Consider the following 56724-nt stretch of genomic DNA (forward strand, 5'->3'; position numbering starts at 1 on the left):
TTCCCCTCCCCGCCGCTCTTCCGATCTCGCCACCCTGCACCCCCTGACAACCGCCGCCCGCCCCTCCCCCAGCCGCGGGACGGCGCCGGGGGGGGCGGTCCTGGCACCGCCCCCGCCGACGCACCGGTTCCGCGGTGAGATCCGATGAGGTGTGAATTGTCCACGGCACACGAACTCCCCGAGAACTGGCAGGGCCAGGCGCTGGCCCCCCTGAACCCCGACACCGCGTTCAACGGCTACATCTGCGCGAACGTGCTGCACGCGCTGGCCCAGCTCGGCGTCTTCCGGCACCTGGCCGCGGAGCGGACGCTCGACGTCCCCGCGTTCTGCGAGCACAACACCCTGGACACCGCCGTGTTCCGGGCGCTCGTCCGGGCCGCCGCCTCGTTCGGCTACCTCGACGTCCGGGGCGACCTGGTCCGGGGCACCGCCCTCAGCGAGGACGTCGCCCGGACCCTGGGCTTCTTCACCTGGGGCGTCGGCGGCTACCACGACATCTTCGCCAACGCGGCGCCGGTCGCCCGCGGCGACCGCCGGTTCCGCGTCGACCTGGACCGCGACGAGGCCATGGTCGCGCTCGGCTCCGCCCAGGCGGACACCGCGCTGATGCGCCACATCCTCGACGAGGAGATCGGCGCCATCGACTTCCGCACCCTGGTCGACCTCGGCGCGGGCGTCAGCGAGCGGGTCTCCCGGCTGGTCAAGGGCCGGCCCGGCAGCCGCGGGATCGGCATCGACATCAGCCGGCCCGCCACCGAGCTGGGGCACCGCACGGTCGCCGGGTACGGCCTGACCGGCACCGTGCAGCCGGTCTGCGCGGACGTGCTCGACATCCTCTTCAAGGACCACGAGGTCGACGGCAGCGACGAGGCCGACGTCGTGATGAGCTTCATGTTCCTGCACGATCTGCTGGCCGATCCGGAGCGCCGCGAGGAGGTCGTCCCCCGGCTGCGCAAGGCCTTCCCGAAGGCGCGGGTCTTCCTGCTGGCCGACACCACCGTCCGGCCGCCCGCCGAGGGCGGGGACTCCCGGCTGCCGGTCTTCTCCAGCGGCTTCGAACTCGCCCACGCGCTGATGGGCGTGCCCATCTACACCCGCGAGGAGTACGAGCGGCTGTTCCGGCGCGGCGGGATGAACCTGCGCCGCACGGTGCCGTTCGGCGCCCCGCACACCTACCTGTTCGTCCTGGAGGCGTCGTGACGGTGCAGGACCGGGAGGCCGGGGCGGCGGCGGAGATCGTCACCGCCCTGCCCATCCCGCTGGCGGTCGCCGGGCACCACCAGCCCGCGCCCTTCTACGTCACCGCGGAGATGTTCGGCGGACTGCCGGTGCAGCTCGCCGGGGGCGAGCTCAGCACCCTGGTGGGCAAGCCCGTCGCCGCGCCGCACACCCACCCCGTCGACGAGCTGTACCTCCTGGTCTCGCCCGAGCCGGGCCAGGCGCGGATCGAGGTCCACCTCGACGGCGTGCGCCACGAGCTGGTGTCGCCGGCGGTGATGCGGATCCCGGCCGGCAGCGAGCACTGCTTCCTCACCCTGGAGGCGGCGGTGGGCAGTTACTGCTTCGGGATCCTGATCGGGGACCGTCTGTGACCTACAACGCCAGTGTCCCGTCGGCGGACTCGCTGGTGCGCCTGCACCTGAGCGAGAGCCCGTTCGGCACGAGCCCCGCCGCGGTCGCGGCGGTGACCGGGGAGCTGGAGCGCATCAACCGCTACCCGTCGCCGGAGCGCGAGGGGCTCGTCCGGCGTCTGAGCGAGCACTGGGAGGTGGCGCCGGAGCAGATCGCGGTGGCCAACGGCAGCGACGAGCTGGTGCTGGCCACCGCGCTCACCCTCGGCGACCGGGACCGCCCCGGCCTCGTCAGCGCCGGCACCTTTCCCGGGTACCCGGCCGCGCTGGAGCGCATCGGCCGGGGCGTCGTCCGGGTGCCGCTCGACGGCCCCCGGGTCGACCCGGCGGCGTTCGCGGAGCGCCTCCCCGAGTGCGGCATCGGCTACGTCTGCAACCCGCACAACCCGTGCGGCACCACGCTGCCGGGGCCGGAGCTGGAGGCGCTGGCCGCCGCGGCTCGCGACAGCGGCACCCCGCTCGTCTTCGACGAGGCGTACCACGAGTTCGGCCCGGCGGACCAGCCGCAGGCCAGGAGCCTGCTGCGGGACGGCACCCCGGTGCTCGCCCTGCGCACCTTCTCCAAGGCCTACGGGCTGGCGGCCCTGCGGATCGGCTACGCGCTCGGCCCCGCCGAGCTGATCGCCGAGGTCCGCCGGACGCTGACCGTCCTGCCGTTCAGCGTGAACCGCGCCGCGCAGGCCGCCGCGGTGGCGGCCCTCGCGGACCGGGAGTTCCTGGACCGGGTCCGGCGGGAGACGGCGCGGCGGCGCGGCTGGTTCTGCGCCGAGCTCGACCGCCGCGGGTACCGGTGGCTGCCCTCGGTCACCAACTTCGTGGCCGTCGCGGTCGCCGACTCCGGCAAGGCCCAGGACGCCCTGGCCAGGGACCACGGCATCCTCGTGCGCGACACCGGGGTGTTCGGCTTCCCCGGCCACCTGCGGGTCTCCCTCGGCACCGAGGAGGAGCTGCTGGCGTTCCTCGACGCCCTCGACCACATCACCGCCGGCACGCGGTAGCCGCGCCCGGCATCCGACACACCCCTTGGAGGTCAACCGTGGTCAAGCCGATTCCGGACGGCTACGCCGAACTGACGGCGTACCTGTCCGTGGCCGACGCGGACGCCGCGATCGCCTTCTACACCCGGGCCTTCGGGGCGAAGGAACTGCAGCGGTACACCGCGCCCGACGGCTCGGTGCCGCACGCGCAGATCCTGATCGGCGGCACCATCGTGATGCTGTCCGACGAGTCCCCGGCGGCCGGCCTGCTCGGCCCCACCGCGCTCGGCGGCACCCCGGTCACCCTGTACCTGTTCGTGGCGGACGTGGACACCGCCTTCGCCCGGGCCGTGGCGGCCGGCGCGGAGGAGAAGCGCCCCGTGCAGGACCAGTTCTTCGGCGAGCGGACCGGGCAGGTCCTCGACCCGTTCGGCCACCGCTGGACGCTGGCCACCCGCACCGAGGACGTGAGCCCGGAGGAGTTCGAGCGCCGCGCGAACGCCTTCGTCCAGGGCCGGAGCTGACACGGCACGCGACCGCTCCGGGCCCGCCGCGCACCCGCGGCGGGCCCGGAGCCGTTCGCGCGCCCGTGCGTCCGGGCGCCGACACGCCATCGGCCCATCGGATGTGACGGTCCGTCATATCCAATGGGCCGGCTCCCGTACGGATCAGGTGGTGGCGAGCAGCAGTTCCTCGATGCTCGACGGGCGGAGACCGTCGGCCCGGCCGGCGAAGTAGCGCTCGGCGAGGCCGTCCGCGGAGACGTGCTCGACGTGCCGGAACCCGGCCTCCTTGGCCATCGCCAGGATGTCGTCCGGGCCGAAGAAACTGCGGAACGGCGTCCCGTCGGCGCGCGCGGCGTGCTCCACGCCCTGCCGGGCGCCGCGCTCCTCCGGGTCGACCAGGTCGACCGGCTGCATGAACGTCATGGCCAGGGCGGACCCCTCGGCGAGGCCCGCGGCCTTGCGCAGCGTGTCGGCGACCGCCTCCCGGGTGAGGTACATGGTGACGCCGGAGCAGGCCAGCACCGCCGGCCGGGCGGGGTCGAAGCCCTCCTCGGCCAGCCGCCGCCACCAGTCGTCGTCCGCCTCGAAGTCGACGGGGACCAGCCGCAGCCCCTCGGGCACGCCGTGGCCCAGCTCCTCCAGCCGCGCCCGCTTCCACGCCTGGGTCCCCGGCTGGTCCACCTCGAAGACCCGCACCCCTTCGGCGCCCGCCGGCCGGCGCTGCGCGAAGGTGTCCAGGCCGGCGCCGAGGATGACGTACTGGTCGACGCCGCGGGCCGCGTGCTCGGCGACCAGGTCCTCGGTGAACCGGGCCCGGGCCACGATGGACGCGCGCGCCCGGGCGCTGCGCACCGGGTCCATGTCCGGCCGGGACCGCCAGTCGCCGTCCGGCGCCACCAGCCGCGCGCCGAGTTCGTCCTCGAACACGTGCGGCGCGGGGTCGGCCTGGACGTGCAGGGCCCGCCACAACGCGGTCCGGATCGCGGTCTTGTCCGCCGTCGCGGTCACTGGTGGTTCCTCTCCGTTGGATTGTGCGCTCCCGGCAGCGGCCGGGAGCGGTCCGTCCTCACGCGGGCGCGGGGCCGCTGCCGCCGGGTCCGGTGGCCGCCCCGGAGGGCAGGTACTCGGACTCCAGCACCAGGTCCTTGACCCACGACTGGTACTCGACGTGGGCGTGGTGCTCCCGGGTGCGCCACTGGGTGCCCTCGTGCTCGCGCAGGTACGCGCGGTAGTGCGGCGCGCCCGGCACCTTCATGTTGTCGGCCAGCACGATCGAGCCCGGGCGCAGCCACCGCTGGTCGAGGATGCGCCGCAGGTCCGGCAGGTAGGCCCGGGCGATGTGGTCGACGAAGACGAAGTCCAGCCGGCCGGGGCCGAAGCCGTACTCGGAGTTGAGGCGGTCGATGGTGCGGCCGTCGTCCCCGAGCGTGCCGTGCAGCACCGTGACCCGCTCCCCCAGCCCGGCGTGGTCCCAGATCCGCCGGGCCACCGCGGCGTTGGCGGCGCTGAACTCGATCGAGCAGAGCCGGGCCTTCGGCCCCATCACCCGGGACATCCGCAGCGCGCTGTACCCGCAGTAGGTGCCGAGCTCCAGCAGCAGCCGGGGCTCGGCCCGCCGTACCGCGGCGTCCAGGACCAGCCCCTTCTCGTCCCCGATGTTGATCAGCGTGGCCTGCCGGTAGGCGTACTCGTCGATCACCCGGATCGCGTCGTCGACGTCCCCGGGGGCGGCGTGGGCGAGCACGTAGTCGGCGAGCGCCTCCTCCCGGCCGTCACCGACCTGGCCCGTCCGGGTCAGGTTGCCCATCCGCATCAGCATGCTCAGCCGTTTCGCCATCACCGATCTCCGATCCGGGTGCGCTCAGTGGGGTAGGTGCCGTACGGCTCCGGAGGGCCGCCCGCGGTGTCAGGGCAGCATCAGCCGGAGGCTCTTGACGCTGCGTCGGGCCCGCGCGGAGGGGTCGCCGCCGGGCGAGGGCTGCGGCAGGGCCGTGCCGTTCGGCGGCCGGTACTGTTCCAGGTGCGTCCGTTCGGCCGGAACCCCCAGCGCGGCCAGGGCGTCGACCGCGCCGGCCACGAACGGGCCCGGGCCGCACACGTACGCCTCGCGGTCGCGGAAGGGTGCGGCCAGCGCCCGCAGTCCGGCCGCGTCCGGCAGCCCCTGCCGGGACTCCAGCCAGTGCCGGAGGGCGAACCGGTCGGGGTGGGCGGCGGCCAGCCCGGCCAGCTGCTCCCCGAAGATCACCGAGCGCTCGTCGCGGTTGGCGTAGACCAGGGCGAGCCGGCCCGCGCCGGCGGCAAGCGCCGACTTGATCATCGACATCACCGGGGTGATGCCGCTCCCGGCGGCCAGGAAGAGGAAGTCCCCGTCGAGCGAGGCGGGGGTGAACCGGCCCGCCGGCGGCTGGACGTGCACCACGCTGCCGACCCGCACGCTGCCCAGCAGCCAGTCGGAGGCCCGGCCGGTCGGCGTGCGCTTCACCGTCACCATCAGCGGGTCCGCGGTGTGCGGCGAACTCGACAGCGAATAGCAGCGGGTGACGGATCCGTGCCCGGCGTCGGGGATGTGGACGGTGAGGAACTGCCCCGGCCGGTACCGGAATTCCTCGGCGAGGTCGTCGGGGACGTCGAACACCAGCGACCGGGCGTCCTCCGTCTCGACGATCACATCGGCCACCCGCAACGCGTGGAAACGCTGGTCCATCGCCGTCCTCGCTTCGTGAAATGCGACGAGAAAGTGCCTGCAACGCTACCGTGCGGGCCTTTGCTCGCGAACGCTTGCCCGACTGGGGAGTTACCCCAGTCGGACACCGCGTTCCCGGCCGGCGCGTTCCTTCCGGGCGGTCCGTCAGGGCCGGCTGAAGGGCTGGACGGCGCTCCGCACGGAGCCGCGGCGGTTTCCGGGGATCCGGCTCCCGCCGGGCCCCGCCGGGCCGACGTTGCGGACCAGTTGGAGCATGTCGCACCGGCCGCCCTCCGGTTCGGGGTAGCGCGCTCCCGGCGACAGCGGCCGGCTGAGGTGCTCCAGCACCCACTCGGACGCGCAGGAGTCGAAGACCAGCCCGCCGGCGCGCACCATCTGCACCCCGAGCACCAGGTCCTGCCAGCGGGCTCCGTTGAGCAGGTAGCCGCGGGCCCCGGCGCGCATCGCGGAGAGCAGCGCCTCCCGGTCGTCGAGCGGACTGATGATCAGCACGGCCGTGTCCGGACAGCAGCCGGTGATCGGGCCGACCACGTCCGCGATGCTCTGGCCCGGCTGGACGATGTCCATCACCACGACCTGGGGACGCAGGGTGTGCGCCATGGCGACCGCGTCCGACCCCGTCCCGGACTCGCCGACGACGTGGAAGGACTCCACCTCGTCGAGCAGGATGCGCAACCCGGATCGGTAGATCGGGTGGTCGCCTGCGATCAGCACCGTGGTGCGCGAGCGGCCGGCTGCCTTCGACGTCGCTGTCCTGATCACGATTCTCCCGCCAACTAGTCGGTCGACAGTTGCCTTGTTGCCCGCCGCCGAGGGGGCCACACGGCCTCGCGCTGGAGGTCCGGTCGAGGCCCCCGCGGCGCGCCGGGTCGCGCTACGCGTCGGCCTTCCGGCCGGTGCCGCGCAGCGCGGAGAGGATCGCCGCCAGGATCATGATCCCCATCATGGTGTAGAAGGCCGCCTCCAGGCCGTCCGCGAAGGCGCTCGCGAGGTCACCGTCCAGCTTGTTGGTGCCCACGAAGATGGCGAACGCCAGGTTCCGCGGGATCGAGTGCGAGGCCACCAGCATGGCGGTGGTGAAGGAGAAGACCATGCCGATGCTGGAGAAGGTGCGCAGCACGCCGGAGGCGATGCCCAGCCGGTCCGGCGGGGCGGCCTTCATCACCGCGGTGCTGTTGGCCGGGAAGAAGAAGCTGCCCCCGATCATCATCACCAGGTTGCCGACGGCGGTCAGCCACAGGCTGCTCGTGGTGGTCATCTGGGCGAAGATCGCCATCGCGACGACCGAGATGCCGAGCCCCATGGTCGCCGGGACGACCGATCCGAGCTTGTCGGTGAGCTTCCCGGCGTAGGGGCCCACCACCGCGCCGATGACGTAGCCCGGCAGCAGCAGCAGGGAGGCGTCGATCGGGTCCATCCCGCGGGTGCCCTGGAGGTACATGATCACCAGGAAGAGCACCGCGAAGCTGCCGACGCCCTGGAGCAGCGAGGCCAGGAGCGAGGGCGTCATCGACGGGATGCGGAACAGGGACAGGTCGAGGGTGGGTTCCTTCTGCTTCAGCTCGACGACGACGAACGCCGCCAGGAGCACGAGGCCGCCGACCAGGTACCCGATCAGGGTCCCGTCGAGCGGGCCGGACGCCAGTCCGGTCATCGCCCAGAGCACCCCGAAGAGGCCCAGGCCCAGCGTGATCATGCCGACGAAGTCGAACTTCCGGCGCTGGCGCTCGGCGGTGTCGCGCAGCACCCGGTGCGCCAGCACCAGGGCGATGATGCCGATCGGCACGTTGACCCAGAAGATCCACTGCCAGGACACGTAGGTGACCATGACGCCGCCGGCCAGGACGCCGAGGACGGAGCCGAAGGAGTAGCCGAAGGCGTTGTAGCCGTAGGCGCGGCCGCGCTCCTGCGGCGGGTAGAGCTCCGAGATGATCGCACCGCTGTTGGCGGCGATCAGTGCGGCGCCGACGCCCTGGACGACCCGGGCGCCGATGATGCTCGGCGCGTTCCAGGCGATCGCGCAGAACACCGAGCCCACGGTGAAGACCAGGAAGCCGGCCTTGTACATCCGCACCCGGCCGAACATGTCGCCGAAGCGGCCCAGCTGGGTGGAGAGCACGGTGACCACGAGGAGGTAGCCGACGACCACCCACGTCACGGAGGACAGGGTGATCTTCAGGTCCTCCTCGATCGCCGGGAGGGCGAGCACCACGATCGTGCCGTCGACCGCGGAGATCAGCACGCCGATCATCACGACGAGCATGCCGATCCCCCGCCGGGGCGGCGCTGACGGTGAGGCGTCCTTCTCCTTGGTCGAGATGCTTTCACTGACCATCGTTAACCAACCCCGCATCCCTCTTCGTCACTACTGAACTAGATTGCTAGCATGCTGGCACGGAAAGGGCCACGCAACACGGGGCCACGCCATCTCGGACGAGGGGGCACCACGCAGGTGGACCTGGTTCGCAGCACGTTCGCCGAGGCCACGGCCCCGGCCGGCGGCGCGCGCCGCACACGGGAAGCACCCCCGGCACCGGATGGGACCGGGGGCACTCGGCGGGTCGGGAGCGCGACCGGCGTCAGGGGTGCCCGCCGGACTCCGGCGGCCGCCGACGCGCTCCCGCCCCGCCAGGGGCGCTCAGCCCTTGAGCGGCGCCTCGATGCTCCACTCCCGCCCGTCCGGGTCGCGCACCACCATCCGCTGGGTGCCGTAGTGGGTCTCCTCGAACGGGGAGACCACCTCGACGATCGGGTCGGGCTTGAAGGTCTCGGCGTCCGCGATGCGCAGGACGAGCTGGACCTGCGGCGCACGCTCCTCGGGGATCTCGCCGACGACGAAGTACGGGCCCTCGTCGTGCTTGAGCATCCCGGAACCGTGCTCGGTGGCGAACTCGATCTTGAAGCCCAGCGACTCCAGGAACTTGGCCGTCTTTCCCCAGTTGTGAGTCTCGACGTAAACGCCTTCGACACCCCGGGTCGTCATATGTCGATTCCTTTCACGCAGTTCCGTCTTATTTCTGCTTCTGGCGCTCGGCAAGGTGGTTGCGCAGCGCCTCGGCAACCAGAGCCGACAGCGAGAGTTCACTGTCGATGGCGTAATGCTTCACCTGCCGAATCAGCTCCACGGGCAGGTAGACGTTGAACTGCTTTACCTCTTCAGCAGTCATGCTAGCATGCTAGCACCGCTCGGGCGGGCTGCCAACCACCGCCCCACAGAGGCGGCTTCGCGGCCCCACGGCCGGTAGCCCGGTCCCGGGCTTCGCCCGGGCCGCCCGCGCCCCGGTCTCCGCCCCGGCGCCCCGGCGCCCGAATAGCGGCGGAGCATTCCGGTGACGGCGGGCGCGGCGCGCACGGGCCCGCTAGCGGAAATGAATGGGCGGCGCAATATCCGTCGGCCGCGCGGAATTCCCCGACCGCGACGAGTTCCCCGCCCCGGCACCCCGCGTTATGCTCGGCCCATGCGATTCGGCTTAATGGCAAGCAATCCACTTGAATGGCTGCTGGTCAAGTTCAATTTGATCGCGCGGCCCGTCCTCGACACCCAGGTAGCGGGCACGTACGTCCACGTCATCATGGCCGCCGTCAAGGTCGGCCTGTTCGACGCGATGGCCCACGGCCCCGCCACCGCCGAAAAGATCGCGGCCAGCTGCGGCATCCACCCCGACAGCACCGCGAAACTGCTCCCCGCTCTGGCGGCGTCGGGATACCTGCGCGCCAGGGACGACCAGTACGAGCTGAGCCCGCTGTCCCGCAAGTGGCTGGTCACCTCCAGCAAGCACGCGGTGAACGACAAGCTGATGCTGCAGTTCTACGAGCTGGGGCTGATGGCGCGGGCCGACGAGTACCTGCGCAGCGGCAAGCCGCTGGACTTCCACACCGGCATGAGCGACGACGTCTGGGACTCCTACCAGCGCGGCATGAAGTGCCTGACCACCGGCCAGACCAGCATGGTGGCCAAGGCCGTCCCGGTCCCCGAGGGCGCCACGGACCTGCTCGACATCGGCGGCTCCCACGGCGCCTACTCGGTCGCGCTGTGCCGCCGGCACCCGTCGCTGCGCGCCGTCGTCTTCGACCTGCCCGACGCCGTGCGGCACGCCGCGCCGCTGCTGGCCGAGGAGAAGATGGGCAACCGGGTGCGCCACCAGCCCGGCAACGCCCTGACCGACGACTTCGGCGAGGAGTGCTACGACGCGGTGATCATCATCGGCGTCGCGCACCACTTCAGCGACGAGCAGAACCGCGAGCTCACCGCCAAGGTGGCCCGGGCGCTGCGCCCCGGCGGGACGTACACCATCGCCGAGTTCCCCGCCGCCAGCGGCGAGGGCAAGACGCAGCAGCTGGCCGCGCTGCGGGACTTCTACTTCGCGCTGGCCAGCGAGTCCGGCACCTGGTCGCCCGCGCAGATGGCCTCCTGGCAGCGCGCCGCGGGCCTGCGGCCGGCCAAGCCGGTCCGGCTGCCGGCCAGCGGCGGCCTCAACCTCCAGTCGGGCCACAAGCCCCGCTGAACCGCCACGCCCCTGGCCCGGCCTCCCCGCGAACGGAGGCCGGGCCAGGGGCGTTTCGCGGATCCCGGGGCGCGCGGTCCTCGGGAGTCGCGGGCTTCGGGGCACCGCGGCTTCAGGGCGCGGACCGGCTCACACCGTGACCGGCACGGTGACCGGGCCCCGCGTGATCATCAGCCGCTGCCAGACGATCTCCTCGGCCAGCGCCAGCCGGTCGAAGCGGCGCACCAGTCGGCCGATGGCGATCCGGGTCTCCAGCCGGGCGAGCGCGGCGCCCAGGCAGTGGTGCGGCCCGCCGCCGAAGGCGACGTGCTTGCGGGCGTTCGGCCGGTCCAGCCGCAGCTCGGCCGCGGACGGGCCGAAGACCTCCTCGTCGCGGTTGGCCGAGGCCAGCCCGGCGAGCACCGTCGCCCCCGCGGGGATCACCGTGCCGCCGGCCTCGAAGGGCGACAGGGTGATCCGGCGCGAGTACTGCACCGAGGTGTCGTAGCGCAGCAGTTCGTCGGCCGCGTTCGCGTCCAGGTCCGGACGCTCGCGCAGCAGCCGCAGCTGCTCGGGGTGGCGCAGCAGCGCGACCATGCCGTTGGCCAGCAGGTTCATGGTGGTCGCGTAGCCGGCCAGGTACAGCAGCACGACCTGGGCGATCAGTTCCTCGTCGCTGAGCACATCGCCGCCGTCCTCGGCCCGGATCAGCTGGGTCAGCAGGTCGGGGTTCTCCTCGACGAGGTTGTGGCGCTTGGCCTCGATCACGGCGGCGATGCGGTCGACGAGTTCGGTCTCGGCGGTCACGATCGCCTTGATGAGCTCCGGGGTCGGCTCGGAGACCGGCTCCAGCGAGAACGCCAGGACTTCGGCCCGCTCCCGCAGCCAGTGGTAGTCGGCCTCCATGCCCAGCATGTCGCAGATCACCAACAGCGGGAGGGGGTAGGCGAGTTCGGAGACCAGGTCGGCCTGGCCGTGTTCGGCCGCCCGCTGTTCGACGCGGTCCAGTGCCTCGTCGACGAGGCGGGTGATCAGCGGGGCCTGGCCGTTGACGGCCCGCTCGGTGAACACCTTGGTCAGCAGCCTGCGGAGCCGGGTGTGGTCCGGCGGGTCCTGGTCCATCATGGACAGGGAGTGGATCCGGCTCTTGGTGACGTTGTCGTCCTCCACCGAGTGGTCGCCGCGCAGCAGGTTGACCACGTCCGCGTGCCTGGTGACGATCCAGAATCCCGCCGGGTGCCGGTATGCCGGATTGGTCGCGCGCAGTTTCGCGAAGTGCGGGTACGGGTCGTCGGAAACCCCCGGCGCGAAGGGGTCGAATGCGTACGGCTCCGCGTTCTCGGCCGTGCTCGTCGTCGGTGTCGGTGTTTTCCGGTCGGCCATGGGAATCCATCCCGTCTTCTCGGAAGGCGGCACTTCGAATGCCGTCGTCGGACGGCCACGTTCGGCCAGGTCCGTTTATAGGTAGCGCGGTTGAGGGCTGGCAAGGCGGGGCGGAGCCGGGGACGGCGCCGGGCCGTGCGAGTGGGGAATCTCCCCAGTCGACCGGCGGGGAGCGCCGCCGCCCCCGGCTTCCCGGGGCGTTCCCGGTCCGCTTGACTCGTAATTCCGGGGTCTCGAAACTCGGAAACGGGGATGCGCCGTTCCCCCGTGCACGCACTCTTCGCCGCTGACCCGAGAGGACGACCGTGGCTACCGAGATGACGAAGGTGCCGGACGAGACAGCCGTGCGGGTGGCCCTCTGGCGGGCCCTGCACCTGCGCGCCGACGCACCCCCGCACGTGGTCGAGGACGAGGTCGGGCTCCGCCTGGTCTCCCCCGGCGAGGACTGGCAGCAGCGTCCGGACATGGCCGGGGAGGGGATGCGCGGGTTCCGGGCCGGCGTGGTCGCCCGGGCCCGGGTCGTCGAGGACCTGGTGGCGGAGCAGTGCGCCGCCGGCGTGGCCCAGTACGTGATCCTCGGCGCGGGCCTGGACAGCTTCGTCCAGCGACGGCCCGAATTCGCCGGACGGCTGCGGGTGTTCGAGATCGACCAGCCCGCGACCCAGGCGTGGAAGCGGCGGCGGCTGGACGAGCTCGGCCACGGCTCCGCGCCGTGGCTGCACTGGGTGCCGGTCGACTTCGAGACCGGCGAGGTGTGGTGGGACCGCCTGGTCGAGAACGGCTTCGACCCGGACCGGCCCGCGGTGCTGTCCTGTGCGGGCGTCACCATGTACCTCAGCGAGGACGCGGTGCGGGACACCCTGGCCCAGGCCGCGCGGGCCGCCGCCGGCTCGACGCTGGCGATGACCTTCATCCTGCCCACCGCCTTCGACGAGCCGGAGGACCCGGCCGCGCACGAGGCCGCGGGCAAGCCGAAGCCCGGGCCGCGGGTGCACTTCCGCAGCTACTTCACTCCCGACGCGATACTGGGCCTCGCCCTGAAGGCCGGCTTCCGCGAGGCCCAGTACCTCTCCACCGAGGAGGTCACCGCCCGTTACTTCGCCGGCCGGGACGACGACTTCCGGCCCGCGGCCGGCGAGCCCTTCATGCTGGCGCGCACCTGACGGCCGCCCGGCGGCCGCCGGCCGTCACGTGGTGACGACCAGCAGTTCCTCCGCGTTGGAGGGCCGCAGGCCGTCGGCCCGGCCGGCGAAGTAGCGGGCGGCCAGGACCGGGGCGGGGATGTGCTCGGCCGTGCGGAAGCCCGCGTCCCGGGCCAGCCCGAGGATCTCCTCGGGGGCGAAGAAGCTGGTGAACGGGGTGCCGAAGGCCCGGGCGGCCTCCTCGATCCGGGCCCGGATCTCCCGGGGGCCCGGTTCCACCATGGCGAGCGGCAGCTGGAAGGTGGCCGCCATCGTGGAGCCGGGCGCCAGCGCGGTGCCCTGGCGCACCATGGCCACGATGGCGTCCTTCCGGAGGAAGGCGCTGACGCCGAGCGAGACGACGACGGCGGGTTCCCCCGCGTCGAAGCCCGCCGCCACCAGGGTCTCCCACCAGGACCCGCCCGACTCGAGGTCGTACGGCACGAACCGCAGGCCGGCGTGGGAGTCGAGGCCGAGCTCCGCCAGCCGCTCGCGCTTCCACGACTGCGGCCCGGGCGGGTCGAGTTCGAAGATCCGCACCGACGGGGGGAGGTCGGCGCGGCGCTGGGCGAAGGTGTCCAGGCCGGCGCCGAGAATGACGTACTGGCGCACGCCGCGGCCGAGTTGTTCGAGGACGAGGTCCTCGCCGAAGCGGGCGCGGGTGATGACGGCGGCGCGGGCGAACGGGTTGTCGTCCGGGTCCATGTCCGGGCGCTTCCGCCAGTCCTCGCCCTCGCCGGTCAGGCGCAGGCCGAGTTCGTCGTCGAAGACCGCGGGCGGGTCGTCGTGCTGCACGTGGAGCGCGCGCCACAGGGCGGCGCGCACCGCGAGGCTGCTGGGTCCGGCGCTGTTCTGCTCGGGCACGGTGCCGCCGGGGGCGGCGCTGCCGTGCGGGGTTCCGGCGTTCGAGGTCCTGGTGTCCTCGGTGGTCATGTCGGGTGTCCTCCCGATCGCAACCTGCGGGGTGGGGGGCCTGCGGGGGCGCCGCGCGGCGCCGGCCCGGTGTACGGGCGGCGCTCTGCCCGCTGCGTCCCGCGGGTGGGCCCGACGCGCGGCACCGCGCACGTCAGGGCTGCTGACGGCTTCGCCGTCCGGTGACGCGAAGGTAGCGCGCCGGTGGTCCCGGACGCCAGGCGCCCGGGGGCGGGAACGGCCGGGCCGGGAGCGGCCCGGCCGTTCGCTCAGAGCTCGGAGGCCAGGGTGCCGCCGCGGCCCCAGTGGTCCGTCTCGACGTCGTTGATGATCACGGTGACGGCGGCCTCGGGGCACTTCACGATCCGTGCGACCGTCGCCGTCACCTCCTCGACGAGCTGACGGCGCTGGTCCACTCCCACGCCCTTCCACCAGTTCACCTGTACCAGGGGCATTGCGGGTTCCTCTCTGTCGGTTCGTCCGATTCGGCTGTTCCCGGGCGGTGGGCGCCGTCGCCGACCGCCCTGCGGGGGGATTCCGGGGAAAGTCCTTCGCCGCGGCGGTGGACCGCGGGCGGTCCGCACCGCGAAGATGCACATGCGGGTGTGAATCCCTACTTCTCCTCGGCGTCGCGCTGCCGCTGTTCCACGGCGGTCGCGAAGTTCTGCCAGATCCGGCCGCACTCCCGGGCCAACTGCGCGATGTCGGAAGCCCGGTGGGCGGGTACGTCCCCGCTGACCCGGGCCCATTCGTCCGGATTCAGCAGATACATGTCAAGTAGGCGCAGCAAAAAACGCCCTGATTCCGAGAAGCGCAGCGAGGGGTCGCTGCGCAGGCTGCGCATCAGCGCGCTCCGGTCGACCGGACCGGGCGCCGGGATCCGGACGCAGGCGCCCGTCCGCCGGGGCAGCTCGCGGCGCTGGTCCTGCTCCGACACGGGCCGGGGCTCGGGCGCCGTCAGGGCCTCGGCCCGGCGCGAGTCGTCCCGCACGTTCCGCACGGTGTCCGGGCTGACCCCGGCCTCCCGCGCGATCTCGCGCAGCGACGCGTCCTGCCGGTCCGCGAGCAGGCTGCTCACCCTGGCCCTGGCCGCCGCGCCGTTGACCGGGCGCATCCGGCCGTCCCGGCCGCGGCGGTGGGTGACCGGTTCGGCGTCCGTGCCGGAACGCCGGCGGATCGACCCCACCGTCTTGTGCGAGAGCCCGACGACCGCGGCGATCGCCCGGTCGGACCACTCCGGGTACGTGCCGAGGATCCGCTCGGCGGCCGCCGTCCGCTCGGCCCGTGACAGCGGCAGCCCGTGCATGACGTTCTTCTCGACCGCGAGCACGAAGGCCTCGTCGTCGTCGCAGTCGCAGAAGTTGACGTCGATGGACTCCTGGCCGCGCAGCTCCGCCGCCAGCAGGCGGTGGGCGCCGTCGACCACGCGCATCGTGCGGCGGTTGACGAGGATGGGCGGCAGCGCGGCGTCGGAGTTCGCGAGCAGCCGGGCGTGCTCGTGGTTGGGGCCGGACAGTCGGGGGGAGTCGAGCCGCACGATGTCGGTGAGCGGCAGCCTGGTCAGGGCCGCCGGACCCGCGGACCCTCCAGCGTCCGTCCTCTCCATCACGCCAACAACGGGCTGAGGGTTCACAATCCGACCTTCCTGCTCGAAGCGACCGTCGCTGCTGCTGCAGCTCGTCCTGTGGACTTCGTGTCTCGATGAGCGGTGCTGCGCCTGGGGATTCGTCGTGCCTCTCCGATCGGTTCGTCCGCGGTGCTCCCGCCCCGGAGGGGAAGGCGGGCGCGCCGGCGGACCGTGTCGCCGTACGGCAACGAGCTGCCCGTTCGTCGCCGACCTTCCCGCACGCTTCCAGGTGGGCCGTCCTACCGGCATGAGTCAGATATCCCGACCCTTCCCGTTTCGGGTGGGAAATCGTGGCCGGCCCGGAGTTCCCACACCGGCCGGGCCAGATGACTCACGACACCGCGGCACCGCGCCGGGTTCGATGACCGCTGTGCCTACCAAATAGGAGGTAGCGGAATGTGCCGTATATACGGCCATTTCAACGCGGTGGTGCCACCGGACGACCTGGCCCGGGTCGGCGAACTGCAGCGTCACGGCGGCCCCGACCAACAGGGCTGTTCGGTCGGGCCCACCTGGTCGTTGGGCATCAACAGACTTGCCATCATGGATCCCGCCGGCGGGCGCCAGCCCTACCGCTCCGCGTCCGGGGCCGTCCACGTCGTCCTCAACGGGGAGATCTACAACCACGCCGCGCTGCGCGAACGGCTGGGCGCGTTCGGCCACCGCTTCGCCGACCACTGCGACGGCTCGGTCCTGCCGGCGCTCTACGAGCAGTACGGGGACGCGTTCGTCGACCACCTCGACGGGATGTACGCCGTCGCCGTCCTGGACCTGCGCGCCGAGCCGCGGCTGGTGCTTGCCACCGACCACCTCGGCATGAAGCCCCTGTACTACCACTGGGACGAACGCCGCGGCGCGCTGTACTTCTCCTCCGAGATCCCGGCGCTCCTCGCGTTCCCGGACGTGTCCGCGAGCGTCTGGACACCCGGACTGGACGCCTACCTCGCGACCAAGACGCCGTTCGGCGAACAGACCATGTTCGAGGACGTCGCGGTGCTGCCGCCGGCCGTGACCGCGGTCCTCGACCGCTCCGGGGGGCTGCGCGTCCGGCACCGGGCCGTGCCCGGTGCCGCGCCCGGAGCGGGCCCCGACGGACTGCGCGCGCTGCTGCGCCGGGAGGTCGACGCGCTGCTGGAGGCGGACGTCCCGCTCGCCTCGATCACCTCCGGGGGCCTGGACTCCAGCCTGGTGACCACCCTCGCCACCGGCCGGGCGCCGGGGCTGCACACCTTCAACATCGCCTACACCGGCACCTGGCCCGACGACGAGCGGCACTTCGCGCGCCTGGTCTCCGACCACGCCGGGACGGCCTACCACCAGGTCGAGCTGAACCCCAAGGAGCTGCCCGACCTGCTGCCGCGGGTCGTCCGGCACCTGGGCCAGCCCAACGCCGACCCGATCACCGTGAGCAGCTACGCCCTGTTCGCCGCGGTGCGGGAGGCCGGCTTCACCGTGGCCCTGACCGGCGACGGCGCGGACGAGGTCTTCGGCGGGTACGGGCGGATGCGCGCGGCGGCCCGGGCCGCCGAGGCGGGCAGGCCCTGGTACCGGCCCTACCTCGACGAGTTGGGCGTGCTGCCGGCCGCGGCCCGCGAGCGGCTCTACACCGCGGACTACGCCGCGGAGGTGAGGTCCGTGCCGGCCCTGCCCGAAGCGGCGACCGAGGCGCTGCGCTCGGGGCCCGGCACCGTCCTGGACCGGATCACCGCGTTCGAGATCGGCCACCGGCTCCCGGCCTACCACCTCCGGCGGGTCGACCACCTCAGCATGGCGAGCGCCGTCGAGGTCCGGCTGCCGTTCTGCCAGCAGAGCGTCGTCCGGCACGGGGTGCGGCTGCCCGACCGGGACCGGATCCACGACGGGGCGGTCAAGCGCGCGCTGTACGACGCCGCGCGCGGCCTGCTCCCCGAGGCCGTCCTGGCCCGCGAGAAGCAGCCGTTCACGCTGCCGGTCGCGGCCATGCTGACGCCCGGCTGGCCGCTCTGGGACTGCGCCAGGGACCTGCTGGCCGCCGACCGGCTGCGCCGTACCGGCCAGCTCGACCCCGGCGCGGTGGACCGGCTCTTCGCGGAGCAGGCCGCCCGGCCGGACAACAGCACCGCCCTCGCCCTCTGGGCCCTGCTGGTCCACGAGATCTGGCGCGAGCAGTTCGCCGTCGCGCCGGTCGCACCGCCCCGGAAGCCCAAGGACGTGGCGTCATGATCGGGCACGTCGTCTACGCGCACGGCAGTCCGTGCCCCACCCTGGTCCTCGACGCGCGCCGGCTGCCGCGCGAGGAGCAGCCGCTGCTCGACCGGCTCGCCGCAGCCCGGAAGTGGCTCGACGACGCCGGCGCCGGGCACATCCTCAAGATCGCGCTGGTGGAGCCCGCCGAGCACCCGCTGTTCGACTTGGACTACCGGTTCGTGCAGGCGCTGCCGTCCGGGCCGGCCGCGTTCGACCTGCGCGGCTCGTGCGGGCACTCCATCCTGGGGTCCATCGTCGCCGGCGCCGAGTCCGGCTCACTGCCCCGGCTGACGCCGGGGATGCGGGTGCGCGTCATGGTCCGCAACAACGGCGACCACATCGTCTGCGAGATCACCGAGGTCCGCCGGGACTCCGCGCTGTTCGACATCCACTTCGTCCAGCCGGCGCCGAAGCCGCTCGGCGAACTGCTGCTGGCCGGCGCGGCCACCACCACCGTGGACGTCGACGGCGCGCCGGTGCCGGTCTCGCTGGTCTCCATGGGCAACCCCTACGCCTTCGTGGCGGCCTCCACCCTCGGGCTGTCCCGCCCGGAGGACCTGTTCGCCGACGACCGGTCGCTGTTCGACCGGCTGGTGCGGATCCGGCGGGCCGCCGCCGTCCTGCTCGGCTGGCCCCCCGACGGCGCCTTCCCCAAGGTGGCCGCGGTGATGGCCGCGGACGACGGCCGGATCGCCGTCCGCGCGATCTCGGTGCCCACCTGGCACCCGACGATCGCCCTGACCGGGGCCGCCTGCGTCGCCGCCGCCGTCCGGATCAAGGGCACCACGCCCTGGGTCGCGGCGCAGCAGGCGGGTGTGCCCGACGGCACCGTCGACATCCTCACCGCCGGCGGGCTGTCGAGCGTCGCCGCGACGGTGCGCAACGGCGCCTACGAACCGGAGCTCACCTGGACCACCGTCCGCGGCAAGCGCACCACCACCCTCGGGTCCTTCCCGATCGAACCCCTCGCCAGCCTCCAGCCGAAGGAACTGACCGCATGTCTGTCGCTTTCCAGGTGATCGACCCCGAAGGCGGGCTGCCGGCCGCTCTCGTCGAGCGCCTCGACGCGGCGGCGGCGCGCAGCGTGTCCACCGGCCTGCCGGACGGCACGCTGCTGGCCGAGCTCGGGCAGGCCGGACTGTTCGGCGTCGCCGTGCCCGCCGCGTACGGCGGGTTCGGCGGGGACGCCACCCTCATCAACCACGTCGTCGCCCAGGTGGCCCGGGCCAACCCGTCCGCCGCGATCATGCTGTTCCAGCACTACGCGGTCAGCGCACGGATCGCCGAGTGGGGCGACCCGGCGCAGCAGGCCCGGCTGCTGCCCGCGCTGGCCAAGGGCGACCTGCTCGCCGCGTCCGGGTGGAGCGAACCCGGTGTGGGCGCGGCCAAGAAGCGCCTGAACACCACCGCGCAGCGGCTGCCCGACGGCCGCTGGCGGCTCGACGGCACCAAGTCCTTCACCACCAGCGCCGGGGTGGCCGGGCTCTACCTCATCCTGGCGCGGACCTCCGACGCCGTGGAGGACTCGGACGCCGCCTACGGCTCCAGCGGCCAGACGTTCTTCCTCATCCCGGCCGAGGACGAGGGCCTGCGCCCCGATCTGAGCCTGGACCTGATCGGCATGCGCGGCTCGGCGACCGGCTTCGTGTCGCTGCACGGCTGCGTCGTCGACGACGCGTACCGGCTCGGCCCGGTCGGCGAGGCCACGTCCATCATCGCCTCGGTCCGCCGGACCGGGGCGACGCTGGGCGCGGTCTCCCTCGGCATCGCCTCGGCGCTGCTGGACCTCGCGGTCGACCAGGTCAAGCGGCGTCAGCAGCCGCCCGACGCCGTCACCCGCTTCCGGCTCGTCGACCTGGCCACCCGGATCGAGGCGGCGCAGGCCGTCATCGACCGCGCCGGGCGGCGGGTCGCGGCCGATCCCGGCCTGACCACCCTGCACAGCAAGCTGTTCGCCACGGAGACGGCCGAGCAGGTGGGCGTCGAGGTGGCGCGCCTGCTGGGCTCCGGTGGGTACGTGGTCGCCAACCGGATCAACGCCCTGATGGCCGACGCCCGCGCGGTCGCCCACATGGGCCCCACCAACGACCTCTGCCGAGAGCTGGTGAGCGCGACATGGCTCGGGTGAACGGACGGCTCGCGGTGGTCGGCGGGCGGCTGGTGACGCCGACCGGCGTCCGCCCGGGCGTGGTGCTCGTCGAGGACGGGCGGATCGTCGGGCTCGCCGACTCCGCGCCCGAGGGCGTCCCGGTACTGGACGCGGCGGGCCGGTACGTGCTCCCCGGGCTGATCGACTCGCACGTCCACTTCCGCACCCCCGGCCTGGAGCACAAGGAGGACTGGGAGCACGGCAGCCGCGCCGCGGTCGCCGGCGGCGTGACGACGGTGATGGACATGCCGAACACGGCTCCCCCGACCCTCCACCCGGACACCCTGGTCGCCAAGGCCCGGCTGATAGCGGGCCGTTCGCTGGTCGACTACGCCTTCCACATCGGCGCGGACCCGCTGCACCCCGAGGTCCTGGTCGACCTCGATCCGGCGATCGCCCGCAGCGCCAAGGTGTTCATGGCCGGGCACCACACCGCGCCCACCGTGGTCAGCGACCCCGAGGTCCTCGACAAGGTGTTCGCCGCCGCGGCCGCCTCCGGGGTGCGGCTCGTGCTGCACGCCGAGAACCAGCGGCTGCACGACCTGCTGGACGCCTGGCGGGGCGGCCCGCCCGGCGCCTACCGCGACTACGAGCGGTGGCGGCCGCGCTCCAGCCCGATCTCGGCCGTCGTCCAGGTGCTGGAGCTGGTCCGCCGGCACGGCACCGCGGCGCACATCCTGCACCTGTCGAGCGCGGAGGAGGCCGACCTGGTCGCCGCGGCCGCCGCCGACGGGCTGCCGGTCACCTTCGAACTCACCGCCCACCACCTGTCGTTCACCGACGCCGACACCGCGCGGGGCGGCGCGCGGACCAGGCTGGCCCCGGCGATCCGCGGCCTCCGGGACCAGGACCGGCTCTGGGCGGCCCTGCGGGCCGGCGAGGCGGCCACCCTGGGCAGCGACCACGCGCCGCACACCAAGGAGGAGAAGGAGCGGCCGATCGCCGACGCCCCGCCGGGGCTGCCCGGCGTGCAGGAGCTGGCGACCGCCGTGTGGACCGGGATGCGCCGGCGCTGGCCGGAGGAGGACCGGGACACCGCGGCGCGCCGGCTGGTGCGCCACCTCGCGGAGCGGCCGGCGGACCTGTTCGGACTGGCCGGCAAGGGCCGGCTGGCCGCCGGGGCCGACGCCGACCTGGTGGTCTTCGACCCGGAGCACCGCTGGATGCTGTCCGCGTCGGACGTCGAGGCCAAGTGCGGCTGGTCCGCCTACGAGGGCTGGACCTTCACCGGCCGGGTGGAGGTGACGGTCAAGTCCGGGCGGATCGCCTACGACCGCGAGCGGGGCACGTTCGGCGCCCCGCTGGGACGCTGGCTGTCGCCGCTCGACCGCACCGGGGAGGACGGCGGACATGGCTGACGCGGACGTGACCGTCGCGGGCGGCGGCATCGGCGGCCTCGCCCTCGGCATCGCCCTGCGCCGCGCGGGGATCCCGGTGACGGTCGTCGAGCGGACCGCGGCCCTGCGGGACGCGGGCGCCGGCCTGGTGCTGTACCCCAACGCGCTGCACGCGCTGGCGGAGATCGACACCTCGCTCGCCGCCGCGGTGCGGGCCGCCGGGCACGTCCCCGCGGCGGAGGAGGTCCGCCCGATCGTCGACACCGGCGGCGCGGTCGTCGCCACCGACCGGGTGGGCGAACTGGCCGCCAGGTTCGGCGCGCCGCAGGTCTCCCTGCTGCGCACCGCCCTGCAGTCGCTGCTGCTGCGGTACGCGGCCGACGCCGGGGTGCGGCTGCGGCGGGGGATCGGCGTGACCGGCTGCGCCGACCTCGGCGACGAGGTCGCGGTCGCGCTGTCCGACGGCGGCTCGACGACGGCGGCGGCCCTGATCGGCGCCGACGGCCTGCACTCCGTGGTGCGCCGCCATCTGCTCGGCACCGAGCCTCCCCGCTACTGCGGGTACACGACCCTGCGGGGCCGCTCCCCCGCACCGCCGGAGTTCCCTCACGGGTTCATCGTGACGGCGGACGGCCTCGGCCTCTTCGCCGCCCCGGTCGGCCCCGGGCAGCTGTACTGGACGGCCAAGGTGGCCGCGCCGGCCGGGGTCTGGCCCGCCAAGGACCCGAAGGAGGCGCTGGCCGACCTCCTGGACCTCTTGGCCGGCTGGCACCCGGCGCTGGTGGACGTGGTGCGGCGCACCGACCCGGACGCGCCGGCCGTGGTCACCGACATCAACGACCGGGAGCCCGTCGCCGACTGGAGCCGGGGCCGGGTCAGCCTCCTCGGCGACGCCGCGCACCCGATGTCGCCGGGCGCCGGACAGGGGGCGGGCATGGCACTGGAGGACGCGGCCGTCCTCGGCGGGATGCTGGCCCGCACCGCGGACGTCCCGGAGGCCCTGCGGCGGTACGCCGGGCAGCGCGCACCGCGCACGGCCCTCGTCGTCAACCAGTCGCGGCACCGCGACCACGTGGTGCGCGGCGAGCGGGGCGAGTTCAGCACGCACGACCAGGAGCTGACCGATCTGTTCGGCTGGCGCGCGGAGTTCGGCCTCCCGGCCGAGTGACGCGGCGACGCGGCGACGCGGCGACCAAACCGGACCGGACCGGATCGGTACGGACAGGCACCGAACCAACGAAGGGTTGACCGTCATGGAATCGGGCACGACGCACTGGAACAACGTCAAGATCGACTATGACAAGGTACTGAACACCGACGCCTCCAACGTGGCCCTGCTCTCCGCGGCCGTGGACCTGCTGCCGGCGGACACCGCCGACATCCTCGACATCGGCTCGGGCACCGGGCGGCTCACCTCGCTGTGCCGCGCGGCCCTCCCCCAGGCCCGGATCCTCGGCGTGGACCCGGCACCGACCATGGTCAAGGAGGCGACCGCCAAGTTCGCCGACGACCCGCTGACGTCGTTCCAGGGCGGGGTGGCCGAGGACCTCTCGGACATCCCCGACGAGAGCTTCGACGTGGCCATCAGCAGCTTCGCGCTGCACCACCTCGAACTCGACACCTACCCGAAGGCGGCGGCCGAGCTGCTGCGCGTCCTGCGCCCGGGCGGTGTGTTCGTCAACGCCGACCAGTTCTGCCGGGTGATGGGGCCGGCCGGCAGCAAGGAGCGGGCCACCGACGTGCTGGAGCTGCTGACCGACAAGGCCAAGTACTACCTGCGGGAGGCGAGCTTCGAGCGCATGCTGCTCCAACTCGACCTGCTGCCGCGGTTCCTGCGGGAGGACGGGGAGATCCTGACCACGCCGGAGTTCTGGCGCGACCGCCTGCTCGAGGCGGGCTTCGAGCAGGCCGAGATCGTCGCGACCGCTCCCGAGGAGCTCTACAACCGGGTGATCGTGGCGCGGAAGGCGCCGCGCGCGGCGGCCTGACGGGCCGGGCGCGGGGCGGGCGTGGTGGTGGGTGTGCCGGTGGAGGCGATCAGCGGGCGAGCCACCACGCCGCCGTCCGGGTCAGTGGCCGAGACCGGCCTGCCTGGCCCGGACCGCGGCCTCCGTCCGGTCGACCAGGTGCAGCTTGGCGAATATCCGGGACAGGTAGTTGCGCACCGTCTTGACGGACAGGCCGAGCTGGTGGGCGATCGCCGCGGTGCCCAGGCCGTCCGCGACGAGCTCCAGCACCTCCAGCTCACGGTCGGTCAACTCCGGGAAGGGCTTGGGCACTCCGGCCGGCTGGGCCAGGTGGTCGGTCACCCACCCCGAGGTGCTGGAGTCGAAGACCAGGCCCCCGGAGCGGACGATCCTGATCGCCAGCACGAGGTCCTGGGAGGGCGCGCCCCGGGAGAGGTAGCCGCGGGCGCCGGCGCGCATCGCGGCGAGGAAGGCCTCCCGGTCGTGGGCGATGCTCACGACCAGCACGGCCGTGTCGGGGCAGCGTTCGGTGATGGAGGCGATCACGTCGGTGGTGACGGCGCTCGACGGGGACACGTGCAGCAGCACCACGTCGGGGCAGAGGCGGTGGATCGCCCGGACCGCGTCGGGGCCGGTGTCGACGCCTCCGACCACTTCGAGGGCCTCGACGCCGTCGAGCAGGCTGCGGAGGCTGGATCTGTACACCGGGGGGTCCGCGGCGATCAATACGGCGATGGTGTCCGCGAAGGCAGACTGCAGAGCCGCTTGGTCGGACATCCCGTTCCTCCCCCTGGTAACAGCTCGTGCACCAGCGATCACCGTACCAAATCCGGGCGCACTCCACCCCTGATAGGCGCAAGCCAATCGAACAGAAGTGAGCGGCCCGGTCCAGGGGCGTTCGGGAGCGCGGGGCGCGGCACGTCGGGAACCGGGTGCCGGGGCCACGCGTCGGAGGTATCGTTCTCTTATTCTAAAGTCCTTTGGAATTTGGGAGTGTGTCAAAGTGGCGTCCCGAACTCAACCCCCCGCGGTCACCGCACCCGCGTCGGCGGAAACCTCCTCGCAGCGCTCCACGTGGTGGCTGCTGGCCGCGCTGATCGCGGTCTCGCTGAACCTGCGCGCCCCGATCGCCGCGGTGTCGGCGCTGCTGACCCCCATCAAGTCCGGGCTGGGCCTGTCCGGATCGAGCCAGACCCTGCTGACCGTGCTGCCCACGGTCTGCCTCGCCCTCTTCGCGTTCACCGGCCCCGCGCTGGTCCGCCGGATGGGCGAGGAACGCCTGGTGGCGACCTCGGTGATCGTGCTGCTCGTCGGCGACCTGGTCCGGATGCTGCGCAGCGAGGCCGCGCTGTTCGTCGGCACGCTGCTGGTGGTCGCCGCGATCGGGGCCATCAACGGCGCCGTCCCCGGCCTGATCAAGCGGAAGTTCGGCGACCGGCTCGCACCGGTGATGGCGCTCTACACGATCGTCCTCACCATCGGCGCGGCCAGTGCCTCGGCGCTCGCCCCCCGGCTGAGCGGCCACGAGGGCACCGGCTGGCTGGCCTCGCTCGCCTGGATCACCGTCCCGGTCGCGGTCGTCGCCTGCGCGATCTGGCTGCCCGTCCTGCGGGAGCGCTCCTCCGCCCCCGTCCGGGCCCGGATCCCCGCCGCGCTGTGGCGGGACGCGCTGGCCTGGCAGGTCACCGCCTTCTTCGGATTCATGGGCCTGTCCTTCTACTTCGTCCTCGGCTGGCTGCCGACCATCTGCCACCAGCGGGGCATGACGCTCGACGAGGGCGGGCTGGTGCAGGCCGTCACCTCCCTGATCCAGGTGGCCGGCTCGCTGGGGGTCCCGCTGCTGATCCGCCGGCTCCCCGACCAGCGGGGCGTCGCCGTCGCCATCGGCGTGCTCAACGCCGGCGGGCTGATCGCGCTCATGGTGGCGCCGATCTCCTACGGCGCCTGGATCGCCGCACTGCTGCTCGGCCTGGCCCAGGGCGCCGGCTTCGCCCTGGCGCTGACCCTGATCGGGCTGCGCGCCAAGGACGCCGATGCGGCCGTCGGCCTCTCCGGTATGGTCCAGGGCGTCGGCTACCTCATCGCCATCCTCGGGCCACTGGTCGGCGGGATGCTGGTCAACGCCTCCGACGGCCTCCCGACGGCGCTCGTCCTGCTGCTGGTCGTCACGGCCGGCGAGGTGGTGGCGGGTGTGGGCGCCGGACGCAACCGCCACGTCCTCGAACCGGCCGGACCCCGGCCCGGCACCACACGATAGGTCCGTCCATGTCCGAACCGACCACGCCGGAACCGAACGCGCCGAAGCTGAGCATCCCGATCTACGCGGAGCTGTCACGGGTCGGCAAGGTGCTCGCCAACCCGCTGCGGCTGCGCCTGCTCGACCTGCTCGACGGGCGCGAACTCACCGTCGAGCAGCTCTCCCAGGACTCCGGGATCCCGTTCAAGAACACCTCGGCCCAGTTGCAGCAGCTCCGTTCGGCACACCTGGTCAGCAGCCGGAAGGACGGCACCAGCGTGCTGTACCGGCTGACCGACGACGACGTGGCCCGGTTCCTCGGCGTGTTCCAGGAGTTCGCCGAACGGCGCCTGGCCGACCTGCGCAGCGTCATAGACGACCAGCTCGGCGACCTCAGCGCGCTGGAGCCGGTGACGGTCGACGAACTCACCACCCGGGTCGACGCCGGGGCCCTGGTCATCGACGTCCGCACCAGCGACGACTACACGATGGGCCACGTGCCCGGCGCCGTCTCCCTCCCCTACGAACAGCTGCTGAACCGGCTCGACGAACTCCCGGACGACACCGAGATCATCGCCTACTGCCACGGGCCCTTCTGCGTGACCTCGGCCGAGAGCGTCCGGCTGCTCCGGGCGCACGACCGCCACGCCCGCCACCTCGTGGGCGGCTTCACCCGCTGGCACCGCACCGGACACCCCGTGAACACCGAGACCGACCCGTGAGAGCGGGCCGGCGCGTCCCCCTGAGGAGAAGGCAACCATGCGCATACGAGGAAGTCGGGTCGCCGTCGTCGGCGGCAGCATCGCCGGCTGCGCCACGGCCGTCGCCCTGGCCCGCGCCGGCTGCGAGGTCACCGTGTTCGAGCGCAGCCGGGGCGGCCTGCGCGACCGCGGCGCCGGGATCACCCTCCCGGCGTCGCTCTACGACGAGTTGCTCGACGCGGGGTACCTGGACCCCGGCATGCGGGTGCTGCGGCGGCCCGAGCTGATCTGGCTCACCCGCGCGGAGCGGTCCGCCGAGGGCCGCGAGGTCGGCCGCCAGCCGTACCCGTCGATCATGGCGAGCTGGGCGCTGGTCTGGCGGGGGCTGCGCGGGCAGGTGCCGGACGGCGACTACCACGAGGGCTCGACCGTCACCGGCCTGCGGCCCGGGGACGACGGCGTCGCGGTCGAGGTCGACGGCCGCCCCGCCGGGACGTACGCCGCCGTCGTCGGCGCCGACGGCTACCGCTCCACGGTGCGGCCGGCGGTCGCGCCCGAGGCCGTGGTGGCGTACGGCGGGTACGGCCTCTGGCGCGGCGACTACCCCGCCGACCGGGGCGCCGACGGCCCGGCGCACCCGCTGCTGGACGACTTCGTCGCGGTCGGCTTCCCCGGCGGCCACGCCGTGTTCTACCGTATTCCCGACGCCGGTTCCGGCGGCTTCCGGCAGAACTGGGCGCTGTACGGCAGCGTGCCGGACGGCCTCTACCCGGCCGAGGCCGCCCCCGTCCCCCGGGGGCAGGTCGACGAGAAGGCCGCCGGCTACCTGGAAGAACTCATCACCCGCGAGCTGCCGCCCGTGTGGGCCGACGCGGTGCGGCGCACCGAGCGGCACGAACTGTCGATCAACCCGATGTACGACACCACGGTCTCCCGCTACGCCGCCGGCTCCCTGCTGCTGGCCGGCGACGCCGGGGCGATCGCCCGCCCGCACACCGGGGCGGGCGCGGTGAAGGCGATCCAGGACGCCCGCGCCCTCGAACTCGCCTGCCGGGAGCACGAGTCGTGGGCGCAGGCGCTGGCCGCCTTCGACGCCGCGCGGCGCGGCGCGGGCAACGACCTCACCCGGCTCGGCAAGCACCTGGGAAGGATGCGCGTCGAGGAGTCCCCGGACTGGTCCGCCCTGACGCCGGCGGACTTCGAGTCCTGGCTGCACGCGAACACGCACGGCTGGCAGAGCGCGTACGACCCGACCTGATCCGTAGGAACGACGTCCGACCACCCACCCAGGAGGAAGAGATGTTCACCCTGCCGCCCATCACCCTGCCCGGCATGGACGAGTACGCGGAGGCCCACTCGACCCCGGACCCGGCCCAGTTGGCGGGCGTGTCCGGGAACGACCTGGGCATGGGCCACCTGATCAGCGGCCAGCTCGTCGGCGGGCTGCTGCGCATGGTCATCCACACGCTTCAGCCGAAGGTGGTCCTCGACATCGGCACCTTCACCGGGTACTCGGCGCTGTCCATGGCCGTCGCCCTGCCCGAGGGCGCCCGGGTGATCAGCTGTGAGATCGACCCGGACCGCGCCGAGGTCGCCCGCAAGCACATCGCGGAGGCCGGCTACGCCGACGTCATCAGCGTGCGGGTCGGTCCCGCGCTCGACACGATCGCCGAGATCGAGGAGCCGCTGGACCTGGTCTTCATCGACGCCGACAAGCCGAACTACCACACCTACTACTCCGCGACGCTGCCCCGGCTCTCCGCCCGGGGGCTGATCGCCTGCGACAACACCATGTGGCGCGGGGAGATCACCGACGCGGACAGCACCGACCCCGACGTGCGGGCCCTGCGGGCGTTCAACGACGCCGTCGCCGCCGACCCGCGCAGCGAGTCCGTGATGCTCACCGTGCGGGACGGGGTCACCCTGATCCGCCGGGTCTGAGACCGGCCGCGGGGCCGCCGGGCTGGCGGACGTCAGGCCTCCCCCAGCCCGGCCACCAGCTTCCTGGGGGCGACGAGCCGGTAGGCGTCCACGACCAGCTCGCGCACCTCCGCCCAGTCGACCGGCACGTCCAGGTAGACCCCGACCCAGTCGCGCCCGCCGTAGGGCGGTGCGAAGAACCGGTCGGGTTCGGCGGCGACCATCGCCTCCCTGGCGCCCACCGGGGCCGGCACCCAGAAGCTCCGCCGGCCGCGCGGGTGGTGCTCCGAGAGCTGGGCCAGCGTCCGCCGCCGGATCCGCCAGGACGGCTCCCCGTGGTGGTTGCTCGCCTCGACCACCTCGGGCAGCGCCAGGCACAGTGCGCGCAGCCGCTCCTCCACGTCGTCCCCGGTCATGCCGCCCTCGTCCCCTCTCCGCCGCGGCCGCTTCCGCGCGCTCCCGCCAGGATGCCACCCCGGAACGGTGGCTGGGCGATCCACCCGCCGTCGCACGGGACATGACGTCATGTCAGCTCCATGGGAGCCGGGGGCGGGCGGGAGTCCCGCGGGCGGGGCCGCCGGGCCCGTCCGCACGGGGTGCCCCGTGCGGACGGTCGGACGGTCCTCGGGCGCCGGGCCGGCCGGACGGCCCGCCTCAGCCTGCCGCGCGGGCCAGGCCGGTGAGCCGCCGCGCCACGTCCGCCGGCGACGGCATCCCGGCGATCTCGGCGCCGACCTCGCGCGCCGCCCGGGCCAGTGCCTCGTCGGCGAGCAGCCGGTCGAGCAGCTCCGGCCCGATCTCCTCGGCGCCCGCGGCGAGCCCGGCGCCCCGCCGCCGCACCGCGTCCGCGGTGATGAAGCGGTCGGACCCGTCGGGCAGCACGAGCTGCGGGACGCCCGCGTCCAGCGCGCTGAGCGCGGTGCCGCTGCCGCCGTGGTGGATCGCGGCCGCGCAGGTGTCCAGCAGGGCCCGCCACGGGACCCAGCCGTACGCCCGAACGTTGTCGGGGAGGGTGTCGAACGTGCCCAGGTCGAGTTCACCGGTGGCCAGCACGAACTCCGCGTCGACCTCGGCGGCCGCCGCGATCACCCGCTCGATCCTGGTCAGGCCGTCGGTCTTGGGCGGGACGGTGCCCAGGGTCACCGCCACTCGCGGGCGGTCGGCGGGCACGGCGAGCCGGGCGGGGAGTTCCCCCTCGCCGTTGTAGGCCCCGGGCCGCATCGAGCAGCCGTACCGCTCCTGCCCGGCCATGCTGGGCGGCGCGAGGTCGATGACCTCGGCCGGCTCCGGCAGCCGGTCGATCCCGTGCCGGGCGAAGGCGTCCGCCATCTCCGCGAGCATCAGCGCCCGCAGCTTCGGGGTGCGGACGAAGCCCAGGTCGTGCTGGACGGCGGGCACGCCCAGGCGGGCCGCCGCGAGCAGGGCCACCGGGAACTGGTAGTCGTACACCACCAGGTCCGGCCGCCACCGCTCGGCGAGCTCGACCGTCTCGTCGGCCACCCGGCTGTTGACGAGGGCGGCCAGCGGGACGAACGCCTCGCGGTCGGCCGAGTTGCTCTCGACCACCCGCCGCATCAGGTCCGGCCGCCGGGTGCGGCCGGCCTCCCGGATCTCCTTGCGCCAGTCGACGCCCGGCGCGATGGACAGGTACGGCAGCCCGGACCCGGCGACCGACTCGCCGCCGTCCATCGAGGCCACCGCGACCTCGTGGCCGAGCTCGCGCATCGCCTCGGCCAGCGGGACCAGCGGGAAGAGATGGCCGGCGCCGGGTGCGCCGGCGAACAGTACACGCATGAAGGAACCTCGGACGTCGCTACGGGGTGGCTCGGTGGGGGACGGTTCGCCGCGGGGGGTCAGGAGGCGGCCCGGTGCAGGGCGGCTTCCATGCCGTTCAGCACGGCGTCGCAGTCGCGCCGCAGGGTCTCGGCGTCGACGGCGCTCAGCAGGTAGACCCCGAGCCAGTTGCGCGACCCGGCGGACGGGTCGAAGGCGGGGACGGTGCGGCCCGCGGGCATCGCGAACGCGGGCACGGCCTCGATGGTGCTGCCCGGGGACAGCAGGGCCTGCCAGTCCACGGCCTCCGGGTTCCAGACCGGGCTGGTCCGCCAGGGCACGCCCGCCGCGTCGGTCGGGACGACGGCCAGCGACGCGGCGGCCCCGGACCCGACGACCGGCATCACCGCGGGGTACTCCACCCGCTCGCCGAGCAGCTGCCGGACCAGCATGCCGATCGGGTCGAGCCCGAAGACCTCGTGGACCTGCCGGGTCGTCAGCAGGCCGCCGAACCGGGCCGCGGTCTCGATGACGACCAGCTCGCCGTCCTTCATCAGCTTCAGCTCGGTGTGGGTGCCGCAGTTCTCCAGGCCGAGCGCGTCGACGGCCCGCCGGGTGACCTCCTCGATCCGCCGCTGCAAGGGCACCGGGAGGACACACGGCGAGGTGCTGGCCACCTCGACGAAGGAGGGCACGGTCGGCAGCTTGGCGGTGATGGCCAGCGGGCGGTGGACGCCGTCCGCGACGATCCCCTCCACGCTCACGTAGTCGCCGTAGCCGGGCTCCTCGTACCAGCCCTCGGTGGAGCCCTGGGCGATCGACTCGACCAGGCGGTCCCGGTCGGTGTCCGCGGCGTAGAGCTCGTTCATGCCGACCTGGCTGCCGGCCCGCAGCCCGCTCTCGATCCCGGCCCACGCCGGGGCGGCCTGCTCGACCGAGTCCAGCACGATCTGGGCGACCGACCCGGCGCCCCAGGCCGGCTTGAGCAGCAGCGGGGGCTCCAGCTCGGCCAGCGCGCCGGTCAGGTCCGCGAGGCTGTCGACCCGGCGGAACGCGGGGATCGGCACCCCGGCGGCGGCCCACGCCTCCCGCATCAGCCGCTTGTCCCGGGCGCGGACGATCCCCTCCCCCGGGCCGGCCAGGTTCAGCCGGCGCGCGGCGTGGGCGACGGCCAGCACGGCGAACTCCGAGAGGGTCAGCACCGCGTCGGCCCCGATGGCCTTGGCGTGCTCCACGATGAGATCGACCAGCTCCTCGCCGCGCGGGGCGTCGGGGACCAGCTCGATCCCGGTACAGCTGGGCCGCCACACCTCCTCCCCGGCCGCGGGCAGCGGCGCCAGCGCGAGGACGTGCAGCTCCCCGCAGGCGGCGATGCGCGGGAACGCGTAGTCCAGCGGGGCGCCGCCCTTGACGTAGACGTACAGGATCTTGTTCAACGCACTCTCTCCTGAAGGAAGTTCACTGGTTCGCGGGCATGCCGACGCACGGGCCCGCGCTCACGCGGGCCCGTCGCGGCCGGGTCAGCCGGCGGTGCGGAAGGGGCGCAGCTGCAGCAGGCTGACGCCGTCGCCGTCGATCGCCCACTCGATGTCGACCGGGGCCGCGTACGTCTCGTCGGGCGAGAAGTGCGCCTGCAGCAGGCGGCTGATCAGGGCCAGCCGGCGCACCAGGTCCTTGGTCCCGGCGTCCAGGTCGGTGGCGGCGCTGCCCAGCGAGACCGTCCGGCTGCCGCCCTCCATGGTGTTGCACAGGTACTGGAGCGGGGCGCCCCGGCCGGAGACCACGTCGGTCACCGAGCGCGGCGAGATGTTGAGGTAGACGTTGCGGAAGTCCTGCGGGCTCAGCGGGTTGCAGGTGACCAGCACGCCGCCGACGGTGGCGCCGACCTGCTCCTGGACGATCACGGCCATCCGGCAGTGGTCCAGCGGGATGCCCGCCTGGCTGCGCAGCAGCACCGCGCGCGGCGAGAACAGCGAGGCCCAGACCTCCCGGACCGCGTCGAGGACCGCCTCCGGGCCGCTGACGTGCGCCACCGACTCGTAGAGTCCGGCGGCGGAGAAGCCGGGCAGGTCCTCGGCGTTGGAGGAGCTGCGGACGACCTGGACGCGGGCGCCGTAGAGGTGCCGGTCGAGCGCCCGGTCGACCTCGGCGCGGATCGGCTCGGGCAGCGGGGCGGTGCGGATCAGCCGCTGGACGTCGAGGCAGAGCTCCTCGGTCCGCGGGCCCTCCTCCCCCGGCGGAGTCCCGTCCCGGAGGGCGGAGTCCAGCCGGTCCACGGCGGCCCGGAGCTCCGGCGAGGAGTCGAGGAAGCCCTGCTGGAGCGAGAAGGGCAGCACGATCCCGCGCGGTACGTGGGCGTACTCCTTCACCAGGATCCGCACGGCGTCGTCGAGTTCGACCGCGTCCGCGTCCTCCGGGAGGCCGAGCTGGCGGGCCAGGTAGCGCAGCAGGTCCGCCCGGGGCGGCCGGGGCAGCTGGTAGAAGCCGAGCCAGCGGGGCGAGCCGTGCTGCAGCAGGTGGGTGAGCTCGCCGAGGTTGGCGGCCTTGGTGCCGAAGCGGACGTGGTCTCCCTCGCGCAGTTCGGACAGCGGGGTGACGGCCGTGGGCGCGAGGTCGGGCAGGTCCACGGTGATGCGCTCGGCCGCGAGGGCCGGCCGGGCCTCCCCGGGGCCGCCCGGCTCGGCGGCTTCGAGGAGGAGGTCCCCGCCGTCGGCCTCGACCCGGTAGTGCACCCAGCGGCCGGCCAGCCCGGCCCGGTCGATCCGCTCCAGGGCCCCGATGCCGACGGCGTTGGGGATACCCCACCCGGTGGCCATCACGTTGATGTGGGAGAGCGGCGTGGTGTGCTCGGTGTGGATGATCCCGGACACCCGGGGGATGTCCTCGGGCACCCGGGGCATCACCACGATGTCCTGCCACTCCAGCGGCTCGGGGTCGGCCCGGTACTCCTCCTCCGAGCGGTACACCCGCAGCCGCCCGTGGGCCGCGCCGGCGCTCAGCGGCACGAAGGAGGCCGTGGAGTAGAGCTCGTGGGACAGGACGCGCGGGATCTCGCTCTCCGGGATGTCCGCGAGGTAGGCCTCCTGCTGGTGGCCGGCCGGCTTGAGGACCAGCCGCAGCGCCGGGTCGACGTGCTCACGCACCCGGTGGAAGAAGAAGCGCAGCATCTCCCGGGACATGGTGTCGACGTCGACGGTCTCCAGGGACAGGAAGGTGTCGGCCCGGTCGCCGTCCTCCGCCGCCGCGCGGGTGTGCAGGGCGAGGGTGCCGAGATAGAAACGACGGTCGGGATTCCGGTAGACGTCGTCATTGAAGGAATCGAGCCGGCTCGCCAGTTCGTCGATCGACATGCCGAGGATCTCGCACCCGACGTACTTGACGTGGAGGGTGCCGTCGGCGCTGTCGATGAAGTGCAGGACCGACTCCTCGCGGTCGAACACGATCTTCACATAGGGATAGCCGCCGACGTGGCCGGCGAGTCCGGAGAAGTCCTCAAGGGTGAGATCGTCGCCCGGGAGGCGGGGCCGCGTGGTCGCGTCGTTGCGATCCGAACGGGTCATGCGCACAGTTCAGCCATTCGTCATCATGTACACGATCAGTGCACCTGGCACAGAAGGGTCGGGTATGACCACCCACACAGTGCCATTCAGTATGAACATTTGACGAATGATCACATGACATCAGGCCATCAGGAATCGATCCGGCCATCAGAATGTCGTCAAGGCGGCCCCGACCGCGCGTCAAGCCGTGGCAAAGGTCACATGACGGGAGATCGCCTTCACTTGATGAACGATCGAAGATTTCCGGAATAGGTGATTCCTGTACGACCTCAGGCGAACGCGGGGACAATCGCCCGGAGGAAGTGGCGACCCGGGGCGTCCCGGGGGCCGCGAACCGAAGATCCCCGGGCATACCCGCTGTAACGAGTGGTAGGTACACTGGGCCGCATGAGCAAGAAGGAGGCACTGACCCGGGCCGCTGCCGAACTGCTGTGGGAACGTGGCTACACGGGCACCAGCCCGGCCAAGGTCCTGGAGCGCGCGCACGCCGGCCAGGGCAGCATGTACCACCACTTCTCCGGCAAGGCGGACCTCGCCCTGGAGGCCATGGCGTGGATGAGCGAGGAGCTCCGCGCCCGCGCGGAGGGCGCACTGGGCGGCGAGGGCGGGGCCGTCGCCCGCGTCAACGCCTTCCTCGACCTCGAACGCGACCCGCTCGCGGGCTGCCGCATGGGCCGCCTGACCCAGGACTACGACGTCGTCACGGACGACCGGCTGCGCGCGCCCCTGGCCGAGTTCTTCGACTGGCTCGACGGGCGGCTGACCGAGGTGCTCGCCGAGGGGGTGCGCAGCGGAGAGCTCCGGCCCGGCACCGATCCGGCGGCCACGGCCTCGCTGGTCATGGCGGCGGTGCAGGGCGGCTACGTCCTGGCCCGGGCGGGGCAACGGCCCGAGGCGTTCCAGCGGGCGGTCAAGGGTGTCAGGCTGGTCCTGGCCGGCCTCCAGGCCGGTTCCGACCAGGGCCGTTCCTGATCCGTCATCGGGGCCGTCATCGGATCCGGTGACGGCCCCGGTGACGGCGTCGGCCTCGGGGCGGCCCGGCGCCGTCACGGCGCCCGGCGGGCGGCCGCGGCGACGAGCACGCAGGCCGAGCCCGCGGCGGACGCCGCCGCCAGGGCCCACCAGACGGCGTCCGGGAGCAGGCCGAACAGCACGCCGCACAGCACCGGCCCGGCCGCGGCCCCGAGCGAGACCCCCATCTGGCTGACGGCCGTGGCCCGCTGCTCCCGCCCCGGATGGGGCAGTCCGACGACGTAGTGCAGCAGGCCCGCCCAGCCCCAACCGCCGCCGTAGGCGAGCAGGGCGCCGAGCAGGGTCGGCACGGGGCCCGGGCGGGTCAGCAGCACGGCGCCCACCGCCCCGGTCGCGAAGAGGCCGACGAGGACCGGCCAGGCCAGCCGGGGAAGGCGGCCGACCAACCAGCCCACGCCGAGCCGGACCGCGATGTTCAGCGCGGCGCCGGCGGTCGCCACCGCGCCGGCGAGTTGCAGTGAGGCCCCCCGGGTGGTCAGCGCCAGCACCAGGAAGCCGCCCAGTCCGTTGCCGACCAGCGCGCCGAAGAAGCCGGCACAGCTGAGGGCGATCAGCCGGGCGTCGGCCTTCAGGGGTGCGCCGGCGCCCGCGGCGGCGGCCGGCTGCCGCCCTTCCGCGGCCGCGTGCCGCACCAGCAGGACCGCGCCGAGGCCGCACGGCACCGCGGTGGCGGCGAACACGCCGCGCCAGCCGACCGGGCCGGCCAGCAACGGCATCGTCGCGCTGGCGAGCAGCGTCGCCGTCGGCACCGCGGCCTGCTTCAGGCCGAACGCGAAGGCCCGCAGCCCCGGGGCGCACCGGCGCATCAGCAGCGCGTTGGTGTGCGGCTGGGTGTACCCGTACGCGAGGCCACCGAGGGCCGAGCTGATCCAGAGTCCGGTGGCCGGGGCCCCGGCCGCACCGAGCAGCCCCGCGCAGGTGGCCCCCAGGGCGACCGCCAGGGTCCGTTCCACTCCGACCGGGGAGGCGGACCGCCTGCTGACGAAGGCCCCCGTCAGGGAGGCCAGCCAGTAGACGGCCAGGACGGCCCCGGTCCGGGTGGCGCTCCAGCCCAGTTCCGCGCAGATCAGGCCGTTCGCGGCGCCGGGGAGGAAGACCGGCAGCGAGGTGAGGACGGTGACGCCCGCGACGCCCAGGGCCGTCGGCAGACCCGAGGCACCGGCGCGCACCGGGCCGGACCGAGGGGGCCGGACGAGCGTGCTCACCGGGCCAACGCCTCGATCCGGTCGGCGCGGTGGAGTGCCGCGCCGTCCAGCAGGGCCCTGGCGATCGCGTCCGCGTCCCCCAGCGTCACCGAGTCGACGCCGGGCCGGACCCCGGCGGCCGTCGCCCAGTGCACGCCCTCGGTGGGGACGCCGAGGGCGTACCGCGCCGGGTGCACGATGCCGCGCGCGTCCACGAGGCGGCTCGGCCGCTCGGTCACCGCGAGCGCTCCGGTCTCGTGGTGGCCGCCGTCCGGGTCGGGGATCCGGTACGGGGCCGCCCGGCCGGTCGCCAGGAGCCCGCGCAGCAGCGGGTCGGCGGTGATGCGCACGTCCGGACTCTGGACGCGGGCCTCGATCAGGGTGGTGACCGCGATCGGCGGCCCCGGCACCACGGACGAGGAGACGAGGAACCCGTCCTGCCGCGGGGCCGGCACCACCCGCATCCCCGGGCCCACCAGGGTCACCAGTCCGGCGCGGACCAGTGCGGCCAGCTCCGCGATCCGGCGCCCGGGCGGGCCGATCGACAGGGCCGCGTTGAACGGCGAGAACCAGCCGGTCAGTTCCTGCCGGTAGGACTGGCCGGTGATCCCGGCGTGGTCCACGACCTGGCGGATCTCGTTGCGCAGATCCCGCAGCGCGTCGAGGGCCGCCTTCACCGGATCGTCGTTGTTGCCGCCCCTCGCCCGTGCGGCGTCGCGTTCGAGGTGCTCCACCAGCCACCGGCCGAACTCCCGCCGCCCCCGCAGGGCCTGCTCCCCGTACGGGGTCTCGACCTGCCGCCAGTCCCACTGCTCGGCGGCCGCGATCCCGTGCCGCCTCAGCAGCGTCTCCGGCAGCGGCAGGTGCGCCGGGGAGGAGAGGCAGGCCCGGAGGAAGCCGTTCACCGAGTCGGCCGGGGCACGGCGCTCCCGCAGCAGCGTGCGGTAGTAGACGATCTCCACCTCGCGGGCGACCAGTGGCCACACGTCCCGGCGGAACCGCACGTCGCCGTGGGAGGCGGCGCGGGCCCGCAGCCCGCGGACGGCGGAGGCGGTGAGCAGCAGCGGCCGGTGCCGTTCGCCGAGCTCCTTCTGGTTCTCACCGCGGGCCTGGTACGGGAGGCCGCGGCGGGATCCCGCACAGATTCTCGGCTCCCGGCCCGAGGGGTGGTAGTCGAGGCGCCCGTCGGCGCGTTGCTCGAACACCCCGCCGCGGCCCTCGGTGAACAGGCCCAGATAGTCGAAGAACGCGAGCCCGAGGCCGCGCAGCGCCACCGGTTCGCCCGGGGCGATCGCCGCCGTGTCCGCCTCCGCCGGGTTGCCCGGCGGCAGCCGCCGGCCGCCGGCCGGTGCCGGGGTGCCGCGGGGTGCGGCGGGGGCGGCGGCGGGCACGTGGCCTTGGGCCAGCACGACCGCGTCGAGCAGGAGCCGGTCGCCGCCGGCCAGGCGCAGCAGTTGCCGGCCGTCGAGCTCCTCCAGCGCGACGGCGGTGTCCTGGTGGAGGTGCACCGTCACGTGCGGCGGCGCGGTCCGCACCGTCCGGCGGTAGGCCCAGCGCAGGTAGTGGCCGTAGAAGGCGCGGGTGGGGTAGGAGTTGGGCCCCAGCTCGCGGGCCTCGCGCAGCACCTCGCGCGGGTACTCGGAGCCCGGGCGCCCGGCGTCCGGGTGCTCGGAGCCCGGGTGCTCGGATCCCGGGCCGATGTCCGGGCCCGGCGCGTCCCGGCTCGCGGCGGTGAGTAGCCCCGCCCATTCGTACACGTTGGGACCGGGCACCACCGGTCCCTCGCAGACCACGCTGGCGTCGGTGAACACGGTGATCTGTTCCGCGACGGTGTTCATCAGCAGGTGCGGCGACTGGTCCGTCCGCCAGACCCGGCCGGCCCCGGGCGGCGCCGGGTCGACGGCGTGCACGGTCACCGGGCCGCGGTCCGGGTCGGCCGCCGCGCCGGCGCACAGGCGCTCCAGCAGGATGAGCCCCCGGGGGCCCAGCCCCACGATTCCGACACTGAATCGATTGTTCAAAACCCGTTCCCCCGCCTGGCTGTGCCCGATCGTTCGCTCACGCCGATCCTAGTCAGCGGGATTTCCATTCATGCGGCCCGCACATGATTCATGCACCGGCGTCATGGAACGCCATTCATGCGCCCGCCGAATGAGTCGCCAGGCCGATCTATTTCCCATCCCCGAACCCCCCGGCTAGCTTTTGACCCGGCCCGCGGCGGCCGCTCCGACCAGTCGGCCCCGCCCGGTTCTTGGGCCGATCGCACCGCCCGGTCCTCTGTCTGACGCCGCGCGGCAACCCCCGGTTCCTGTTTCCGTCATTCGAACGGAGAAATACGCATGCCCGAATCCAGCCCCGCCAAGTACAAGCCCTACAACCGGTCGTCGATAAAGCGGGCGCCGCAGTGGGACAGAATTCCGCAGGATCTGCGCGAAGCGGTCGAGGTGGTGGCCCACGTCCTCCCGTTCCGGACGAACCAGTACGTCCTCGACGAGCTCATCGACTGGAACCGGATACCCGACGACCCGATATTCCGGCTCAACTTCCCGCACCGCACGATGCTGGAGCCGGACGACTACACCGCCCTGCGCGACCTGCTCCGGTCCGGCGACAAGCAGCAGCTGGCCAAGCAGATCTTCGAGATCCGCAACCGGATGAACCCGCACCCGGCCGGACAGCTGAGCCACAACGTGCCGCAGCTCGACGGCCAGGTCGTCCCCGGGATCCAGCACAAGTACGACCAGACCGTGCTGTTCTTCCCGAGCGCCGGCCAGACCTGCCACGCCTACTGCACGTTCTGCTTCCGCTGGCCCCAGTTCGTCGGCGAGGACGACCTGCACTTCGCGGCCCGTGACGCCGAGGGCCTGGCCGCCTACCTCAGGCGGCACCCCGAGGTCACCGACGTGCTGATCACCGGCGGCGACCCCATGATCATGCGCACCGGCGCGCTGGAGCGGTACATCGAACCGCTGCTGGCACCCGATCTGGCCCACGTCCGCAACATCCGGTTCGGCACGAAGGCCGTCGGCTACTGGCCGCAGCGCTTCGTCAGCGACGTGGACGCGGACGACCTGCTGCGCCTGTTCGAGCGCATCGTCGGCGCCGGCAAGCACCTCGCCCTGATGGCCCACTACAACCACCCGGCCGAGCTGCGCCCCGCCATCGCCCAGCAGGCGCTGCGGCGGATCACCGGCACCGGCGCGGTCGTCCGGATGCAGTCCCCCGTGCTGCGGCACATCAACGACGACCCGGCGGCCTGGCAGGAGCTGTGGACCACCGGGGTCGGCCTCGGCGCCGTTCCGTACTACATGTTCGTCGAGCGCGACACCGGCGCCCGGTCCTACTTCGAGCTGCCGCTGGTCGAGGCGTACGAGATCTTCCGGACGGCCTACAGCTCGGTCTCCGGCCTGTCCCGGACGGTGCGCGGCCCGTCGATGAGCGCCTTCCCCGGCAAGGTGCTCATCGACGGGACGCCGACGATCCGCGGCGAGAAGGTCTTCGCGCTGCAGTTCCTGCAGGCCCGGCGGGACGGCGTCGTCCGCCGGCCCTTCTACGCGAAGTTCGACCCCGCCGCGACCTGGTTCGACCAGCTCGTCCCGGCGTTCGGGGAGCGCTCCTTCTTCTTCGAGGAGGAGCCCGCCGACCGTGCGCCCGTCCTCGGCCAACCGCTCGACCTGGTGGGGGTGTGACCGGGATGGCCGATCGACCGCTGCCGGTCTACGAGGTCCTGGCGCTCCGGTTCGGCACCCACGCCGACCGGCCCGCGCGGGACAACTTCCTGCACGACGACGGCCAGTTCGCCCCGGGCAGCGCGGGTCCGATGGACTTCTACCTCTGGGTGGTCCGCAACGACCGGCACTTCCTGCTGGTGGACACCGGCTTCCCCGAGTCGATGGCCGCGCGCCGGGGCCGCACGCTGTTCCGCTGCCCCGTCGACGCACTGGCCGACCTCGGGGTCACGGCCGAGCAGGTGTCGGACCTCGTGATCACCCACATGCACTACGACCACGCGGGCAACCTGGACCGCTTCCCCACCGCCCGGGTCCACCTCCAGGAGGAGGAACTGCGGTTCTGCGCCGGGCCGGCCATGCGCCACCAGGCCGTACGCCGCCCCTTCGAACCGGTCAACGTGCAGGCCGCGGTGCAGGGACTGTTCGAGGAGCGGCTGGTCCTGCACCGCGGGGAGGCCGAGATCCTGCCCGGTGTGACCGTGCACCGGGTGCCGGGCCACACCCCGGGCACCCAGGTGGTCCGGGTCCGCACCGCGCGCGGCTGGGTCGTGCTGGCCAGCGACGCCAGCCACCTGTGGGACAACATCCGGCTGCGCAGCCCGTTCCCGATCCTCGACCACCTCACGCCCATGCTGGAGGGCTACGACGTGATCGAGTCCCTCGCGGACGGCCCCGACCACATCATCCCGGGCCACGACCCCCGGGTGGCCCTCCGCTTCCCCGCCCTGGCCACGGCCCCCGACTGGGTGTGCCTGCACGAGGCCCCCCTGACGGAGGAGCGGCGGCCCGCCCCCCGCACCGAGCCGGTCGGAGCGGCCGGATGACGGCCCATCGGATCGCCGTCGTCGGCGCGGGGCCGCGCGGCCTGAGCGTCCTGCAGCAGATCGACGAGCTGGCCGGCCTCCTGCCGGCCGGGCACGGACTGGAGGTGCACCTGATCGACCCCGGCGAGCCCGGGCAGGGCTCGCACCCCGACGGCCAGCCCGCCCACCTGCTGACCAACACCGTGGCCAGCCAGGTCACGATGGTCACCGACGGCCGAGGCCCCTCCTTCACCGAGTGGGCGGCGGAGCTCGGGTACCGCGAGTTCGACACCGGCTTCCACCCCACGGGCGGCGACGGCGGCCGGCCGGTCGGCGAGCACTCCTACCTGCCGCGCAAACTGCTCGGCCACTACCTCAGCTGGGTGTTCGACCGGACGGTCCGGGCGCTGCCCGAGCGGATCCGGGTGGTGCACCACCGCGACAGCGCCCGCGACATCGAGGCGCGTCCCGACGGCGGGTACACCGTGCACCTCACCAAGGGCCACCGCCTGCCGAGCGACTACGTCTTCCTCACCACGGGGCACTGCCACCGGGCCCCCACCGACGAGGACCGCGCCTACGCGGAGTTCGCCGCGGAGCACGCGGACCGCAACCCCTGGCTGGTGTACTGCCCCTCCCCGTACCCGGTGCGGCGGCTCGGCGAGATCGCCCCGGGTTCCACCGTCGCCGTCCAGGGCTTCGGGCTGACCGCGCACGACGTGGTCTCCGAGCTCACCGCCGGCCGCGGCGGGCGGTTCGAGGGCTCCGGCGCGGACCTCGTGTACCGGCCCTCCGGGCGCGAGCCGTCGATCCGGCTGTTCTCCCGCCAGTGCCTGCCGTTCGCTGCCCGGGGGATCAACCAGAAGGGCATCACCGGGCAGCACCGGGCACGCTTCTTCACCCCGGAGGCGGTGCGCCTGCTCAAGGAGCGCGCGGTCCGGCTCCACAACGACCCTCGGCTCGACTTCGAGGCGGAGGTCCTCCCGCTCCTGGTCCGGGAGATGGCCTACGCCTACCGGACCGCGCGGCAGGGCGCCGCCGTCCCCCCGGAGGGCTTCGAACCGAGCCCGGCCGAGCTGGCAGCCGTCGAGTCCGTCCTCGATCCCTTGCGCGGCCGCGAGTTCGCCGACCAGAAGGCGTTCACCGAGTTCTTCGTCCAGCAGGTCGTCGAGGACCTGGCGGAGGCGGAACGGGGCAACCTGACGAGCCCGGTGAAGGCCGCCACCGACGTCATCCGGGACACCCGGGCGAGCCTGCGGGAGGCGGTGGAGTTCTCCGGGCTCACCCCGCGGTCGCACCAGGAGTTCAACCGGATCCACAACCCGACCATGAACCGGGTCTCCTTCGGCCCGCCGCTGCTGCGCAACCGGCAGCTGCTCGCGCTGATCCGGGCCGGCGTCGTCGGCCTGGCGGGCGGCCCCGGCTGCACCGTGGTCCTCGACCGGGAGGCCGGACGCTTCGTCGTCCGCACGCCGTACGCCCGCGGGCCGGAGGTCCTGGCCGCCGACGCCCTGGTGATCGCCCGGCTCGACGCCTTCCACCCCGAGCGCGACAGCTCGCCGCTGATCGGCAACCTGCTCGGACGCGGCCTGGTCCGGCCGTACGCCAACGGCCCGTTCAAGCCCGGCGGCCTGGAGATCGACGAGCGGGGCCGGCCCGTCACCGCGGCCGGCGAGACGCTCACCACCGCCTGGGCGATCGGCTACCCGGTCGAGGGGCCGCGGTTCTACACCCACGCACTGCCCCGGCACGCGATGGCCTCCCAGTTCACGCGCGACGCCGAAACCGCCGTCCGGGACCTCTTCACCCACATCCACCAGCGCACCGACCCCACCCCGGAGGCAGAACGTGGCGATACAGAGCGGACAGCAGTTTCCGTACCCTGAGTTCCGACGGCGCCACGCGCGCCCGGATCCGGAGCCGGTGCTGTGGCGATGGGAGAGCCTCGCCGAGGAGCTCCGGGCGACCGAGCACACCGAGTACGGCACGATCACCCTCGCCCGGCCGGACGGCGGCCACGAGGTCGTCCCCGGCACCTCGATGACCTTCCAGGCCGTCCGGCCCGGCGACCGCACCACCCCGCACTCGCACACCTGGTGGCACCTCTACTTCGTGCGCTCCGGGACGGGGACCGTCGTCTTCGACGGGACCGGCGAGACCAGGGGCCTGGACGAGGGCGACATCCTGCTCATCCCGGCCTGGTCCGTGCACCACTTCGAGAACCCGGCCGGGGACGCCGACCTGCTGCTCCTCAACATGTCCAACCTTCCCCAACTGGCCTCCCTGCACAACAACTTCTCCAAGTAGCCCGTGCTCGAAAAGACCCACGAGAGGCGAAGCATGTTCAAACGGATCGACCACATCGGCGTGGTGGTGGACGACATCACCGAGGCCCGGGCCCTGCTGGAGAGCCTGGGCATGCAGTTGGAACGGGCCCAGGACATCCCCGAGCGCAACGTGCGGATCGCCTTCTACCGCTGCGGGGACGGCCTGATCGAGCTCGTCGAGCCGACCGGCGAGGAGGCGCGGCGCCGCCGGCTCGGCGAGGGCGCCCAGGCCCGGATCGAGCACATCGGGGTCGAGGTCGACGACGTGCCGCAGATCATGGAGGCCGTGCGACGGCTCGGCATCCGGCTCACCACGAGCGAGCCCGTGCTCGTCGGCCCGAACCTGAACGCCTGGACCGAGCCCGGGACGTCCGACGGGATCCAGTTCCAGCTGGTCCAGCGGGACGTGGCCTGACGCCGCGCCCGTGACGGACGGCCGGGGGCGGAGACCGTCCGGTCGATGCCCGATCCGCCCCCGGCCGCCGTTCGCGTGGAGCCCGGACGCCGTTCGCGTTGCACCCGACCCGCCAACCACCGCTCCACGGCGGCGGATTGCGGCTGTACATACTAGTAGTTACACTCCGGGATGTGGATTCCTTGAAGCTGCCTGCGGCAACCGAGGCGGTGCCGACGGAGGCACCGCAGACCCCTGACGACCGGCACGCCCCCGAGGGCCGGCCCGGACGACGACCGATGTGGATGCTGGCGTCCCTGCTCGGCGGCATGTTCCTGGGCAACGTCGACATCGCGGTCGTCAACGTGGCGATCCCCTCCATCCGCGACCGGCTGCACGCCTCCAGCGGCGCGCTGGAACTGATCGTCTCGGGCTACACGCTCGCCTTCGCGATGCTGCTGATCACCAGCGCCCGGCTCGGCGAGACCCACGGCCGGCGGCGCCTCTACCTGACGGGGCTGACCGTCTTCACCGTCTCCTCGCTCGCCTGCGGCCTCGCCCCCGACGCGGCGGTCCTGGTGGCCGCGCGGGTGGTGCAGGGGTTCGGCGCGGCCCTGATGATCTCCCAGGTGCTGACCACCATCCAGGTCGAGTTCGAGGGCCGGGCGAGGCGCCGGGCGCTGGGCGCGTACACCGGCATCCTGGGCGTCAGCTCCGTCGTGGGCCAGGCGCTGGGCGGCATCCTGGTGTCCGCCGACATCCTGGGCACCGGCTGGCGGCCGGTCTTCCTGATCAACATCCCGATCGGCGTCGTCCTGCTGTTCACCTCGCTGGCCTTCCTCCCGAACGACCGACCCTCGCAGCACGGCAAACTGGACCTGCCCGGCGTGGCCCTGCTCTCGCTCGGACTGTTCCTGCTGGTGACACCGCTGGTCCTGGGCCGCGACGCGGGCTGGCCGATGTGGACCTGGCTCAGCCTGGGATCGTCGCTGCTGGTGTTCGCGCTGTTCGGCCGGACCGAGCGGCGCGTGGTGCGGCGCTCCGGCGCCCCGCTGATGAACGTCGAACTGCTGGCGCGCCGTCAGGTCGCCCTGGCCCTGTTCTCCCAAGCGGCCACCAGGGCCGGCTACTTCGCCCTGCTGTTCGTCCTGGCGCTCTACCTGCAGCAGGGGCTCGGCAAGAGCCCCGTCTACTCCGGCCTCGTGCCGGTCGCCTGGGTGGCGACCTTCGCCCTGGTCGGGCCGGTCCTCGGCCGCCTGGGGACGCGCGCCCGACGGCTGGCGGCCCCGGTGGGAGGCGCCCTGATGGCCGTCAGCTTCGCGCTGATCTCGGCCGGCGCCCAGGGCACCGTCGCCCTGGTCCTCCTGCTCGGGGTCGGCGGCGTCGGCTACGGCGCGGCGTTCAGCGGCACCCTGGCCCACATGACCGAGACCGTCGAAGCGCGCTACGCGCCGGACGTGAGCGGCCTGTTCAACACGACGCTCCAGGTCGGCGGCACCCTGGGCGTCGCCGCCTTCGGCACCCTGTACCTGGACCTGGCGGAGGGCGGCGGCACGCCGCGGCACGCGTTCAGCACGACCACGGCCGTGCTCGCGGTGATGTCGCTCGCCGCCTCCGCCCTGATCCTGCTCGCCGGGCGGGCCCAGTCCGCCGGCCCGGCACTCACCGATGAATAACAACCGCTGACCACGAAGGAGTTCACACGATGGATGTCATCCACCACCCCGGCGACTCGACCCGGGGCCCCGAGGACCGCTTCGCCGGCGACGTCTGGCTGTGGCCGCAGATCGGCTCCACCGCCCACACCGACGTGCGCAACGTCCTGTTCACGCCCGGCTCCCGCAGCGCCTGGCACACCCACCCGGCCGGCCAGGTCCTGCACATCACCGAGGGCGTGGGCCTGGTCCAGGCCCGCGGCGGCGAGCGCCAGGAGATCCGGGCGGGCGACACCGTGGTCTGCCACCCCGGCGAGGAGCACTGGCACGGAGCGGGCGAGAACACCTTCATGACCCACATCGCCGTCACCGACGGACCGACCGACTGGCACGAGCACGTGACCGACGAGGAGTACTCGGGCTGACCCCGCGCGCTCCCGGGCGGACGCCCTCACCCGCCCGGGAGCGACGGCACGGAACCCGCCGCGGGACAGCCCGCCGAGGCAATGGGGAAAGGAGTTCGGTGAGTCCGACATCCCACGGCCCACTGCGGCCACACCGAACACCTGACGGCGCATATGCCGCACTGCATATGCTGCTCTCCATGAGTATCGAGCTGCACCACTTACGCGGGTTCCTGGCCCTGGCGGAGGAGAAGCACTTCACTCGCGCCGCAAAGCGGATGGACGTTTCCCAGCCGACGCTCAGTCGAAACATCAAACGCCTGGAGGAACTTCTCGGCCGGAAACTGCTGGAACGAACCACCCGCCAGGTCGCGCTCACCGCGGAAGGCGAACGCCTTTACGACCAACTCGCCTTTCTCATCACGAGATTGGAAGAGGCACTGCACTTTGACGCGAAGGAAGTGCTCCGCCTCGGATTCGCCTGGGGATTCCCGTCCGGCTGGCCGCAGGAGGTGATCGCCGAGTTCGAGGCGGAGACCGGAGTCACCGTCCAGGTGCACCGGCACGACGCCAAACTCGCCGGGGTGGACAGCGGGAAGAGCGACCTGGCGATCCTGCGCGGCCGGATCAAGTCCCCGGACGTGAAGGTCACGCCACTGCTGCACGAGAGGCGGATCGCCGCCGTCTCCACCCGCTCCGAACTGGCCGGGAGGGAGGAGATCAGCTGGGGGGAGATCGCCGAACTGGGCCTCGTGCTCAACGAGATCAGCGGAACGACGGACCTCACCGACTGGCCGGCGGAGCGCCAGCCGAGCGTCTCGGCGGTCTGCCGCAACTTCGACGAATGGCTGGAGGCGGTCGCCGCGAACAGGGGCGTGGGCGTGGTCCCCGAATTCGTCGGCCGACAGCACATCCACTCGTTCGTGTCCTTCATCACCATCCCGGACGCGCCGCAGGTGCCGCTCAACCTGGTCTACCCCCAACGCGGCGCCCATCCGCTCATCCCCCGCTTCATCGCCATGGCCCGGGTCGCTGTCGGCACACCGCCATAACCCGGCCGACAACGGCTTTACGGGCACGCTCAGTTCACTTCGGCCGCCACTGTCGTGGAGTTCACACCGGGTTGTCCGTACGGGCGGCGGTCGGCACCGCGGTGCGGGCCGTCGCCCGCTGACCGTCCTGACGGGTCTCGTGGCGTTCCGCCGGAGATTGCCGCATTCGGCCGAAGGCGCCGGTGAACGCGACTACGCGGCAAGGGCATTGCGCCCTTCCCCCCCTCGGTCCGATATCCGGAGGGTTCCGACGACTCCCGTTCCGCGACCGCCCGGGCGACCAGCTCGCCGGGGGGCACCGGCACCGCGCCCCGCCGGGCCGGCGGGGCGGTGTGCGGGGGTCGGAGTCCGAGGCGGGGCGGTGTGCGGGCGGGCCTACTTGGGGGCGGCGGTCATGGAGGCGACCGCTTCCGCGACGGTGGCGCGGTAGAGGCCCAGCTTGGGGTCGAGGACCCGGGCGCCACTGGGAAGCGGGAAGTTCCGGGTGTTCGCCAGGGGCATGTCGGTGCCGTCCTGGTCGACCAGCACGTTGATCTCGTTGATGCCGGGGACGGTGCCGGTGGTGGCGCCGCTGGGGTCGAGGTCGATCACCGCGTAGGCGCTCTTGCCCGCCGGGACGGGGAACCGGGACGTGCCGCTGGCGAGCACCGGCTTGATGTTCCTGCTCTGGTCGCGCGCGGCCGAGTCGCCGAGGTCGACGCTCGGGGTGGAGCTCAGGCTGCAGGCGCTCGCACCGGTGTTGCGCACCTCGATCACCCACTGGTGGGCGGCCCCGGAGCGGGCGGTCGCCTGGACGGTGAGGCTCTCCATGTCGCACGGGCGGGCGTCGGCCCCGGCGTTCCCGCCGTCCGGCCGGGCGGCGCCCGACGGGCTCGCGGCGGTGGGCTTCGGGGCGGCGGAGTGCGAGGCCGAGCCGGTGGCCGGGGCGCCGGTGGGGGCGCCGGCCGACGTCGAGGGCGCGGCGGCCGCGGGGGCGGGCGCGGCGGCCGTCGAGCCGCCGGCCGGGTCGGTGTTCTCGGGCCCGCAGGCGGTCAGCGCGAGCGTCGCCCCGACGACGAGGACGGCGGAGGCGAGCAGCGGGCGACGGTGGTGGCGGACGGACACGGTGACTCCCCGATGGCGGTACGTGCTGACGTGCTCGGACACTCCACAGGACGGCCGGTCGACGGGTTTCGGTGCCAGGAACGGCGTCACAATCATCAGGACATGACAGGAACAGGACTGTGACACGGCATCAGGCGGATCGAGGTTGACATGCCCCCGGCCCGCACGCCGGAGCGTACGGGCCGGGGGTACGGGCCGGGGAGGTGCCGGCCGGGGGGTGCGGGCCGGAGCCGGGCGCCGGTCAGACCCCGGCGGAGGCCAGTCGGGCGTCCCGCCGGGCGGCGGCCTCGGCCGGGTCCAGCACCGGCACGGCCGCCAACAGGCCCTTGGTGTAGGCGTGCTGGGGCGAGTCGTACACCGTGGCGGCGTCGCCCTGCTCCACGATCCGCCCGGCCCGCATCACCACGACCCGGTCGCTCACCTGCCGGACCACGGCCAGGTCGTGGGCGACGAAGACCAGCGCGAGCCCGAGGTCGCGCTGCAACTCCCCCAGCAACGCGACCACCTGGGCCTGGGTGGTGACGTCCAACGCGGACACCGGCTCGTCGCAGACGATCAGCCGGGGCTCCGGTGCGAGCGCCCGGGCGATGCCGACCCGCTGCCGCTGCCCGCCGGAGAACTCGTGCGGGTAGCGGTGGTACCAGTCGGGGTCGAGCCCCACCCGCTCGAGGAGGTCGCCCACCCGGGCGCGGATGCGGCGCTCGTCGCTCTCGCCGGCGATGCGCAGCGGGTCGGCGACGGACTCCCCGATGCTGCGGCGCGGGTTGAGCGAGGACACCGGGTCCTGGAAGACCATCTGCAACTCCCGCCGCAGCGGGCGCAGTTCCTTCTCCCCGAGCGCCCCGATGTCCCGGCCGCGGTAGTGCAGCCGGCCGCCGGTCGGCTCCAGCAGCCGGACCAGCATCCGCCCGAGGGTGGTCTTGCCGGAGCCGGACTCGCCGACGACGCCCAGCGTCTCACCGGCCCGTACGGTCAGCGAGACGCCGTCCACGGCGACGACCGGGGCGGCACGCCGGCCCAGGCCGCCTCGGGCGGCGAACTCCCGGCGCAGGTCGGTGGCTTCGAGCAGGACCTCGCCCGTGCCCGGCCCGCTCGGGGCGTCGGGCACGGCCGGAGCGGCCGGAGCCTGCGGCGCGTCGACCCGGGGCACCGCCGACAGCAGCGCCCGGGTGTACGGCTCGCGCGGAGCGCCCAGCACCTCGGCGACCGGGCCGTGCTCCACCGCCCGGCCGTCCTTCATCACCAGCACCCGGTCGACGCTCCCCGCGACCACGCCCAGGTCGTGGGTGACCAGCACCAGCCCGGCCCCGGTCTCGGCGCGCAACTCGTGCAGCAGGTCGAGGATCTGGGCCTGGACGGTGACGTCCAGCGCGGTCGTCGGCTCGTCGGCGACCAGCAGGCGCGGCTCGCAGGCCAGGGCCATCGCGATCAGCACCCGCTGGCGCATGCCGCCGCTGAACTCGTGCGGGCGCGACCGCGAGCGCCGCGCCGCGTCGGGGATGCCGACGCGGTCGAGCACCTCGACGGCCCGGGCCCGGGCGTCCCGGCGGGAGAGGTCGCGGTGGACCCGCACCACCTCGGCGATCTGGTCGCCCACCGCGTGGTACGGATCGAGCGCGGAGAGCGGGTCCTGGAACACCATGGCGGCCAACCCGCCGCGCAGGCGCCGGAGTTCCGCGCCCTCCGCGGTGACGGCGTCGACCCCGGCGACCCGGACCGAGCCGCCGACCCTGGCGCCGGTCCCCCGGTGCAGGCCGAGCAGGCCGTAGGCGACGGTGCTCTTCCCGGAGCCGGACTCGCCGACGATGCCGAGCGCCTGCCCTGCCTGCAGGGTGAAGCCCACGCCGTCGACGGCGCGCACGTGGCCGTCGCCGACCGGGAAGTCGACGACCAGGTCCCGGACGTCGACGAGGGGTTCGGTGCTCACGTCAGGACCACCCTTCGGTCGGTCACCGCGTAGAGCACGTCCGCGACGACATTGGCGAGGACCACGCAGAACCCGGTGACGAGGGTGAGTCCGACGACGGTCGGCAGGTCGATCAGGCCGACGGAGGTGACCAGCAGCTTGCCGAGCCCCGGGAGGCCGAAGAGCGACTCGGTCAGCACCGCGGACCCGAACATCGTCCCGAGGTCGATCGCGGTGAGCGCGATCACCGGGGTGAGCGCGCCGCGCAGCGCGTGCCTGGTCACCAGGTGCCGTTCGTCGACGCCGTACGCCCGGAAGGTCCGGATGTGGTCGTCGGCGAGGGCCTCCAGCATGGACGAGCGGGTCAGCCGGGCGTACTTGGCGGACTCGATCAGGGCGAGCGAGATCCACGGCAGCAGCAGTCCCCAGAACCACTGCTGGGGGTTCTCGGTGAGCGGCACGTAGCTCGGGAACGGCAGCCACTGCAGCTGGGCGCACAGCACGATGAGCAGGACCAGCCCGATGATGAACACCGGGACGGAGCTGCCGGCCAGCGTCAGGCCGGTCAGCAGGCGCTCGCTGAGCCGGCCGCGGCGCAGGGCGGAGACCAGACCGGTGCCGACCCCGAGGACCAGCCAGAGCACCATCGCGCCGAACGCCAGCGAGGCCGTCACCGGGAGCCGGGCGGCGATCATGTCGGTGACCTGCTCGCCGCTGCGGTAGGAGACGCCGAGGCACGGGGCCGGGCAGTGCAGCAGACCCGTCCCGGCGCTGAAGTCGCGGCCGGCGACGATGCCCTGGAGGAAGTGGGCGTACTGGAGGTACACCGGCGCGTCCAGGCCGAGGCGTTCGCGGACCTGGGTGACCTGGGCGGGGCTGCACTTCTCGCCGCAGGCCAGCTGGGCCGGGTCGCCGGGGGCGATGTAGAACACCGCGTAGACGATCACGGAGAGGGCGAGCAGCACGCCGAGCATGCCGAGCGCCTTGCGGAGCAGGAAGCGGGTCATGCGGTCGCCCCCTCGGTGGCGTTCGACGGAGCGGGGCGGCCCGCGTCCGACGGGGCGGCGCCCGCCGGAGCGGTGGTCGGCCGGGCGGCGCCCGACGAGCCCGCGCCGCCGCTCGACACCCCGACCCGCAGCCGGGAGGCCGCCCGGGGGTCGAGCTCGGTGCGCACGGCGTCACCGAGCACGGTGAAGGCGAGCACGGTGACGAACAGCAGCGCCGACGGCAGCAGCACGTACGTCGGGTCCGCGCGGAACCACGTGGTCGCGCCGGAGAGCATCTGGCCCCAGGACGAGGTCGGCGGCTTGACGCCCACCCCGAGGAAGGACAGCCCGGCCTCGGCGACCACGTTGCCCGGCAGCAGCACCGCCGCGTAGGTGATGACCGGCGCGGCCAGCGAGGGCAACAGCTCCCGACGGGCGATCCGCCACCGGGTGGCTCCGGCCAGCCGGGCCGCGGCCACGTAGTCGAGCTGGCGCAGGCTCAGCGTCTGCGCCCGGACGATCCGCGAGGTGCCGGCCCAGCCGAGCAGCCCGATGACCAGGGTCAGCAGGAGCGGGCGGGGGAAGCCGGAGGGCACGACGGCCATCAGCGAGATGGCGAAGACCAGCGAGGGCAGCGCGAGCATCACCTCGGTGGTGTTGCCGATCACCTGGTCGAGCACCCGGCTGCCGAGGCCCGCGGCGAGGCCGACCAGGACGCCGATCGTCACCTGGACGACGGTGGCGCCGACGGCGACGAGCAGCGAGATCCGGGCGCCGTGCACGAGCCGGGCGAAGACGTCCCGCCCGGTGCCGGGTTCGACGCCCAGCCAGTGCTCGGCGCTGACGCCGCCGAAGGAGCCGGTGGGCACCCCGCCGGCCGCCGAGTCGAGCAGGTCGTTGTGGTAGCTGGTGGGGTCCTGGCCCTCGAGCGCGCTGAGCAGCGGTGCCGCCGCCGCGATCAGGACGAGCAGGACGATGACGAGGCCCGCGGCGAGGGCGGTGCGCCGCGCGAGCAGCCGCCGCCACACCTGCCGTCCCCCGGGGGCCGGGGAGGCCGCGGGGGCCTCCCCGGCCGTGGATTCCTGTGGAGCCATGGTGGTCCGTTCGATCCGGTCGATCCGTCCGTTGCCGCCCGCTACTTGACCGCGACCTGGGAGATGTCCAGCACGCCGGTCCAGTCGCTGATCACGATGTTGCGGACGTCCTTGCCGGACAGCCGCTTGTACACGGGGTGGAACAGCGGGACGGTCAGGGCCTGCTCGCCGATCCGCTGGTCCAGGGCGCCCCAGCGCTTGGCGGCCTCGGCGTGGTCGGTGATCTTGTTGATCTGGTCGATCTCGTCGTTCACCGAGGGGTCGTTCAGCTGCGCGGTGTTGAAGTTGTAGCCGTCGGTGACGATCTGCCGGCCGTCGAAGATCGGTGCCAGGAACGGGCCGCCGGACGGCCAGTCGGCGCCCCAGCCGGTGAGGAAGAGGCCGGGCTCGGTGCCGACGCCGTGGATCGTCTTGGAGTACCGGTTGGAGTCCAGGGCCTCCAGCTGGACGGTGATCCCGGCCGCCTTCAGACCGTCCTGGACGGCGGTGGCGAGGTCCGGGCCGTAGCCCTTGCCGACGGCGGTGGAGTGGGTGAGCGTGATGGTCAGGCCGTCCGGGTAACCGGCCTCCTTCAGCAGCTCCTTGGCCTTCTCGGCGTTGCCGGTGGCACCGGCCGGGAACGGGTCGTACGGCGTGTGGCCGAAGGTCTCCTGCTCGGGCAGGAAGGTGGTGGCGGCCTCGGCGAGCGAGGAGCCGCCGGCGGCGTTGACGACCGAGGTGCGGTTGATCGCGTAGGCGACGGCCTGGCGCACCTTCGGGTCGTCGAAGGGCTTGACCTTCGGGTTGAACGCCAGGTAGTTGACGAAGCCGAAGTGGCCGGTGCCGACGCGGGCGGCGAGCGCCTTGTCGTTCTTCACCTGGGCGAGTTCGGAGGGGCCGAGGTTGGTGTCGGTGGTGACGGCGGCCGCGTCGGCACCGGTGCCCGCGGAGAGCCGCTGGTTGATCACCGCCGGGTCGAGCCCGGACTGCACGTCGATGGTGTCGGGGTACGCCTTGCGCTGGTCGTCCGTCGCCGCCGACCAGTTGGGGTTGCGCTTGAGGACGAGGTGGGCGCCGTCGTTCTCGTTCTTGACGACCTGGTAGGGGCCGGAGGAGACCGGGTGGTCCTGGTACTTCGCCCCGGTGTCCTTGTCCTTCGGGACGGGGGCGAACTGCGTCTGGGTCGCGAGGTACGGGAAGTCGCCCTCGGGCTTGTTGAGGCGGAAGACGATGGTCTTCTCGTCCGGCGTCTCGATGGCGTCCAGGGTGCGGCCGTCCTTGTACGGGCCCTGGTAGTCGGCGGCGCCGACCAGCCAGTCCCTCAGGAACGGTGCGCCGCCGGAGAGTTCGGGGGCGAATGACCTTTCGATGCCGTACTTGACGTCGGCGGTGGTGATCGGCGAGCCGTCCTCGAACTTCAGGTTGTCCTTGAGGTGGTACGTCCACACCGTGGCCCCCTCGGAGGGGGTGCCGGTGTCGGTGGCGAGGTCCGGGACGACCTTGGTGCCGGCCGCGCCGTCGGCCCGGTTGCGGGTGGTGAGGGTCCGGAAGACCAGCGAGGGGACGTTGCCGCCGCCGGAGGTGTAGAGCCGTGCGGGGTCGAACTGCTCCTGCGGGTTCTGGTTGAGGACGGTGAGGGTGCCGCCCTGCTGCGGTGCCGCGTTCTTGCCGGTGCCGGCACCGCCGTCGGCCTCCGGTCCGCACGCCGCCAGTCCGACGACGAGTGCGACGGTGACGGTCGCCAGGGCGAGGCGGCGGGGGGTGAAGGTGGTTCGAGACATCGGAAAGGGAGCCTTTCGCTACCGATGGTGTACGGAGGAAGGCGGGCGACAGTGAGGCCTTGGGAAGAGTGAGCGGCACCGCGCCCGCGGGGAGGGGCGACGTCCCGAGGCGGCGATCACCGCAACGCGTCGGGACAGGCGGATTCAGCGACAGAGGTTGTCGGAAACGCAGTGCGCGGCCACGCCGATCAGCGCCAGCTCGATGGCGGCGCACTCGATCGGGTGACGGTCAGACATGCCGAGAAGACTGTATGACTTTAAGCGGAATGTCAAAACTCACTTTCCGGCCGCCGGAACCCGGGGAACCGGATTGCCCCCGGAGGGGGGCGGAATACCGCCGCGGAGGCCGGAAGGAAAGGTGAACGACAGGGGCACCCCACCGGCCCCGGCCATGCCCGGCGGCACCGAACCTTCGTGAGGAGCGTTTCCCGACGTCGGCGCACCCGGGGGCGCCATCACCCGGCGGCGCGCCGACTTTGGGAAATGTTCCTAACTATACCTCTTGACGCGTCCTCGCCGAGTCGCGATCCTGAAGCGCACTCCCCCGCACGACCAGAGAATCGAGCAGACATGCGTCGACTCACGAGTGCCCTCGCCACCGCCGTGCTGGCCCCCACCGTCCTCGCCCTGCTGCCCGCCGCGATCGCGGCGAACGCCACGGCCGCCACGAACGACACCGCCGCCGCGGCCGCCACGGCAGCCGCCGTCCCGAAGGTCCCCTTCGGCAGCCACGCCTTCCCGTACGCGGCGGGCACCCTGCGCCCGGGCGGCGCCCAGTCGGCCATCGACCAGCAGGTGATCGACAAGTACAACGCCTGGAAGTCCGCCTTCCTCAAGAAGAACTGCGGCAACGGCTGGTACCAGGTCCGCTCCCCCGACGCCGACCACCCGTACGTGGCCGAGGGCCAGGGCTACGGCATGGTGATCACCGCGCTGATGGCCGGCGCCGACCCCGACGCGAAGACCGCCTTCGACGGCCTGGTGAAGTACGTGCTGGCCCACCCGTCCGTCAACAACGCCAACCTGCTGGCCGCCGAACAGGACTCCTCCTGCAAGAGCGTGAACGGCTCCGACTCGGCGACCGACGGGGACCTCGACGTCGCCTACGGGCTGCTGCTCGCCGACCGGCAGTGGGGCTCCACCGGGACGTACGACTACAAGGGCCTCGCGGTCAAGCACATCAACGCGATCAAGGCGAGCGAGATCAACCCGACCACCCACCTGACCAGGCTCGGCGACTGGTCCGGCTCCGGCGACTCGCTGTACTACGTGACCCGCTCCTCCGACTGGATGATCGACCACTTCCGCGCGTTCCGGACCGCGACGGGCGACGCCGCCTGGGACACCATCCGCACCGCCCACCAGAACCTGATCACCTCCCAGCAGTCCACCTACGCCTCGGCCACCGGCCTGCTGGCCGACTTCGTGGTCAACACCAACACCACCCCCAAGCCCGCCCCCGGGAAGGTCCTGGAGAGCGCCAACGACGGCGACTACGGCTGGAACGCCTGCCGCGACCCCTGGCGGATCGGCACCGACGCCGTGACCAGCGGCGACTCCGCCTCGCTCGCCGCGGCCCGCAAGCTGAACTCCTGGATCCGGACCAAGACCGGCGGCAACGCGGGCGGCATCGTCTCCGGCTACCACCTCAACGGCTCGGCCTTCGACAGCGGCCACGACATGGCGTTCACCGCCCCGTTCGCGGTGGCCGCGATGACCGACCCGAACTCCCAGGCCTGGCTCGACGCCCTGTGGGGCAGGCTGGTCTCCACGCCGATCGACTCCTCGCTCTACTACGGGAGCAGCGTCCAGCTCCAGTCGATGATCGTGGTCTCGGGCAACTACTGGCTGCCGTAGGGATGTTCGCGAAGGAAGACGGCCGGCGCCAGGACGTGTCTTGTGGGTCTTGTCGGATCAGGGCGCGGCGTTGGGGTGCGTGCATCGTAAGGCGGAGGAGGGAGCCACTGCGGAGCATTGGCGACCGACGACAACGCGGCGAGGTGCGTGCCCCGGCGCCGCGCACCCGGCAAAGACCCGCAAGACACGCCCCAGCCCCACGGGGGCGCCGGCCGGGTCCATTCGAGGCCTGGGTCAGCCACTCCAGGAGGTGGTCGAGGTGGTCGTCCGGGCCGGGCCGGCGGCGGGCCGCGAGTACTCCGACCCGCCGCCCGAGGCGGTCGTCCGCACGCCCGGGGCCGAGCTGCCGCCGGCACCGGTGGTACCGGCGGTGCTGGTGGTGGCCCTGGTACCGCCCGCCGGGGCGAGGTGCGCGACGGAGGTCCGGCGCGCGGCCGGCGCACCGGGCGCGGCCGCGGGGCCGTTGCCGCCCGGCACGATCCGCTCGATCCGCAGCACCAGGTTGCGGTCCTGCCGGTCGCCGGCCCCGTCGCGGTTGCGGCTGTGCACGACCTGCGTCGCCACGCCCCGGACCTCCTGCCACCGCCCCTGCACGGCACGGACGTTGGGGCACCACGCACCCTGGTGGTGGTGCTCCAGGTCGAGCTCCCAGCGCTCCGCCTCGACGACGTGCACGGCGCCGACCTCACCGGGGATCTCCACCGGAGCGGCACCCCGGACGCTCACCACCGCCCGCTGCGGGAACCGTCCCTCCACCGCCGTCACCGTGATCCGGCTCGCCCCCTGGTACCAGGCCATCGCTGTCCTCCCTCGTCCGTGCTCCGGGCCGGCTGCCGACCGTCCTCAGCCGGTAGCACGGACGGCGCACCCTCCGGGGTTCGATCCGGCCCGGACCGGTGTGAACCCGGCGGCCCGTGCCTTCCGTTCGGCACGGGGCGCCCCGGACCGCTCGCCGACCTGCCGGTTCCAAATGGGAGGCGGAACGGCGGGGCCCGTTGTTAGGGTGGCCGGATGGCATCGCTCAGGCACTTCCAGGTCACCATCGACTGCGCGGACCCGGTCCGCCTCGCCCACTTCTGGGCCGAGGTGTTGGGGTACGTCGCGCCTCCGGCACCGGAGGAGTCCGGGGAGCCCGTGAAGTGGTTCGCGTGCACCGACCCCTCGGGCGTGGGTCCGCGTGTGCTCTTCCAGCGCGTCCCCGAGGGCAAGGTCGTCAAGAACCGGGTCCACCTCGACGTGCGGATCGGCACCGGGCTCGTGGGCGAGGAGCGCCTCGCCGTCCTCGAGGCCGAGACCGCGCGGCTGGTCGCGCTCGGCGCGGTGCGCGGCACGCTGCTGCTCGCCGACGGCGAGAACGAGTCGTGCCAGAACATGCAGGACATCGAGGGCAACGAGTTCTGCCTCGACTGAGCGGCCGCCTCGGGCGAGCAGCCCCCACGGCGGTTCCGGCCCCGTCCCGCGCCACGCGGGACGGGGCCGTCGCGCGTGTGCGCGCCGATCGGCCACTCCCGGCGGCGGAGGGCCGAGTTCCGGCCGAACGGGCACGGCGGCGGTTGACGGCCACATCGGTCCGTGCCACTTTCTGATCGCGCGGCGCCCGCCACCTCCTCCCCCACCGCCGAGGTGAACCCGGGCTCCCCTCCGCCGGCGCCGCGTGCCGCCCCCACGCCAGGAGAGGAACCCCCCATGAGCACCCGAACCAGCCGCCGGCGCCCCCGTGTCCGCGCGGCGCTCGTCGCCGCCGTCGTCGCCGCCGGGCTCGGCGCGACCGCCCTCGGCGCCCTGCCCGCCGCGGCCGCGGGCGAGTCGCTCGCCGTGCAGTACCGCAACGGCGGCGGCGGCACCGCCCAGGCCTCGCCCTGGCTCAAGGTCGTCAACACCGGCTCCGCGCCGGTCGCGCTCGACCAGGTCAGGCTGCGCTACTACTTCAGGGCCGAAGCCCCCACCGCCGCCTACCGCTTCGCCTGCGACTGGGCCGTCCGGGGCTGCGCCAACGTCACCGGCACGTTCGGCACCGTCGCCGAGCCGGGCGCGGCCGCCGACCGCTACCTGGAGATCGGCTTCACGGCGGGCGCCGGCTCGCTGGCTCCCGGCGCGGACAGCGGGGACCTCCGACTGCGCTTCCACCGCTCCGGCTGGCAGTCGATGGAGCAGGGCGACG

At 73.2% G+C, this 56724-nt stretch carries 53 protein-coding genes (1 of these 53 only partly in view); 28 read left to right on the forward strand and 25 right to left on the reverse strand.

What is annotated here, in order from left to right; translation table 11 throughout:
- The first annotated feature begins 156 nt into the window (after window positions 1–156).
- Genes ACWD4P_RS07930 through ACWD4P_RS07945 form a run of 4 tightly spaced genes read left to right on the forward strand, consistent with a single transcriptional unit; the run spans window position 157 to window position 3132 of the window.
- The gene (locus tag ACWD4P_RS07930; RefSeq protein ID WP_359830096.1) at window positions 157–1200 is read left to right on the forward strand and encodes a class I SAM-dependent methyltransferase; all 1044 of its coding nucleotides are present in this window, start codon (window positions 157–159) and stop codon (window positions 1198–1200) included.
- The gene (locus tag ACWD4P_RS07935) at window positions 1197–1592 is read left to right on the forward strand and encodes a cupin domain-containing protein (protein WP_359830098.1); all 396 of its coding nucleotides are present in this window, start codon (window positions 1197–1199) and stop codon (window positions 1590–1592) included. The genes ACWD4P_RS07930 and ACWD4P_RS07935 overlap by 4 nt, the downstream gene beginning before the upstream one ends.
- Window positions 1589–2629 carry a pyridoxal phosphate-dependent aminotransferase gene (locus ACWD4P_RS07940; RefSeq protein WP_449778963.1) on the forward strand — a complete coding sequence of 347 codons (1041 nt, stop codon included), beginning with the start codon at window positions 1589–1591 and terminating at the stop codon, window positions 2627–2629. The genes ACWD4P_RS07935 and ACWD4P_RS07940 overlap by 4 nt, the downstream gene beginning before the upstream one ends.
- A gap of 38 nt (window positions 2630–2667) precedes the next feature.
- Complete coding sequence (locus tag ACWD4P_RS07945) at window positions 2668–3132, forward strand: VOC family protein (RefSeq protein WP_449778964.1); 465 nt, start codon at window positions 2668–2670, stop codon at window positions 3130–3132.
- 144 nt (window positions 3133–3276) lie between these two features.
- Here the strand turns inward: ACWD4P_RS07945 and ACWD4P_RS07950 are convergent, their stop codons facing one another.
- From ACWD4P_RS07950 to ACWD4P_RS07980, 7 genes are all read right to left on the reverse strand, one after another.
- Window positions 3277–4122 carry a class I SAM-dependent methyltransferase gene (locus ACWD4P_RS07950; RefSeq protein WP_449778965.1) on the reverse strand — a complete coding sequence of 282 codons (846 nt, stop codon included), beginning with the start codon at window positions 4120–4122 and terminating at the stop codon, window positions 3277–3279.
- A gap of 58 nt (window positions 4123–4180) precedes the next feature.
- Complete coding sequence (locus ACWD4P_RS07955; protein ID WP_449778966.1) at window positions 4181–4951, reverse strand: O-methyltransferase; 771 nt, start codon at window positions 4949–4951, stop codon at window positions 4181–4183.
- Window positions 4952–5020: 69 nt separating this feature from the next.
- Complete coding sequence (locus tag ACWD4P_RS07960) at window positions 5021–5818, reverse strand: FAD-binding oxidoreductase (protein WP_449778967.1); 798 nt, start codon at window positions 5816–5818, stop codon at window positions 5021–5023.
- Between the two features lie 144 nt (window positions 5819–5962).
- A complete protein-coding gene (locus ACWD4P_RS07965) occupies window positions 5963–6580 on the reverse strand; it encodes a response regulator (RefSeq protein ID WP_359824428.1) in 618 nt (205 codons plus the stop codon).
- Between the two features lie 112 nt (window positions 6581–6692).
- A complete protein-coding gene (locus ACWD4P_RS07970) occupies window positions 6693–8153 on the reverse strand; it encodes an MFS transporter (protein WP_359824425.1) in 1461 nt (486 codons plus the stop codon).
- A gap of 303 nt (window positions 8154–8456) precedes the next feature.
- On the reverse strand, window positions 8457–8801 hold the full coding sequence (locus tag ACWD4P_RS07975; protein ID WP_359824422.1) for a VOC family protein: 345 nt from the start codon (window positions 8799–8801) through the stop codon (window positions 8457–8459).
- 28 nt (window positions 8802–8829) lie between these two features.
- Window positions 8830–8985: a ribbon-helix-helix domain-containing protein gene (locus ACWD4P_RS07980; protein WP_359824419.1), complete on the reverse strand. Its 156-nt coding sequence runs from the start codon at window positions 8983–8985 to the stop codon at window positions 8830–8832.
- A gap of 306 nt (window positions 8986–9291) precedes the next feature.
- On the opposite strand from ACWD4P_RS07980, the gene ACWD4P_RS07985 reads away from it, so the two are divergent.
- A complete protein-coding gene (locus tag ACWD4P_RS07985) occupies window positions 9292–10323 on the forward strand; it encodes a class I SAM-dependent methyltransferase (RefSeq protein WP_359824416.1) in 1032 nt (343 codons plus the stop codon).
- Window positions 10324–10452: 129 nt separating this feature from the next.
- On the opposite strand, the gene ACWD4P_RS07990 is transcribed toward ACWD4P_RS07985, so the two are convergent.
- Window positions 10453–11685: a cytochrome P450 gene (locus ACWD4P_RS07990; RefSeq protein WP_359824413.1), complete on the reverse strand. Its 1233-nt coding sequence runs from the start codon at window positions 11683–11685 to the stop codon at window positions 10453–10455.
- Between the two features lie 305 nt (window positions 11686–11990).
- Here ACWD4P_RS07990 and ACWD4P_RS07995 point away from each other — a divergent pair, with 305 nt between their 5' ends.
- Complete coding sequence (locus ACWD4P_RS07995) at window positions 11991–12848, forward strand: class I SAM-dependent methyltransferase (RefSeq protein WP_449778968.1); 858 nt, start codon at window positions 11991–11993, stop codon at window positions 12846–12848.
- A 24-nt stretch (window positions 12849–12872) separates the two neighbouring features.
- On the opposite strand, the gene ACWD4P_RS08000 is transcribed toward ACWD4P_RS07995, so the two are convergent.
- The 3 genes from ACWD4P_RS08000 to ACWD4P_RS08010 form a co-directional block, all read right to left on the reverse strand.
- Entirely contained in the window at window positions 12873–13730 is an 858-nt protein-coding gene (locus ACWD4P_RS08000) for a class I SAM-dependent methyltransferase (RefSeq protein ID WP_449779020.1), read from the reverse strand.
- A 317-nt stretch (window positions 13731–14047) separates the two neighbouring features.
- Window positions 14048–14233, reverse strand: coding sequence for a tautomerase family protein (locus ACWD4P_RS08005; protein WP_359824408.1), 186 nt, complete (start codon window positions 14231–14233; stop codon window positions 14048–14050).
- A 158-nt stretch (window positions 14234–14391) separates the two neighbouring features.
- The gene (locus ACWD4P_RS08010) at window positions 14392–15384 is read right to left on the reverse strand and encodes a ParB/RepB/Spo0J family partition protein (protein WP_359824406.1); all 993 of its coding nucleotides are present in this window, start codon (window positions 15382–15384) and stop codon (window positions 14392–14394) included.
- A 417-nt stretch (window positions 15385–15801) separates the two neighbouring features.
- Here ACWD4P_RS08010 and asnB point away from each other — a divergent pair, with 417 nt between their 5' ends.
- The 6 genes from asnB to ACWD4P_RS08040 all read left to right on the forward strand — a co-directional run bounded on the left by asnB (window position 15802) and on the right by ACWD4P_RS08040 (window position 23105).
- On the forward strand, window positions 15802–17607 hold the full coding sequence (gene asnB, locus ACWD4P_RS08015) for an asparagine synthase (glutamine-hydrolyzing) (protein ID WP_449778969.1): 1806 nt from the start codon (window positions 15802–15804) through the stop codon (window positions 17605–17607).
- Window positions 17604–18650 (forward strand): PrpF domain-containing protein, encoded by a 1047-nt coding sequence (locus ACWD4P_RS08020; RefSeq protein ID WP_449778970.1) that lies wholly within the window; start codon window positions 17604–17606, stop codon window positions 18648–18650. Before asnB ends, ACWD4P_RS08020 begins: the two co-directional genes overlap by 4 nt.
- Window positions 18629–19759 (forward strand): acyl-CoA dehydrogenase family protein, encoded by a 1131-nt coding sequence (locus ACWD4P_RS08025; protein ID WP_359824400.1) that lies wholly within the window; start codon window positions 18629–18631, stop codon window positions 19757–19759. The genes ACWD4P_RS08020 and ACWD4P_RS08025 overlap by 22 nt, the downstream gene beginning before the upstream one ends.
- The gene (locus ACWD4P_RS08030) at window positions 19747–21138 is read left to right on the forward strand and encodes a dihydroorotase (RefSeq protein WP_449778971.1); all 1392 of its coding nucleotides are present in this window, start codon (window positions 19747–19749) and stop codon (window positions 21136–21138) included. The genes ACWD4P_RS08025 and ACWD4P_RS08030 overlap by 13 nt, the downstream gene beginning before the upstream one ends.
- A complete protein-coding gene (locus ACWD4P_RS08035; protein WP_449778972.1) occupies window positions 21131–22285 on the forward strand; it encodes an FAD-dependent monooxygenase in 1155 nt (384 codons plus the stop codon). Before ACWD4P_RS08030 ends, ACWD4P_RS08035 begins: the two co-directional genes overlap by 8 nt.
- Window positions 22286–22370: 85 nt before the next feature.
- Window positions 22371–23105 (forward strand): class I SAM-dependent methyltransferase, encoded by a 735-nt coding sequence (locus ACWD4P_RS08040; RefSeq protein ID WP_449778973.1) that lies wholly within the window; start codon window positions 22371–22373, stop codon window positions 23103–23105.
- Window positions 23106–23186: 81 nt separating this feature from the next.
- Here the strand turns inward: ACWD4P_RS08040 and ACWD4P_RS08045 are convergent, their stop codons facing one another.
- Window positions 23187–23861, reverse strand: a complete 675-nt coding sequence (locus tag ACWD4P_RS08045) for a LuxR C-terminal-related transcriptional regulator (protein WP_449778974.1) — start codon at window positions 23859–23861, stop codon at window positions 23187–23189.
- Between the two features lie 226 nt (window positions 23862–24087).
- Between ACWD4P_RS08045 and ACWD4P_RS08050 the strand changes: the two genes are divergently transcribed.
- Genes ACWD4P_RS08050 through ACWD4P_RS08065 form a run of 4 tightly spaced genes read left to right on the forward strand, consistent with a single transcriptional unit; the run spans window position 24088 to window position 27962 of the window.
- Window positions 24088–25341: an MFS transporter gene (locus tag ACWD4P_RS08050; RefSeq protein ID WP_449778975.1), complete on the forward strand. Its 1254-nt coding sequence runs from the start codon at window positions 24088–24090 to the stop codon at window positions 25339–25341.
- An 8-nt stretch (window positions 25342–25349) separates the two neighbouring features.
- Complete coding sequence (locus ACWD4P_RS08055; protein ID WP_359824386.1) at window positions 25350–26042, forward strand: ArsR family transcriptional regulator; 693 nt, start codon at window positions 25350–25352, stop codon at window positions 26040–26042.
- Window positions 26043–26079: 37 nt separating this feature from the next.
- A complete protein-coding gene (locus ACWD4P_RS08060; protein WP_449778976.1) occupies window positions 26080–27279 on the forward strand; it encodes an FAD-dependent monooxygenase in 1200 nt (399 codons plus the stop codon).
- Between the two features lie 41 nt (window positions 27280–27320).
- Window positions 27321–27962, forward strand: a complete 642-nt coding sequence (locus tag ACWD4P_RS08065) for an O-methyltransferase (RefSeq protein WP_359824382.1) — start codon at window positions 27321–27323, stop codon at window positions 27960–27962.
- A 32-nt stretch (window positions 27963–27994) separates the two neighbouring features.
- Here ACWD4P_RS08065 and ACWD4P_RS08070 read toward each other — a convergent pair whose 3' ends face one another.
- From ACWD4P_RS08070 to ACWD4P_RS08085, 4 genes are all read right to left on the reverse strand, one after another.
- Complete coding sequence (locus tag ACWD4P_RS08070; protein WP_359824380.1) at window positions 27995–28357, reverse strand: MmcQ/YjbR family DNA-binding protein; 363 nt, start codon at window positions 28355–28357, stop codon at window positions 27995–27997.
- A 238-nt stretch (window positions 28358–28595) separates the two neighbouring features.
- Window positions 28596–29735, reverse strand: a complete 1140-nt coding sequence (locus tag ACWD4P_RS08075) for a nucleotide disphospho-sugar-binding domain-containing protein (protein ID WP_449778977.1) — start codon at window positions 29733–29735, stop codon at window positions 28596–28598.
- Window positions 29736–29794: 59 nt separating this feature from the next.
- Window positions 29795–31150, reverse strand: a complete 1356-nt coding sequence (locus tag ACWD4P_RS08080; RefSeq protein WP_359829904.1) for an ATP-grasp domain-containing protein — start codon at window positions 31148–31150, stop codon at window positions 29795–29797.
- 84 nt (window positions 31151–31234) lie between these two features.
- Window positions 31235–33274, reverse strand: a complete 2040-nt coding sequence (locus ACWD4P_RS08085) for a PEP/pyruvate-binding domain-containing protein (RefSeq protein WP_449778978.1) — start codon at window positions 33272–33274, stop codon at window positions 31235–31237.
- Window positions 33275–33661: 387 nt separating this feature from the next.
- Between ACWD4P_RS08085 and ACWD4P_RS08090 the strand changes: the two genes are divergently transcribed.
- Window positions 33662–34246: a TetR/AcrR family transcriptional regulator gene (locus ACWD4P_RS08090; protein WP_359829908.1), complete on the forward strand. Its 585-nt coding sequence runs from the start codon at window positions 33662–33664 to the stop codon at window positions 34244–34246.
- A 74-nt stretch (window positions 34247–34320) separates the two neighbouring features.
- Here ACWD4P_RS08090 and ACWD4P_RS08095 read toward each other — a convergent pair whose 3' ends face one another.
- A complete protein-coding gene (locus tag ACWD4P_RS08095; RefSeq protein ID WP_449778979.1) occupies window positions 34321–35511 on the reverse strand; it encodes an MFS transporter in 1191 nt (396 codons plus the stop codon).
- Window positions 35508–37484, reverse strand: coding sequence for an FAD/NAD(P)-binding protein (locus ACWD4P_RS08100; protein WP_449778980.1), 1977 nt, complete (start codon window positions 37482–37484; stop codon window positions 35508–35510). Before ACWD4P_RS08100 ends, ACWD4P_RS08095 begins: the two co-directional genes overlap by 4 nt.
- Window positions 37485–37829: 345 nt before the next feature.
- On the opposite strand from ACWD4P_RS08100, the gene ACWD4P_RS08105 reads away from it, so the two are divergent.
- From ACWD4P_RS08105 to ACWD4P_RS08140, 8 genes are all read left to right on the forward strand, one after another.
- Window positions 37830–39179, forward strand: a complete 1350-nt coding sequence (locus ACWD4P_RS08105) for a KamA family radical SAM protein (RefSeq protein WP_359824445.1) — start codon at window positions 37830–37832, stop codon at window positions 39177–39179.
- 5 nt (window positions 39180–39184) lie between these two features.
- Complete coding sequence (locus ACWD4P_RS08110; protein ID WP_359824447.1) at window positions 39185–40045, forward strand: N-acyl homoserine lactonase family protein; 861 nt, start codon at window positions 39185–39187, stop codon at window positions 40043–40045.
- A complete protein-coding gene (locus ACWD4P_RS08115; protein WP_449778981.1) occupies window positions 40042–41910 on the forward strand; it encodes an FAD/NAD(P)-binding protein in 1869 nt (622 codons plus the stop codon). Before ACWD4P_RS08110 ends, ACWD4P_RS08115 begins: the two co-directional genes overlap by 4 nt.
- A 37-nt stretch (window positions 41911–41947) precedes the next feature.
- Complete coding sequence (locus ACWD4P_RS08120; RefSeq protein WP_359824452.1) at window positions 41948–42331, forward strand: cupin domain-containing protein; 384 nt, start codon at window positions 41948–41950, stop codon at window positions 42329–42331.
- A gap of 33 nt (window positions 42332–42364) precedes the next feature.
- The gene (locus tag ACWD4P_RS08125; RefSeq protein WP_359824455.1) at window positions 42365–42766 is read left to right on the forward strand and encodes a VOC family protein; all 402 of its coding nucleotides are present in this window, start codon (window positions 42365–42367) and stop codon (window positions 42764–42766) included.
- 173 nt (window positions 42767–42939) lie between these two features.
- On the forward strand, window positions 42940–44421 hold the full coding sequence (locus tag ACWD4P_RS08130) for an MFS transporter (protein ID WP_449778982.1): 1482 nt from the start codon (window positions 42940–42942) through the stop codon (window positions 44419–44421).
- 29 nt (window positions 44422–44450) lie between these two features.
- Window positions 44451–44825: a (R)-mandelonitrile lyase gene (locus ACWD4P_RS08135; protein WP_359824460.1), complete on the forward strand. Its 375-nt coding sequence runs from the start codon at window positions 44451–44453 to the stop codon at window positions 44823–44825.
- A gap of 179 nt (window positions 44826–45004) precedes the next feature.
- Window positions 45005–45856, forward strand: a complete 852-nt coding sequence (locus ACWD4P_RS08140; RefSeq protein WP_359824463.1) for a LysR family transcriptional regulator — start codon at window positions 45005–45007, stop codon at window positions 45854–45856.
- A gap of 375 nt (window positions 45857–46231) precedes the next feature.
- Here the strand turns inward: ACWD4P_RS08140 and ACWD4P_RS08145 are convergent, their stop codons facing one another.
- The 6 genes from ACWD4P_RS08145 to ACWD4P_RS08170 form a co-directional block, all read right to left on the reverse strand.
- Window positions 46232–46960: a DUF4232 domain-containing protein gene (locus ACWD4P_RS08145; RefSeq protein WP_449778983.1), complete on the reverse strand. Its 729-nt coding sequence runs from the start codon at window positions 46958–46960 to the stop codon at window positions 46232–46234.
- A gap of 241 nt (window positions 46961–47201) precedes the next feature.
- The gene (locus ACWD4P_RS08150; RefSeq protein ID WP_449778984.1) at window positions 47202–48887 is read right to left on the reverse strand and encodes an ABC transporter ATP-binding protein; all 1686 of its coding nucleotides are present in this window, start codon (window positions 48885–48887) and stop codon (window positions 47202–47204) included.
- Entirely contained in the window at window positions 48884–49873 is a 990-nt protein-coding gene (locus ACWD4P_RS08155; RefSeq protein WP_449778985.1) for an ABC transporter permease, read from the reverse strand. Before ACWD4P_RS08155 ends, ACWD4P_RS08150 begins: the two co-directional genes overlap by 4 nt.
- A complete protein-coding gene (locus ACWD4P_RS08160) occupies window positions 49870–50946 on the reverse strand; it encodes an ABC transporter permease (protein WP_449778986.1) in 1077 nt (358 codons plus the stop codon). The genes ACWD4P_RS08155 and ACWD4P_RS08160 overlap by 4 nt, the downstream gene beginning before the upstream one ends.
- A gap of 41 nt (window positions 50947–50987) precedes the next feature.
- A complete protein-coding gene (locus ACWD4P_RS08165) occupies window positions 50988–52706 on the reverse strand; it encodes an ABC transporter substrate-binding protein (protein WP_449778987.1) in 1719 nt (572 codons plus the stop codon).
- A gap of 144 nt (window positions 52707–52850) precedes the next feature.
- Window positions 52851–52943: an Ms4533A family Cys-rich leader peptide gene (locus ACWD4P_RS08170; RefSeq protein WP_317620150.1), complete on the reverse strand. Its 93-nt coding sequence runs from the start codon at window positions 52941–52943 to the stop codon at window positions 52851–52853.
- A 333-nt stretch (window positions 52944–53276) separates the two neighbouring features.
- Here ACWD4P_RS08170 and ACWD4P_RS08175 point away from each other — a divergent pair, with 333 nt between their 5' ends.
- Entirely contained in the window at window positions 53277–54563 is a 1287-nt protein-coding gene (locus tag ACWD4P_RS08175) for a glycosyl hydrolase family 8 (protein WP_449778988.1), read from the forward strand.
- Window positions 54564–54797: 234 nt separating this feature from the next.
- Here the strand turns inward: ACWD4P_RS08175 and ACWD4P_RS08180 are convergent, their stop codons facing one another.
- A complete protein-coding gene (locus tag ACWD4P_RS08180; protein ID WP_449778989.1) occupies window positions 54798–55361 on the reverse strand; it encodes a hypothetical protein in 564 nt (187 codons plus the stop codon).
- 213 nt (window positions 55362–55574) lie between these two features.
- On the opposite strand from ACWD4P_RS08180, the gene ACWD4P_RS08185 reads away from it, so the two are divergent.
- Both ACWD4P_RS08185 and ACWD4P_RS08190 read left to right on the forward strand, forming a co-directional pair.
- Complete coding sequence (locus ACWD4P_RS08185) at window positions 55575–55973, forward strand: VOC family protein (protein WP_359829631.1); 399 nt, start codon at window positions 55575–55577, stop codon at window positions 55971–55973.
- Between the two features lie 276 nt (window positions 55974–56249).
- Window positions 56250–56724 carry the beginning of a cellulose binding domain-containing protein gene (locus ACWD4P_RS08190; RefSeq protein ID WP_449778990.1) on the forward strand. It continues 914 nt past the right edge of the window, so only the first 475 of its 1389 coding nucleotides appear in the window; the start codon lies at window positions 56250–56252; the stop codon falls past the right edge of the window.

This window comes from Kitasatospora sp. NPDC002543, from assembly GCF_053594915.1.

Coding starts and splice junctions, on each gene's coding strand:
- ACWD4P_RS08165 (WP_449778987.1), bottom strand. CDS start 52,706: ATGTCTCGAACCACCTTCACCCCCCGCCGCCTCGCCCTGGCGACCGTC.
- ACWD4P_RS08070 (WP_359824380.1), bottom strand. CDS start 28,357: ATGACCGGGGACGACGTGGAGGAGCGGCTGCGCGCACTGTGCCTGGCG.
- ACWD4P_RS07980 (WP_359824419.1), bottom strand. CDS start 8,985: ATGACTGCTGAAGAGGTAAAGCAGTTCAACGTCTACCTGCCCGTGGAG.
- ACWD4P_RS08085 (WP_449778978.1), bottom strand. CDS start 33,274: ATGACCCGTTCGGATCGCAACGACGCGACCACGCGGCCCCGCCTCCCG.
- ACWD4P_RS08115 (WP_449778981.1), top strand. CDS start 40,042: ATGACGGCCCATCGGATCGCCGTCGTCGGCGCGGGGCCGCGCGGCCTG.
- ACWD4P_RS07975 (WP_359824422.1), bottom strand. CDS start 8,801: ATGACGACCCGGGGTGTCGAAGGCGTTTACGTCGAGACTCACAACTGG.
- ACWD4P_RS08125 (WP_359824455.1), top strand. CDS start 42,365: ATGTTCAAACGGATCGACCACATCGGCGTGGTGGTGGACGACATCACC.
- ACWD4P_RS08060 (WP_449778976.1), top strand. CDS start 26,080: ATGCGCATACGAGGAAGTCGGGTCGCCGTCGTCGGCGGCAGCATCGCC.
- ACWD4P_RS08090 (WP_359829908.1), top strand. CDS start 33,662: ATGAGCAAGAAGGAGGCACTGACCCGGGCCGCTGCCGAACTGCTGTGG.
- ACWD4P_RS08180 (WP_449778989.1), bottom strand. CDS start 55,361: ATGGCCTGGTACCAGGGGGCGAGCCGGATCACGGTGACGGCGGTGGAG.
- ACWD4P_RS08160 (WP_449778986.1), bottom strand. CDS start 50,946: ATGGCTCCACAGGAATCCACGGCCGGGGAGGCCCCCGCGGCCTCCCCG.
- ACWD4P_RS08035 (WP_449778972.1), top strand. CDS start 21,131: ATGGCTGACGCGGACGTGACCGTCGCGGGCGGCGGCATCGGCGGCCTC.
- ACWD4P_RS08175 (WP_449778988.1), top strand. CDS start 53,277: ATGCGTCGACTCACGAGTGCCCTCGCCACCGCCGTGCTGGCCCCCACC.
- ACWD4P_RS08110 (WP_359824447.1), top strand. CDS start 39,185: ATGGCCGATCGACCGCTGCCGGTCTACGAGGTCCTGGCGCTCCGGTTC.
- ACWD4P_RS08140 (WP_359824463.1), top strand. CDS start 45,005: ATGAGTATCGAGCTGCACCACTTACGCGGGTTCCTGGCCCTGGCGGAG.
- ACWD4P_RS08030 (WP_449778971.1), top strand. CDS start 19,747: ATGGCTCGGGTGAACGGACGGCTCGCGGTGGTCGGCGGGCGGCTGGTG.
- ACWD4P_RS08005 (WP_359824408.1), bottom strand. CDS start 14,233: ATGCCCCTGGTACAGGTGAACTGGTGGAAGGGCGTGGGAGTGGACCAG.
- ACWD4P_RS08075 (WP_449778977.1), bottom strand. CDS start 29,735: ATGCGTGTACTGTTCGCCGGCGCACCCGGCGCCGGCCATCTCTTCCCG.
- ACWD4P_RS08020 (WP_449778970.1), top strand. CDS start 17,604: ATGATCGGGCACGTCGTCTACGCGCACGGCAGTCCGTGCCCCACCCTG.
- ACWD4P_RS08025 (WP_359824400.1), top strand. CDS start 18,629: ATGTCTGTCGCTTTCCAGGTGATCGACCCCGAAGGCGGGCTGCCGGCC.
- ACWD4P_RS08105 (WP_359824445.1), top strand. CDS start 37,830: ATGCCCGAATCCAGCCCCGCCAAGTACAAGCCCTACAACCGGTCGTCG.
- ACWD4P_RS07955 (WP_449778966.1), bottom strand. CDS start 4,951: ATGGCGAAACGGCTGAGCATGCTGATGCGGATGGGCAACCTGACCCGG.
- ACWD4P_RS08065 (WP_359824382.1), top strand. CDS start 27,321: ATGTTCACCCTGCCGCCCATCACCCTGCCCGGCATGGACGAGTACGCG.
- ACWD4P_RS07985 (WP_359824416.1), top strand. CDS start 9,292: ATGGCAAGCAATCCACTTGAATGGCTGCTGGTCAAGTTCAATTTGATC.
- ACWD4P_RS08170 (WP_317620150.1), bottom strand. CDS start 52,943: ATGTCTGACCGTCACCCGATCGAGTGCGCCGCCATCGAGCTGGCGCTG.
- ACWD4P_RS07970 (WP_359824425.1), bottom strand. CDS start 8,153: ATGGTCAGTGAAAGCATCTCGACCAAGGAGAAGGACGCCTCACCGTCA.
- ACWD4P_RS08010 (WP_359824406.1), bottom strand. CDS start 15,384: ATGGAGAGGACGGACGCTGGAGGGTCCGCGGGTCCGGCGGCCCTGACC.
- ACWD4P_RS08040 (WP_449778973.1), top strand. CDS start 22,371: ATGGAATCGGGCACGACGCACTGGAACAACGTCAAGATCGACTATGAC.
- ACWD4P_RS08135 (WP_359824460.1), top strand. CDS start 44,451: ATGGATGTCATCCACCACCCCGGCGACTCGACCCGGGGCCCCGAGGAC.
- ACWD4P_RS08185 (WP_359829631.1), top strand. CDS start 55,575: ATGGCATCGCTCAGGCACTTCCAGGTCACCATCGACTGCGCGGACCCG.
- ACWD4P_RS08055 (WP_359824386.1), top strand. CDS start 25,350: ATGTCCGAACCGACCACGCCGGAACCGAACGCGCCGAAGCTGAGCATC.
- ACWD4P_RS08155 (WP_449778985.1), bottom strand. CDS start 49,873: ATGACCCGCTTCCTGCTCCGCAAGGCGCTCGGCATGCTCGGCGTGCTG.
- ACWD4P_RS08045 (WP_449778974.1), bottom strand. CDS start 23,861: ATGTCCGACCAAGCGGCTCTGCAGTCTGCCTTCGCGGACACCATCGCC.
- asnB (WP_449778969.1), top strand. CDS start 15,802: ATGTGCCGTATATACGGCCATTTCAACGCGGTGGTGCCACCGGACGAC.
- ACWD4P_RS07990 (WP_359824413.1), bottom strand. CDS start 11,685: ATGGCCGACCGGAAAACACCGACACCGACGACGAGCACGGCCGAGAAC.
- ACWD4P_RS07960 (WP_449778967.1), bottom strand. CDS start 5,818: ATGGACCAGCGTTTCCACGCGTTGCGGGTGGCCGATGTGATCGTCGAG.